General features: G+C 71.7%; 52 protein-coding genes (2 of these 52 cut by a window edge). 29 read left to right on the forward strand and 23 right to left on the reverse strand.

Translation table 11 applies throughout. From position 1 onward, the window contains the following. A protein-coding gene (locus tag ACIBO8_RS19375) for a calcium-binding protein (protein WP_396116621.1) crosses the window boundary here: on the forward strand, positions 1-243 show its 3' portion. The gene continues 1503 nt to the left of window position 1, outside the view; 243 of the gene's 1746 nt are visible here — the last part of the coding sequence; its start codon lies beyond the left edge, outside the window; it ends in the stop codon at positions 241-243. 9 nt (positions 244-252) lie between these two features. Here ACIBO8_RS19375 and ACIBO8_RS19380 read toward each other — a convergent pair whose 3' ends face one another. Together ACIBO8_RS19380 and ACIBO8_RS19385 are read right to left on the reverse strand one after the other, a co-directional pair. After that, entirely contained in the window at positions 253-780 is a 528-nt protein-coding gene (locus ACIBO8_RS19380) for an AAA family ATPase (protein ID WP_396116622.1), read from the reverse strand. Next, the gene (locus ACIBO8_RS19385) at positions 777-1496 is read right to left on the reverse strand and encodes a hypothetical protein (RefSeq protein WP_396116623.1); all 720 of its coding nucleotides are present in this window, start codon (positions 1494-1496) and stop codon (positions 777-779) included. Before ACIBO8_RS19385 ends, ACIBO8_RS19380 begins: the two co-directional genes overlap by 4 nt. A gap of 86 nt (positions 1497-1582) precedes the next feature. Here ACIBO8_RS19385 and ACIBO8_RS19390 point away from each other — a divergent pair, with 86 nt between their 5' ends. Then, positions 1583-2215 (forward strand): NADPH-dependent FMN reductase, encoded by a 633-nt coding sequence (locus ACIBO8_RS19390; protein ID WP_396116624.1) that lies wholly within the window; start codon positions 1583-1585, stop codon positions 2213-2215. On the opposite strand, the gene ACIBO8_RS19395 is transcribed toward ACIBO8_RS19390, so the two are convergent. Next, a complete protein-coding gene (locus ACIBO8_RS19395) occupies positions 2212-3771 on the reverse strand; it encodes a CocE/NonD family hydrolase (RefSeq protein WP_396116625.1) in 1560 nt (519 codons plus the stop codon). The genes ACIBO8_RS19390 and ACIBO8_RS19395 overlap by 4 nt on opposite strands. Positions 3772-3949: 178 nt before the next feature. Between ACIBO8_RS19395 and ACIBO8_RS19400 the strand changes: the two genes are divergently transcribed. Continuing rightward, positions 3950-4435 carry a hypothetical protein gene (locus tag ACIBO8_RS19400; RefSeq protein WP_396116626.1) on the forward strand — a complete coding sequence of 162 codons (486 nt, stop codon included), beginning with the start codon at positions 3950-3952 and terminating at the stop codon, positions 4433-4435. A gap of 147 nt (positions 4436-4582) precedes the next feature. Here the strand turns inward: ACIBO8_RS19400 and ACIBO8_RS19405 are convergent, their stop codons facing one another. Both ACIBO8_RS19405 and ACIBO8_RS19410 read right to left on the reverse strand, forming a co-directional pair. Further along, positions 4583-5770: a methyl-accepting chemotaxis protein gene (locus ACIBO8_RS19405; protein WP_396116627.1), complete on the reverse strand. Its 1188-nt coding sequence runs from the start codon at positions 5768-5770 to the stop codon at positions 4583-4585. Positions 5771-5851: 81 nt separating this feature from the next. Next, complete coding sequence (locus ACIBO8_RS19410) at positions 5852-6079, reverse strand: zinc-ribbon domain-containing protein (RefSeq protein WP_396116629.1); 228 nt, start codon at positions 6077-6079, stop codon at positions 5852-5854. Between the two features lie 222 nt (positions 6080-6301). Here ACIBO8_RS19410 and ACIBO8_RS19415 point away from each other — a divergent pair, with 222 nt between their 5' ends. Together ACIBO8_RS19415 and mgrA are read left to right on the forward strand one after the other, a co-directional pair. Continuing rightward, positions 6302-6727 (forward strand): phage holin family protein, encoded by a 426-nt coding sequence (locus ACIBO8_RS19415; protein ID WP_396116630.1) that lies wholly within the window; start codon positions 6302-6304, stop codon positions 6725-6727. Between the two features lie 35 nt (positions 6728-6762). Beyond that, positions 6763-7770, forward strand: coding sequence for an L-glyceraldehyde 3-phosphate reductase (gene mgrA / locus ACIBO8_RS19420; protein WP_396117100.1), 1008 nt, complete (start codon positions 6763-6765; stop codon positions 7768-7770). 12 nt (positions 7771-7782) lie between these two features. On the opposite strand, the gene ACIBO8_RS19425 is transcribed toward mgrA, so the two are convergent. From ACIBO8_RS19425 to ACIBO8_RS19435, 3 genes are all read right to left on the reverse strand, one after another. Next, positions 7783-8448 carry a DUF1080 domain-containing protein gene (locus ACIBO8_RS19425; RefSeq protein WP_396116631.1) on the reverse strand — a complete coding sequence of 222 codons (666 nt, stop codon included), beginning with the start codon at positions 8446-8448 and terminating at the stop codon, positions 7783-7785. Positions 8449-8890: 442 nt separating this feature from the next. Continuing rightward, positions 8891-9568, reverse strand: coding sequence for a PA14 domain-containing protein (locus ACIBO8_RS19430; RefSeq protein WP_396116632.1), 678 nt, complete (start codon positions 9566-9568; stop codon positions 8891-8893). A gap of 85 nt (positions 9569-9653) precedes the next feature. Next, positions 9654-11531 (reverse strand): Xaa-Pro dipeptidyl-peptidase, encoded by a 1878-nt coding sequence (locus ACIBO8_RS19435; protein ID WP_396116633.1) that lies wholly within the window; start codon positions 11529-11531, stop codon positions 9654-9656. A 408-nt stretch (positions 11532-11939) separates the two neighbouring features. Between ACIBO8_RS19435 and ACIBO8_RS19440 the strand changes: the two genes are divergently transcribed. Further along, positions 11940-12491: a hypothetical protein gene (locus ACIBO8_RS19440; RefSeq protein WP_396116634.1), complete on the forward strand. Its 552-nt coding sequence runs from the start codon at positions 11940-11942 to the stop codon at positions 12489-12491. Between the two features lie 129 nt (positions 12492-12620). Here the strand turns inward: ACIBO8_RS19440 and ACIBO8_RS19445 are convergent, their stop codons facing one another. Continuing rightward, positions 12621-14282 carry an APC family permease gene (locus ACIBO8_RS19445; protein ID WP_396116635.1) on the reverse strand — a complete coding sequence of 554 codons (1662 nt, stop codon included), beginning with the start codon at positions 14280-14282 and terminating at the stop codon, positions 12621-12623. A gap of 62 nt (positions 14283-14344) precedes the next feature. Then, positions 14345-14983 (reverse strand): GPP34 family phosphoprotein, encoded by a 639-nt coding sequence (locus ACIBO8_RS19450; protein ID WP_366156692.1) that lies wholly within the window; start codon positions 14981-14983, stop codon positions 14345-14347. Positions 14984-15210: 227 nt separating this feature from the next. On the opposite strand from ACIBO8_RS19450, the gene ACIBO8_RS19455 reads away from it, so the two are divergent. The 5 genes from ACIBO8_RS19455 to ACIBO8_RS19475 all read left to right on the forward strand — a co-directional run bounded on the left by ACIBO8_RS19455 (position 15211) and on the right by ACIBO8_RS19475 (position 19917). Beyond that, positions 15211-16059: a helix-turn-helix domain-containing protein gene (locus tag ACIBO8_RS19455; RefSeq protein ID WP_396116636.1), complete on the forward strand. Its 849-nt coding sequence runs from the start codon at positions 15211-15213 to the stop codon at positions 16057-16059. Between the two features lie 43 nt (positions 16060-16102). Continuing rightward, complete coding sequence (locus ACIBO8_RS19460) at positions 16103-16318, forward strand: DUF397 domain-containing protein (protein ID WP_396116637.1); 216 nt, start codon at positions 16103-16105, stop codon at positions 16316-16318. Positions 16319-16677: 359 nt separating this feature from the next. Then, complete coding sequence (locus ACIBO8_RS19465) at positions 16678-17730, forward strand: type III PLP-dependent enzyme (RefSeq protein WP_396116638.1); 1053 nt, start codon at positions 16678-16680, stop codon at positions 17728-17730. Positions 17731-17831: 101 nt separating this feature from the next. Beyond that, positions 17832-19337, forward strand: coding sequence for a S8 family serine peptidase (locus ACIBO8_RS19470; protein ID WP_396116639.1), 1506 nt, complete (start codon positions 17832-17834; stop codon positions 19335-19337). A 67-nt stretch (positions 19338-19404) separates the two neighbouring features. Beyond that, positions 19405-19917, forward strand: a complete 513-nt coding sequence (locus ACIBO8_RS19475) for a GNAT family N-acetyltransferase (RefSeq protein WP_396116640.1) — start codon at positions 19405-19407, stop codon at positions 19915-19917. 19 nt (positions 19918-19936) lie between these two features. Here ACIBO8_RS19475 and ACIBO8_RS19480 read toward each other — a convergent pair whose 3' ends face one another. Both ACIBO8_RS19480 and ACIBO8_RS19485 read right to left on the reverse strand, forming a co-directional pair. Continuing rightward, complete coding sequence (locus tag ACIBO8_RS19480) at positions 19937-20320, reverse strand: hypothetical protein (RefSeq protein ID WP_396116641.1); 384 nt, start codon at positions 20318-20320, stop codon at positions 19937-19939. A gap of 111 nt (positions 20321-20431) precedes the next feature. Then, positions 20432-22009, reverse strand: a complete 1578-nt coding sequence (locus ACIBO8_RS19485) for a diguanylate cyclase (RefSeq protein ID WP_396116642.1) — start codon at positions 22007-22009, stop codon at positions 20432-20434. Positions 22010-22271: 262 nt separating this feature from the next. Here ACIBO8_RS19485 and ACIBO8_RS19490 point away from each other — a divergent pair, with 262 nt between their 5' ends. From ACIBO8_RS19490 to ACIBO8_RS19515, 6 genes are read left to right on the forward strand one after another with little or no spacing between them, the layout of a single operon-like run. Further along, positions 22272-23708: an aminobutyraldehyde dehydrogenase gene (locus ACIBO8_RS19490; RefSeq protein ID WP_396116643.1), complete on the forward strand. Its 1437-nt coding sequence runs from the start codon at positions 22272-22274 to the stop codon at positions 23706-23708. A gap of 12 nt (positions 23709-23720) precedes the next feature. After that, positions 23721-24824: an ABC transporter ATP-binding protein gene (locus ACIBO8_RS19495; protein WP_396116645.1), complete on the forward strand. Its 1104-nt coding sequence runs from the start codon at positions 23721-23723 to the stop codon at positions 24822-24824. Next, positions 24821-26074 carry a spermidine/putrescine ABC transporter substrate-binding protein gene (locus ACIBO8_RS19500; protein ID WP_396116647.1) on the forward strand — a complete coding sequence of 418 codons (1254 nt, stop codon included), beginning with the start codon at positions 24821-24823 and terminating at the stop codon, positions 26072-26074. The genes ACIBO8_RS19495 and ACIBO8_RS19500 overlap by 4 nt, the downstream gene beginning before the upstream one ends. A gap of 3 nt (positions 26075-26077) precedes the next feature. Beyond that, a complete protein-coding gene (locus tag ACIBO8_RS19505) occupies positions 26078-26935 on the forward strand; it encodes an ABC transporter permease (RefSeq protein ID WP_396116648.1) in 858 nt (285 codons plus the stop codon). Continuing rightward, positions 26932-27711: an ABC transporter permease gene (locus tag ACIBO8_RS19510; protein ID WP_396116649.1), complete on the forward strand. Its 780-nt coding sequence runs from the start codon at positions 26932-26934 to the stop codon at positions 27709-27711. Before ACIBO8_RS19505 ends, ACIBO8_RS19510 begins: the two co-directional genes overlap by 4 nt. Before the next feature lie 2 nt (positions 27712-27713). Next, the gene (locus tag ACIBO8_RS19515) at positions 27714-29099 is read left to right on the forward strand and encodes an NAD(P)/FAD-dependent oxidoreductase (protein ID WP_396116650.1); all 1386 of its coding nucleotides are present in this window, start codon (positions 27714-27716) and stop codon (positions 29097-29099) included. Positions 29100-29170: 71 nt separating this feature from the next. Here ACIBO8_RS19515 and ACIBO8_RS19520 read toward each other — a convergent pair whose 3' ends face one another. The 7 genes from ACIBO8_RS19520 to ACIBO8_RS19550 form a co-directional block, all read right to left on the reverse strand. Continuing rightward, positions 29171-29563: a hypothetical protein gene (locus ACIBO8_RS19520; RefSeq protein ID WP_396116651.1), complete on the reverse strand. Its 393-nt coding sequence runs from the start codon at positions 29561-29563 to the stop codon at positions 29171-29173. A 554-nt stretch (positions 29564-30117) separates the two neighbouring features. Continuing rightward, positions 30118-31263, reverse strand: coding sequence for an RNA polymerase sigma factor (locus tag ACIBO8_RS19525; RefSeq protein ID WP_396117101.1), 1146 nt, complete (start codon positions 31261-31263; stop codon positions 30118-30120). Between the two features lie 7 nt (positions 31264-31270). After that, positions 31271-31678, reverse strand: coding sequence for a YciI family protein (locus ACIBO8_RS19530; RefSeq protein WP_396116652.1), 408 nt, complete (start codon positions 31676-31678; stop codon positions 31271-31273). A 215-nt stretch (positions 31679-31893) separates the two neighbouring features. After that, positions 31894-34251, reverse strand: coding sequence for a hypothetical protein (locus tag ACIBO8_RS19535; protein ID WP_396116653.1), 2358 nt, complete (start codon positions 34249-34251; stop codon positions 31894-31896). 144 nt (positions 34252-34395) lie between these two features. Continuing rightward, a complete protein-coding gene (locus tag ACIBO8_RS19540) occupies positions 34396-35667 on the reverse strand; it encodes an NAD(P)/FAD-dependent oxidoreductase (protein ID WP_396116654.1) in 1272 nt (423 codons plus the stop codon). Beyond that, positions 35652-37022: an aspartate aminotransferase family protein gene (locus ACIBO8_RS19545; RefSeq protein WP_396116655.1), complete on the reverse strand. Its 1371-nt coding sequence runs from the start codon at positions 37020-37022 to the stop codon at positions 35652-35654. The genes ACIBO8_RS19540 and ACIBO8_RS19545 overlap by 16 nt, the downstream gene beginning before the upstream one ends. Continuing rightward, positions 37019-37459, reverse strand: a complete 441-nt coding sequence (locus ACIBO8_RS19550) for an Lrp/AsnC family transcriptional regulator (protein WP_396117102.1) — start codon at positions 37457-37459, stop codon at positions 37019-37021. Before ACIBO8_RS19550 ends, ACIBO8_RS19545 begins: the two co-directional genes overlap by 4 nt. Positions 37460-37661: 202 nt before the next feature. Between ACIBO8_RS19550 and ACIBO8_RS19555 the strand changes: the two genes are divergently transcribed. Further along, positions 37662-38867, forward strand: coding sequence for a saccharopine dehydrogenase C-terminal domain-containing protein (locus ACIBO8_RS19555; RefSeq protein ID WP_396116656.1), 1206 nt, complete (start codon positions 37662-37664; stop codon positions 38865-38867). Here the strand turns inward: ACIBO8_RS19555 and gabT are convergent. The 3 genes from gabT to ACIBO8_RS19570 form a co-directional block, all read right to left on the reverse strand. Then, the gene (gene gabT, locus ACIBO8_RS19560; RefSeq protein ID WP_396116657.1) at positions 38853-40130 is read right to left on the reverse strand and encodes a 4-aminobutyrate--2-oxoglutarate transaminase; all 1278 of its coding nucleotides are present in this window, start codon (positions 40128-40130) and stop codon (positions 38853-38855) included. The genes ACIBO8_RS19555 and gabT overlap by 15 nt on opposite strands. 3 nt (positions 40131-40133) lie before the next feature. Next, positions 40134-41570, reverse strand: coding sequence for a gamma-aminobutyraldehyde dehydrogenase (locus ACIBO8_RS19565; protein ID WP_396116658.1), 1437 nt, complete (start codon positions 41568-41570; stop codon positions 40134-40136). A 92-nt stretch (positions 41571-41662) separates the two neighbouring features. After that, a complete protein-coding gene (locus ACIBO8_RS19570) occupies positions 41663-42709 on the reverse strand; it encodes a hypothetical protein (protein WP_396116659.1) in 1047 nt (348 codons plus the stop codon). Between the two features lie 187 nt (positions 42710-42896). Here ACIBO8_RS19570 and ACIBO8_RS19575 point away from each other — a divergent pair, with 187 nt between their 5' ends. From ACIBO8_RS19575 to ACIBO8_RS19595, 5 genes are read left to right on the forward strand one after another with little or no spacing between them, the layout of a single operon-like run. Then, complete coding sequence (locus tag ACIBO8_RS19575; RefSeq protein ID WP_396116660.1) at positions 42897-45275, forward strand: PEP/pyruvate-binding domain-containing protein; 2379 nt, start codon at positions 42897-42899, stop codon at positions 45273-45275. Positions 45276-45288: 13 nt separating this feature from the next. Further along, the gene (locus ACIBO8_RS19580; protein WP_396116661.1) at positions 45289-45885 is read left to right on the forward strand and encodes a TetR/AcrR family transcriptional regulator; all 597 of its coding nucleotides are present in this window, start codon (positions 45289-45291) and stop codon (positions 45883-45885) included. An 18-nt stretch (positions 45886-45903) separates the two neighbouring features. After that, on the forward strand, positions 45904-47877 hold the full coding sequence (locus tag ACIBO8_RS19585; RefSeq protein ID WP_396116662.1) for a putative bifunctional diguanylate cyclase/phosphodiesterase: 1974 nt from the start codon (positions 45904-45906) through the stop codon (positions 47875-47877). A gap of 16 nt (positions 47878-47893) precedes the next feature. After that, entirely contained in the window at positions 47894-48811 is a 918-nt protein-coding gene (locus ACIBO8_RS19590) for an ABC transporter substrate-binding protein (protein WP_396116663.1), read from the forward strand. 42 nt (positions 48812-48853) lie between these two features. Next, positions 48854-49885 (forward strand): 5'-3' exonuclease H3TH domain-containing protein, encoded by a 1032-nt coding sequence (locus tag ACIBO8_RS19595; protein ID WP_396116664.1) that lies wholly within the window; start codon positions 48854-48856, stop codon positions 49883-49885. On the opposite strand, the gene ACIBO8_RS19600 is transcribed toward ACIBO8_RS19595, so the two are convergent. Then, entirely contained in the window at positions 49882-50958 is a 1077-nt protein-coding gene (locus tag ACIBO8_RS19600) for a hypothetical protein (RefSeq protein ID WP_396116665.1), read from the reverse strand. The two genes, ACIBO8_RS19595 and ACIBO8_RS19600, sit on opposite strands and share 4 nt — an antisense overlap. Positions 50959-51067: 109 nt before the next feature. Here ACIBO8_RS19600 and ACIBO8_RS19605 point away from each other — a divergent pair, with 109 nt between their 5' ends. The 6 genes from ACIBO8_RS19605 to ACIBO8_RS19630 form a co-directional block, all read left to right on the forward strand. Continuing rightward, complete coding sequence (locus ACIBO8_RS19605) at positions 51068-51523, forward strand: hypothetical protein (protein ID WP_396116666.1); 456 nt, start codon at positions 51068-51070, stop codon at positions 51521-51523. 43 nt (positions 51524-51566) lie between these two features. Then, positions 51567-52592: an LLM class flavin-dependent oxidoreductase gene (locus ACIBO8_RS19610; RefSeq protein ID WP_396116667.1), complete on the forward strand. Its 1026-nt coding sequence runs from the start codon at positions 51567-51569 to the stop codon at positions 52590-52592. A gap of 70 nt (positions 52593-52662) precedes the next feature. Continuing rightward, positions 52663-54087 (forward strand): S41 family peptidase, encoded by a 1425-nt coding sequence (locus ACIBO8_RS19615; RefSeq protein ID WP_396116668.1) that lies wholly within the window; start codon positions 52663-52665, stop codon positions 54085-54087. Between the two features lie 109 nt (positions 54088-54196). Beyond that, positions 54197-54328: a hypothetical protein gene (locus ACIBO8_RS19620; RefSeq protein ID WP_396116669.1), complete on the forward strand. Its 132-nt coding sequence runs from the start codon at positions 54197-54199 to the stop codon at positions 54326-54328. A 38-nt stretch (positions 54329-54366) separates the two neighbouring features. Continuing rightward, positions 54367-55389, forward strand: coding sequence for an LLM class flavin-dependent oxidoreductase (locus ACIBO8_RS19625; RefSeq protein WP_396116670.1), 1023 nt, complete (start codon positions 54367-54369; stop codon positions 55387-55389). Between the two features lie 100 nt (positions 55390-55489). After that, positions 55490-56585: the 5' portion of an HD domain-containing phosphohydrolase gene (locus ACIBO8_RS19630; protein ID WP_396116671.1), read on the forward strand. Its footprint extends 83 nt past the window's final position; 1096 of the gene's 1179 nt are visible here — the first part of the coding sequence; it begins with the start codon at positions 55490-55492; the stop codon falls past the right edge of the window.

Here is a 56585-nt window from a genome sequence, read left to right on the forward strand (position 1 = left end):
GCCGAGAACCGCGGCGCCGTCTGGGTCACCACCCAGGACGGTCCCCTCATCGTCCTCGGCGACTCCCGCCTGATCTCCGGCACCCGCACCGACGGCGTCCTCGAATTCGTGGGCACCCTGCCCGCCTTCGCCCCCGCCGGCGACTGGTACGTCCGCGAGGTGCAGCTCGCCGACCGCGTCGGCCGCACCACCGACCTGCTGCTGCCCGACCTGCCGGGCTTCACCGTCAAGGACGGGGCCTGACACCCGCGGTCAGCCGAGCGTCCGCAACCACGCCTCCAGCTCGCGCGGCCGCCGGAACAGCAGCACCTGCGGCTCGCCCGGATCGGCGCGCCACCGGCGCATGCGGTCGCGCTTACGGGCGTACGAGCTGAAGTGCCACAGCACGATCGAGTCCTTCGACAGCGACACCCGCAGCGACTCGACGTTGCCGTTGCACACGCGGTCGCGGCGGATCAGGCGGACGAGCGTACGCCGTAGCAGCCGCCCCAGCGACAGCCAGCGCGGGAAGTCGAGGCCGACGACGAGCTCGGCACGGGCCAGCGGCACGTCCAGCCAGGCGCCGTACGCGTGGTCGAGGATCCACCGGTCCTGTGCGCAGATGGCCTCGATCCGGCGCCGCTGGACCTCCTGCGGCACCTGCACCCAGCCGGGTTCCCAGGTCAGGTCGTCCACGGAGTGCCACGGCAGGCCCAGCCGCTCGCCGAGCCGGCGGGCCAGGGTGGTCTTGCCGGAGCCCGTCACGCCGTACACCAGGATGCGGGCCGGATGGGTGCTCACCGGACGGCCCGGGCGACGGTCCGGCGAGCGTCCCGCCAGGCGATGAGGGCCGTGCGGAGCCGTGGCGAGGTGACCTGCTCGCCGCGGCGGCGGGCGTGCAGGTGGCCCATCAGCCAGGGCGGGGCGGCGGCGTGGTCGATGGCCTGGCTCTTGGTGAGCAGGTCACCGGTGGCCAGGGCGTACCGGCCGCGGGCCATCGAGGTGAGGCCGAGGTCGGCGAGCTCCGGGTCGAGGAACAGCCACGGCCGCCGGGCGGCCCAGGCCCAGTAGCCGGTCAGTTCGGCGCGGGCGGCCTGCCGGACGTCGTCACCGGTCATGGGCGGGAACAGCTGCTGCGGGGGCCGGCCCCGGACGGCGAAACCATGACGGACGAGCTCGGCCCGGCTGACGCCGGACAGGATGCGCTCCACCAGCTGCCCGTGGGTCCATGTCGGATGGGGCATCGCTCCATCGGTACGGGCGGAGGCGTCGACGTACACGCAGCCGAGCTTGAGGCCGGCGCCCGCGCCGTCGTCGAGCTCGCGGTGCAGCGCGGTGAGCGCCGCCCGCCGGTCCGGGCCGACCGGGCCGTCCACCAGCGCCACCAGGTCGAGGTCGCTCACCCGGGGCCGGTAGTCGCCGGTCGCCAGGGATCCCGCGACGAGCAGATCGGTGGCCCAGCCCAGCGCGGCCAGCCGGTCGCCGAGCTCGCGGACGGCGGCGGGCACGGTCGGCATGGCCGGAAGTCTAGGCCGGAAAAGGGCGCGCCGGGCGCCGCGTCGCGACCGTCCCCGAGGCGTCCGTACCCCTATCGTCATGCGTCATGACGCGCATCCTGCTGATCTCGGGCGACACCCGGGAGGGATCCCTGCACACCGCCGCGCTGCGCACCGCCGTCCGGTTCGCCCCGGCGGACATCGGCGTCCTCCGGTACGACGGCCTGCGGGACCTCCCGGCCTTCGTCCCCGGCGAGCCGGCCATGCCCGCCCCCGTGGCGCTGCTGCGTCATCGCGCCGGGGCCGCGGACGCCGTACTGATCAGCACCCCGGAGTACGCCGGCTCGCTGCCCGGCAGCCTGAAGAACCTCCTCGACTGGCTGGCCGAGGGCGGTGACCTGCGCGGCAAGCCGGCGGCCTGGCTCTCGGTCACCCCGCCCGCGCAGGACCAGGCCGCCCTCACCACGCTCGAGGCGGTCCTGGCCCACGCGGGCGCCCGGGTGCTGAAGCCGGCCTGCATCCGGATCCCGCTGGCGCCCCAGGCGGTCGACGAGCAGGGCATCGTCAACGACCCGCAGCTGCACACGGCCCTGCAGGACATGCTGCGTGCCCTCGCCCGGTCGCTGGCCGCACCGGAGCCCCGGCAGCCGCCGTCATGGCAGGTGCACTCGAGCCTCTACCCGGTCGTGCCGCGCCGGGAGTCGTCGCCCCGCTTCAGCCCGGGACGCCTGTACACCTAACGCAGGGGCAGATCCAGCCAGGACGGGCCGGCGAGCGTGAGCGCCGAGCCGCGGGCGTTGTTGTCGGAGTAGAGCGGATCCTTGGTGTCCACCACCAGGGCGATCCGGTGCCCCTTCGGCACGTCGTACGCCGTCATCGGCAACGAGAGATCCACCGGGAACGGCCGAGTGGCGCCGTGCCAGCTGGTCGGTGCATGGGTGATCAGCCGGCCGATGCCCAGCGAGTCGAGGTCGTAGAGGTACGCGATGACGGTGCCGTCCGGCCGGTCCGGGACGATGCCCAGGTGAACGCGCGCGATGCTGCGTACCGGTGCCGCACTCGCCTGCCGGTCGGACACCCACACGCCGGCGTGCCTGCGGTCCACGCTGGGCAGCCACACCGTCGGCGGGATCCCGGTCAGCTGCTCCAGGCCGTTGCTGACCAGGGCGATGCCGCCGTCGGCGGTGGTGTCGATGCCGGCTGTCAGCCGGTACGACCACTGCGAGCCGGTTCCCTCGCCCAGGCTCCCAGTCTTGTCCCATCCGCCGGGCTTGCCGAGCACCTCACGCTTCACCTGGCCCGCGACCGAGCCGGTGCCCGCGTACGACTCGACGTCGCCGGAACCGTGCGGGCGCAGCACCACCGGCGGTTCCCGGTCGATGCCGTTGTCCACGTCCCGCAGGTAGTGGTCCAGCCATCGGCGCAGGCTGACCCAGGCGTGGTTGGGCACGCCCAGCAGGCCGGAGAGCTCGACCGTGGCATGGTCGCCGGGTGCCAGCTCGAGCCGCCGGGGCGTGGTCAGATTGTCGTACAGGTCCACCATCTGGTTGACCGGGAAGATGCTGTCGCCGTAGGCGTGTTCGATCAGGACGGCCGGGTGGTTCGCGTTCAGCTCGTCCAGGCTGTAACGGACCGAGCGGCCCCGGGCCCACTGCTCCCGGTAGTCGTCGTTGCGGCCGGCCCAGTAGTCGTCGAGGATCTGGTTCATCTCGTCCGACGGGTGTCCCACGATCCGGGCCACGGACTGCAGGAAGAACGCCGCCTGCGGCCGGCGGGTCTCCTCACCGGACATGGACTCGGCCAGGTCGGCCCAGCCGCTCAGCGAGACGACCGCCCGCAGACGCGGGTCGTGGGCGGCGGCCAGCAGGCTGATCCCCCCGCCGTACGAGAGCCCGGCGATACCGATCCGCCCTGGGTCGACGTCGGTGTGCGCGATCAACCAGTCGACCGCCGTGGACGCATCCGCGATGTCCGGCGGCCCGGCGACCTCGATCTTGCCGCCGGAGAACCAGAATCCCCGTGCCGTGTACGAGAGGACGACGTACCCGCCCTCGGCGAGTTTCTGGGCCTGCGCCAGGTACTGGAAGTCGTTGAGTCCCCAGCTGGCCACGAAGACGATGCCGGGGTGGCGGCCGGGTGCCGTCGGAGCGATGACGTTGGACTTGAGCGTCACGCCGTCGGCGGCGGTGATGTCGTTCCAATGGAATCCGGTGGTGGAGGCCGCGGCCTCCGCGCGGGTGACGCCGGCGGTGAACGCCATGAGGAGCACGGCCATGGCGGTGACCATGCGTCGCATAGATACACCTCAATTCATAGGAGTTACCGCACGGTAACTTAGCCCGGCGATTCGGACAACCCCCGGCCCGGCGCGCACCACCAAGCCTTGTAAAACGTCGTTCGCCGGTTGTCCATCCGCGCCCGTCAGGCTTGAGCTACGGCACGCCACGGTCATCACGACGGGATGGAAACTCGCCATGACCTGCATCCGCAGGGTTCTCGCTGTCCTGTGCGCCGCGACGCTGCTGGGGCTCGGCGCCCCGGCCCACGCGTACGCCGCCACGCCACCGCTGCAAGACGTCGTCATCACCCACGCGGCGATCTCACCCACGGTCGCCGCACCCGGCACCACGGTGCACCTGTCCTGGTGCTTCGACACCGCGTACGCCGACCAGGTCCGGTCCATCGAGCTGTGGCTCGGCCACTCGACCGGCATGGGACACGCACCGAACCTGTATCTCCAGGCGCCGGTCGACCCGAAGGCCGACCGGCTCGACTTCATCGTCCCCTCGGTGTCACCGAGCGGGCCCGGCAACATCTGGTTCGTCGACCTGGTGTGGCGCGACGGCGCCACGCTCACCGAGCTGGCACTCGTACCGATCACGATCCGGCAGGGCCAGCCGGCCGGGGCGATCCAGGGAACGGCGTCCTCGTCCGCCGCGAGGGCGAGGCAACGGGCCTGATGGGCCGGCACCGGCCGGAACGTCGTGCGGGTCGAATCATCCGACCGTGGGGTGCCGCAGCGGGGCATGCCCGACCCGGGTGTGGAAAGCGACGACGAAATCCGGTACGGGCATGGCGTCACCCTGTGAGGGCCGCGCCGGGCCGCTTCAGTAGCGGAAGGAGGCCGCCAGGCGGGTCAGCTCCGTCGACATCTCCGCCAGCTCGGCCGCGGCCGCGCTGGTCTGCGCGGTGGCGTCGTTGGCCAGTTCGGCCGCGTCGCGCACGCTGGTCAGGGCGGATGCGATCTCGAGCGAGCTCTCGGACGCCGCGCCGGCGCCGACGGCCATGGTGTGGGTGACCGCGGTCTGCTCCTCGACCGCCGAGGCGATCGTGTGCTGGTACGAGCTGATCTCCTCGATGACACCGGCGATCCGGGCGACCGCCTCGACGGCGCGCTCGGTGTCGGTCTGGATCTCCTGGATCCGGTCGGTGATCTCGTCGGTGGCGGCCGCGGTGGCCGAGGCCAGTTCCTTGACCTCGTTCGCGACGATGGCGAAGCCGCGGCCGGACTCGCCCGCGCGGACGGCCTCGATGGTGGCGTTGAGGGCGAGCAGGTTGGTCTGCGACGCGATCGCCGTGATGCCCTTGACCACCTCGCCGATCCGCTGGCTGGACTGCCGCAGGCGGTCGACGTTGGCCTTGGCGTCCTCGGCGTTGGTCACCGCCCCGGCGGCCGCGACGGACACGGCCGACGTGTTGGTGCTGATCTCGCTGATCGCGCCCTGCATCTGCTCGGTGCTCGTGGCGATGCCGGCCAGGTCGTGCGTCGAGCGCTGCGCGGAGTCGTCCACGGTACGCAGCTGCTCGGCGGTCTCGTGCACCGAGGACGACATCGTGCTGCTCGTCGTCTCCAGCTCGTGCGCGGCGTGCGACAGCCGGTCGGCGGTCTCCCGCATGCCGCGCATGGCGGTGCCGACCTGGCTGGTCATGATGTTGAACGAGCTTGCCAGCAGCGCGAGCTCGTCCTTGCCCATGACCTCCATCCGCTGGGTCATGTCGCCCTTCGCGGCGGCCGTGGCCACCTTGGCGGCGTGCCGGAGGCCTTTGACCACGGTGAGCTGCACGGTGAGGCTGACGTACAGGGCGATCGGGAGGGCGATCGGTGGGGCCCACAGCGCGAAAGTGGCGAAGCTCGTCAGGGCCTCCCGGGTCGGCGATCCCGCCGGCAGCTGCGCGGCCGCGTCGAGGGCGACGCTGCGACCCCACACGGCGAGCGCGGCCGACATGCCGAGATACGTCAGCAGACCGATCGCGTTGCGAACTTTCGCCGGAATCCGGGCCACCAGCTGATCCATGCACACACCCCCGAGCTCAGCAGCCACGATCGGCAGCCCCCGGGCCCGCTTGAGACAACCTCGCGGGTCAGCCGTGCCGGCTCAGGCCGCGGCGGCCTCCCGGCGGCTGATCTCGCGGGAGCCCCCGCAGTGGGTGCAGGCGCGGATCCAGCGCGACCGCCGCACCGGGAACAGCGGGATGAAGAAGAGACTGAACTTCGTCGTCCGTTCGATCAGGGACTGCGCCGCCGTCACCCCGCAGAACTCGCAGGGCTGCACCGACGAGGGGTGGAAGCGGTCCTTGGTCCGGAGGCCGACGATGAAGAACACCCACCCACGATACGACCGGGCCGACCCGAGCCATGACGCCAGGTGGCTCGGGTCGGCGGGCGGCCCGCCGCGGCGGGCCGGGGCCGCGGGGCCGGCGCCCGATTCCGGCGCCGCGGCCCGGCTTGCGGCCGGTGGGTGGTGCGGCCGCAGGCATCGGCAGCCGATCGGGCGACTTGAGGAGTCCGTCCGCATATCCGGCCCGGCCCTGGGTAGATCAGCGGCATGACCGATACACGGATGCGGCTGGACGGGTCCGCCGAGGGGTCGACCGCGGACCTGGTCAGCCGGATGAGCGAGCAGGTCTCCACCCTCGTGCGCGAGGAGCTGGCGCTCGCGCGTACGGAGATGGTGGAGAAGGGCAAGCGGGCCGGGACTGGTGCCGGCATGCTCGGCGGCGCGGGGGTCCTCGCCCTGTACGGCGTCTCCACGCTCCTGCTGACCGTCGGCGCGCTGCTGGCGCTGGTCTGGCCGGCGTGGCTGGCCGCGCTCGTGGTGACGGTGGCCGTGCTCGCGGTGGCGGGTGTCGCCGCCCTCATGGGTAAGAAGCAGGTCGAGCAGGCGATCCCGCCGGCGCCCACCGCGGCGGTCGACAGCACCAAGCGGGACGTGAACACCGTGAAGGCAGCAGTACGGGAGGGCCGGAATTGACGTACGTCGCCGCGACGGACCGCTACAGCGGCGGGATGCAGTATCGCCGCACCGGGCGCTCGGGCCTCGACCTGCCCGTGCTGTCACTCGGCTTCTGGCACAACTTCGGCGACGACAAGCCGTTCGAGCAGCAGCGGGCCATCGCCTGCCGGGCTTTCGACCTCGGCGTGACGCACTTCGACCTGGCGAACAACTACGGGCCACCGTACGGAGCAGCCGAGATCAACTTCGGCCGGCTCGTCCGGGAGGACCTGCGGGCGTACCGGGACGAGATGGTGGTGTCGACCAAGGCCGGCTGGGACATGTGGCCCGGCCCGTACGGTCAGGGCGGCGGCGGGCGCAAGTACGTGCTCGCCAGCCTCGACCAGTCGCTGAGCCGGATGGGCCTCGACTACGTCGACATCTTCTACTCGCACCGCTACGACCCGACCACGCCGCTGGAGGAGACCGCCGCCGCGCTGGACGCCGCCGTGCGCGCGGGCAAGGCCCTTTACGTGGGCATCTCGTCGTACGACGCCGAGCACACCCGCACGATGGCGGGGCTGCTGCGCGATCTCGGTACGCCCCTGCTGATCCACCAGCCGTCGTACTCGATGCTGAACCGCTGGATCGAGACCGAGGGCCTGCTGGACGCCGCCGAGGAGGTCGGCGCCGGGGTCATCGGCTTCACCGCGCTGGCCCAGGGCCTGCTGACGGGCAAGTACCTGGGCGGCATCCCGGAGGGCTCGCGGGCCACCCAGGCCAAGTCGCTGGACCCGGAGTCGATCGACGAGGCCATGATCTCGCGGCTCAACGCCCTCAACGACGTCGCGCAGGGCCGGGGCCAGAGCCTCGCCCAGCTGGCCCTGGCCTGGGCGCTGCGGGATCCGCGGGTGACCTCGCTGGTGATCGGCGCTAGCAGCGTGCAGCAGCTGGAGCAGAACGTCGCCGCGCTGGACAACCTCGCCTTCTCCGCGGACGAGCTGGCCACGATCGACAAGATCCTGGAGGCCGGTACGGCGTCGGTGGACCTGTGGAAGGACGCCCGTCAGGGCACGCTCTGACGGGCTCCCCGCTCAGTTCTCCGGCTGGATCCAGATAGTGCGGTACTGGACCTTGTTCCCGTGGTCCTGCAGGCGGATCGACCCGGCGACCGGGCCCTCGGCGATGCTGCCGCCGGTCGGTCCGGTGATCTCGACGTCGTCGTGCACCTTGACGCCGTTCCACACCACCGTGATCCGGGCGTCGGCGGTCTTCGTCCCGGCGTCGTCGTAGCGGGCCGCCCGGAAGTCGATGTCGTAGGTCTGCCACGTCTCCGGAGCCGTCGCGGCGTTCACGTCCAGGGCCTTCTGCAGATAGATCGCACCGGCCTCGTTGGTGTCGAGCGTGCTGTCGCCGTACGAGTCGAGGATCTGAACCTCGTAGCGTTCCTGCTGGTAGACCCCGCTGTTGCCGCGGTTCTGGCCGGTCACGTCCGGTGGCAGCAGCGGCACCTTGAACTCGACGTGCAGGTGGTAGTCGCCGAACGCCTGGCGGGTGCGCAGGTCGCCGCAGCAGACCTCCATCGCGCCGCCGGGGACGCGGGGCCAGCTCGCCGTGCGGCCGTCGGTGTGCTGCCACTCGGTCAGGTTCGTGCCGTCGAAGAGGGTGATGCGCTCCCCCCGGCCGGCGCACTGTGACCAGGTCGAGGTTGGCGTGACCGGTGTCGCAGGCGTCCACCCTGTACTCGATCGTGTTGTCACCGCGCCGCAGGTCGAGCCGTTCCGTCTTGGTGGCCCAGCCGTCCCAGGTCACCGTCGTGGGCAGCGCCGTCTGGCGGATCTTGCGGTCGTTGACGTACACGCTGACGGTCTTGTCGCCCTGGAACGGGTCGGGGCCGTTCGAGTAGCGGAGGCCGGCCTCGTACTCCCCCGCGGGGCTGACGCGGACGTGCAGGGTGGTGGAGGCGTTCAGGGTTCAGCCCGGACCCGCCCTGGCGGCGGCCCTCCTCCGCCTCGTAGAAGACCTGGTCGGGCTGGGGGCCGGGGATGGCGTTCAGCGTGTACCACGCCTCCGTGCTCCACAGCTGCTCACCGTTCGCCGCGCTGAACGGACGCGGGGACCGCAGGTGCACGACCCGGTCCGGCAGGAGGCCGTCGATCGTCAAGGTGACCTTGCGGCGGTCGGCGGAGACCTTCGCGGCGGTCACGGTGAGCTTCTGCTCATCCACCTTGGGTCCCCCGTACGCCGGGCTGGGCGCGTACCGCCACTGCTCGACCTGGTACCCCGCGCCGAGATCGGCGATGGTCCCGGGCGACAGCGGCTTCGTGTACTCGACGACGGCACGACCGCGAAGTCCTCGGCGCCGGGCGGCCGCCAGGAGAGCGTCAGCCGCTGGCCGCCGCCGGCCTCGAAGTACTCGATGAACACGGAGTGGTGCCCGGCGGTCAGCGCGACGGTGCCGTCCGCGGACTCGACGCCGTGCAGCCCGTCGTTGTCGATCGCGGTGGTGCCGTCGATCGTCAGCCGGGAGCCGTCGTCGCTGGTGAGCCGGAACGTGTACGACCCGTCGGCGGGAACGGTGAGGTTGCCGAGCACGTGGGCGACGAAGTTGTCCTCGAACGCGAAGTCCTCGGCGGTCCGCAGGTCGACGGCGGGTACGAGCTTGCCGACGTTGGGTGTCTGGCCGGGCTTCAGCGTGCAGATCCGGGTGAGCGGCACGCGGGTGTCGTACGTGCGCAGCGTGACGCCGGGCTCCTTGCGGCGGCAGGTCGTCGGCGTGCGCGGCGGCCGGGTGGACAGCGACCGCCGCGCCGGCGGTGAGCAGGGCGAGGGCGAGCAATCGGACCATGCTGCTCCTTCGAGGGTGGACCAGCCATTCACGGATGTGAATGCCTTGGCCCACCGCCGACCGCCGCACCAGAACTTTGCTCGTCCAGTGTGGAACTTTCGTTCGCCAGAGGAAAGGTCAGTGAAGGGGCAGCAGGACCTTGGACACGCCCAGGCGGACGCCGACCTTGGTGCCGGCCGGGTAGCGCAGCGTGTGGTCGCGCTCGGTCGAGATCAGCACCAGCCCGATCCGGTGCCCGGCGGCGAACACGTGGTCCTCGGTCTGCAGGTTCCAATGGAACGTGTATGCCCGCCCGGCCTCGATCGGCGTGGTGCGCGACGGTGACATCCGGTTGCGGACATCGAGCCAGCCCCGGCTGACGATCTCCAGCGGCGTGGACTGCGTCGTGTACTCGCGCCGGCCGAAGCAGCCGGGATCCTCGGGGATGCCGGGGCCGATGCAGTCCTGACCCGGCACCGCGTGCGTCCCGGCGTAGCGGTCGGCGGTGCCGTAGTCGACGAGCAGCGCGGTCAGGTACGGCGACTTGCCGTCGAGGTCGGCCCGCACGGTGACCTCCGGCGTGCCGGACAGCCGGGTCTCCCTGCTCAGCGGTGCGGACAGGTAGGCCAGCCGGTTCGGGTCGGCACTCAGCTCGCCGGCGACCAGGTCCTCGGCCGTCCGCGACGGGTCGTCGACGAACGTCTGCCGCGCGCCCGGCCGGGCCGGCCAGGGCTTCAGGGTGCCCGGGCGGCCGTCGGCGGCGGGCCCGCCGAGAGCCAGGGTTGTGCGCCGCGCGCCGGGCACCGGCCAGGTCGCGGCGGTACGCCACTGGCCGGGCGCCACCTCCACGTCGGCCATCGGCTCCCGCATGATGCCCGTGTCGATGCGGTAGAGCCACTGGTCGAACCAGCGGTGCAGGGTGTCCAGCCAGACGTCGCGGCGGACGTTGAAGGGGTCGGTGTGCGCGCCCTGGTGCAGCCATATCTTGCGCGGCACCCCGTGGCGGGCCAGCGCGTCCCACCACTGCCCGGCCTGCTGGGTACGCACGTTGTCGTCGTGCAGCCCGTGAACCAGCAGCACGCTCGCCCGCACCTTGCCGGCGTCGCGCACATAGTCCCGCTCGGCCCAGTACGCGTTGTAATCGCCGGTCTGCCGGTCCTGATCGCGCTCGAGGCGGGCCATGACGTCCGCGCACACCTCCGGGTGCTGCCGCGTCAGCACCGCCTTGGCCAGGACGTCGGTGTCCTCGCCCTGGAAGCCGCCGGGCGCGACCACGCCGCCGTTGGCGCGGTAGTAGTCGTACCAGCTGGAGATGCCCGCGATCGGCACGATGGTCTCGAGGCCCCGCACGCCGGTGGCGGCCACCGCGTTGGGCAGGGTGCCGTTGTAGGAGACGCCGATCATGCCGGTGCGGCCGGTGGACCAGGACGCCCGGACCGGAGCGCCGGCCGCGTCGACGGCCCGCGCCCGGCCGTTGAGCCAGTCGACGACGGCCTTCATCCCGAGCGTCTCGTTGCGGCCGCCCGAGGTGGGACAGCCGGTCGAGCCGCCGGAGCCGAGGCTGTCGGCGAAGACCACCGCGTACCCGCGCGGCACGAAGTAGTTGTCGAGGTAGCCGGAGAAGACGATCGTCTCCGCGGCCCGGCCGGTGGCGGGAGACGCGCTGCGCCGGGCGGCGGCACCGTCGCGGTCGATGTCGTCATGATTCGGTACGTCATTGAGGCCCGCGTAGTAGGGGCTGGGCTGGAAGATCACGGGCACCTTGCGGCCGTCCGGGGTCCGGGGCCGGATGATGCGTACGGCCACCCGGTCGGGCCGGCCGTCGGCGTCGCTGTCGACCGGCGCCTGCACCCAGACCTGTTCCCGGACGGCCTGGGTGTAGTCGTACACGGGCTCGGTGCCGTGGGCGCCCAAAGCCGGGGCGGCGGGGGCGGCGGTCGCGGCCGCCGGAGTGAGAAGGGTGAGGGCGGCACAGGCGGCGGCCAGCAGCCGCACCCCGCCCCGGGACGTTGGCATCGTCGACAGACCTCCGGCGCTCGGATCTCGGGCCACACCTTATCGCCTGTCGTCGATGCCCGAGGCCCCGATCTCCGCCGGAGGTCCCCCGAACGAGATCGACAGGGCTGATCAGAATCAGACACGAGTCCTGAACTCGGTGTCGTGAACGACTTTCCGCCCGGCGGCATCCCGGCGACGGCGCAGCGGGCACTCGATCGCTTGCCGGGCCCTTACCTGCGGGAAATGGGCCTCCCGCACCGGATCCAGCAGGGAAAATTGTCATTTCAGGACACGTTGACCTTGGCATAAATCACGCCTTGTAATCTGCCAAACACGCTCCGTACGCTGTGGTCAGAAAGCCCATCGATCGGCTTGAGTGCCAGAACATCGGGTGGCCTCGACCATCAGCACATCGGGGAGCATCGCATGGTCATCAAGGTTGTCGAGCAGATCAACGACGACGAGCTCATCGAAACCGCGTGGAAGATGTACGAGGAGTCGTTCCGCGACCTGAACGCGCTCGCGGTGCAGCGCCATCTGATGTTCCGCCACGAGTTCGAAGACGTGATGCGCGACGGCAGGGTGCAGAAGTACCTGAGCCTCGACGACACGGGCATGTTGTGCGGGCTGTCCACGTACACCAATGATCTGGACGCCATGCCGCTGATCTCGCCGCAGTACTTCGAGCGGCGCTGGCCGGAGCTCTACGCCCAGCGCAAGATCTGGTATTGCGGGTTCGTCGCCGTGCTGCCGTCGGGCCGCGCGATCTCGTCGTTCTCCGACCTGGTCGAGGCCATGTACCTGTTCGCGGCCGCGCAGAACGGCATCATCGGGCTGGACTTCTGCCAGCACAACGACGAGCGGCGCAAGATGGGCCGGGTCATCAGGCTGATGCTCCAGCGCTTCTCCGGCAACTGCGAGGCCGAGATGATGGACGCCCAGCAGTTCTGGATCTACCAGTTCCCGCAGGCCGCCTGAACACGCCGCCACCGCCCGCCGCTCCGGCTGCGATCCGCGCTCTTGGGGGGCTGACGGATCGGGCCGGCACCAGAACCTCCTTCCTTTCGCCCGGCGGGCGGTTTCGGCGCGTTACCCGGTGTGGCTGTGTCAGGGCCATCGGGTCGGTTCGGGCGGGGCCTCCCAGGACGGCGGCCCGGGCGGCGGTTGTTCCCGCAGGTCTCGCAGGGTCGGCGGTTCGGCCGTGGGCGGTGGCATGTCGGTGCCGGCCGGCGTCTCGCGCGCGGCCGCCAGGATCGCGCGGGCGCTGATCGGCTCGGTGTGGGAACCCTTGAGCCGCGGGGCGTCCGCGATGAAGCCCCCGTCCGCGCCGCGGCCGATCGCCGCGTACACCTCGGGCCGGGCCGCGCGCATGACGACCGCCCAGATGAAGCCGAGAACGGCGAAGACCGCGTACCCGGTCGGGAAGAGCCAGTGGAACATGGAGCCGGGAGCGACCTGCAGCAGGTCCCCGAGGCCGTAGATCGTCGCCGCGAGGATGATGCTGAGCAGCACGAAGGCGGTGATCGGCGCGACCTTCGCCCGCCAGACGTTCTCCTGGTGCGGATGGCGGATGAAGAAGGCGATGACGGCCGCGGAGCAGCTCCACATGAGGATGAGCACGCCGAGGCCGCCGACGACGGTCAGCCAGGCGAACAGGTAGACCAGCGGGTCGGCACCGGTGATCCGGTAGGCGACCAGCACGCCGATCGCGAGCAGGCTCTGGGTCAGCGAGCCGACCATCGGCGCGCCCGTCCGGGGATGGGTGTAACCCCAGGCCCGCGGGAGCACCCCCTCGCGCCCCAGGGCGAACTGGTAACGCGCCACCGCGGCGTGGAAGGCCAGCAGCGCGGCGAAGATGCTGGTCATGAAGAGCACGTAGCCGATGTTGACCAGCGCTTCCGGCACGTGCGGGCCGACCAGCGTGAAGACCAGGTCGGTCTGCTCCCTCTTCGCCGCCGCCACGATGTTGCCGGGACCCGCGCCGACCGACATCGCCCACGCCGACAGTCCGCAGAGCAGGCCGGCGAGGATGACGGCCAGGTGGGTGGCCCGCGCGATCGTCTTCTTCGGGTCCTTCGCCTCCTCGGAGAGCACCACGGTCGCCTCGAAGCCGACGAAGCCGGCGATCGCGAGCACCATCATGGCGGCGACCTCGGGCGTGAAGACCAGGGCCGGCGACAGCGTGGCGAAGGAGACCGAGCCGTCCGCCGGGTTGGCCACCATCACGAGGTCGTAGAGCAGCACGATGACGATCTCGGCGACCAGCAGCACGGCGAGCACCTTGCCGCTGAGGTCGACCCAGAGCATGCCGAGCAGCGCGACGAACGCCCAGGCCGTCAGGGCGCACTCGAACCAGCCGACCTGGAACCCGAGCCCGTCCAGCACGCCCGACGCGACCACGCCGAAGAGGCCGAACAAACCGATCTGCATCATCGCGTACGCGGGCAGCGCGACGAACGCCGCGCCGACGCCGGGGATCCGCCCCAGCCCGTGACTGATGTACGAGTAGAACGCCCCGCTGTTGACGATGTGCCGGCTCATGGCGACGAAGCCGACCGTGAAGATGGACAGGATGCCCGCCACGACCAGGTAGACGACGGGCACCGCGGTGTTGCCGACGACCGCGTAGATCGTCGTGATGGCACCGATGACGACGGTGAGCGGGGCCGCCCCGGCGACGCCGAAGAAGACCACCGACGGGACGCCGAGCCGATTGCGTGCCAGTGCGGTGGACACGATATCGGGTTCGGACACGTCCTTGCTCGCCATCAAGAGCCTCCCAGCCCATTGATCGATGTTGTCCCGCCGGCGGTGGTGACGGCCGACGGTGCTCACCGCCGGCCGACGGCGAGCACCGAGCCGACGGACGCCTCGGTGTGCTCGATCAATTGCCGGAAGTCCTCGGGCAGCGTCCCGATGGCGGTGGGAAGCTGCGTCAGGGCGTGGCGGTGCACCTCGAAGTCCCAGAGCACGTGCCGGGTCAGGCCGGTGGCCACGACCAGCCCCGCGAGCAGCCGGTCGCTGGTGGACATCTCGAGGCCGCGGACCATGATGTTCGCCAGCCGCATCGGTGCCCAGGCGGCCGCGTTGCGCTGGGCCTCGTTGTTCGGCATGTAGAAGGTCTGGGTGCTCAGCATCCGGCGGCGCGTCACGGACTCCACGGCGCCCAGGCGCAGCAGCCGTTCCCCCACCCGGTCGGCGGCGTCCTGCGACAGATACGCGAGCCAGGTGCGTACCTCGCGATGCTGCGGCTGGGCGATGAGCAATTCCAGCACGGAATGCGAGAGCGAGTCCCGCGGCGGCTGACGGCTCTCGATGTAGAGATCACCGTCGAATATGCGGAGCCGCCCCTCGAGCATCAGCTCGCCCAGGAGAGCGGCGGCGAGTCCCAGGCCGGTGGCCCGGGGGTGCAGACGCGACCGCCCCGTCCGGTCCTCGTGCGCGATCAGGAAGAACTGGTCAGCCAGCACGACGCGACTCCTTAGACATCGACCAGAAAAGCCCACGGGCACTACCCGTATACAAGGCAATAACTCGCTGTCCGTCGCATCATGTACCTCGCTCCGAGGTCAATGCAAGAAGTACTAGACTCGCGCATCAAGTCGTCCTGTCTACGATGGATGACAACCGATGCGCACCACGTCGAACACGCCACATCGAGCACCGGTACCGGCATCGCAAGATCGAGGGAGTCAGGGTGTCCACAGACGAAGGTCCCACGCTGCGCCGCCGCCGTCTGGGCACCGAACTCAAGCGGTGCCGGGAGCGCGCCGGATTGACCCAGGAGAATGTGTCCCGGCACTTCGAATGGCATGCCGCGAAGGTCACCCGGATCGAGACCGCCCGGGTGGCGGTCACGCCGCGCGACGTCCGGGACCTGCTGAGCCTCTACGGTGTGGAGGACGAGCAGTACCGCGAGGCCCTCATGGAGCTGGCCCGCTCGTCACGCCAGAAGACCTGGTGGACGGATTACCGGGACATCATGCGACCCGGCAATTTCGTGGGCCTGGAGGCGGAGGCGGCGTCCCTGCGCGCGTGGGAACCCATCATCGTGCCCGGACTGCTGCAGACCGAGGCCTACATCCGCGCCCTCATGCGCACCGGCCGGGCCACCGACTCGCCGCAGCACATCGACCGGCGGGTGGCTCTGCGGCTCAAGCGGCAGGACCGCCTCACCGGCACCAACCCGCTGCAGCTCCTCGCGATCATCGACGAGTCCGTCGTGCGACGCTCCGTGGGCGGCCCCGACGTGATGGACGAACAACTTCGTCATCTCATCGACATCGCTAAATTACCGAACGTGACGTTGCAGATCTTGCCGTTCGACGCCGGCGAACATCCCTTCCTCGGGGGTTCAGCAGCGCTTTTGGAGTTCCGCGAGACCACTCATTTGGATGTAGTTTACCTGGAGGGTCTTGCGGGCGACCTCTACGAAGAGCAACATTCAGAGGTCGCTCGCTACCGTGCGGAGTTCGAGCGGCTGAGCACCAGGGCATTGGACCCCCGCCTGAGCCTTAAGATGATCGAAAGTCTCCTGCGCGCGTAGGGGACGCGCACGCACAATCGCATATCGAAGGGGGGTGCATGGCATGCCAGCGCACCATCTCAACGCTGCCGTTTGGAAAAAGAGCAGTCGCAGCAACGGAAACGGCGGCAACAACTGTGTCGAGGTCGCAGTCCTCGACACAGTCGTTGCCGTACGCGACAGCAAGAACCCTTCCGGCCCCGCTCTCGTCTTCGACCCGGCGCACTGGACCGAGTTCGTGAACTCGGTGCAGGACGGCGAGTTCGATATCAACCGCTGAGAGAGCCTACCGATCTGTACTCACAGATGGGAAGTGGATACTCAAAGTCAACTTCCCGAAGGTGCATGATCTAATTCAAGATGGTGAAAGGGCGCACGTCAGCGGCCCTGTATGCGTATTCGGGGCGTCCCGCGGGGCGCCCCGAATTGCATCACCGCAGGTCATCCGGCCTTTGTGGATAGCTGATCTCCAGTGCCGCCGCTCATCGACCTTTCCGCGGCGCCGGTGCATACTGAGTACCACACTCTCCGTATTGAAGAGACTACTAAGCGTAAAGGGGTCTCCCGTTGCGCCAGTCATCGCCTTCTCTCGTCACGGTCCCGCCGATCACCGGCAGCCGTCCGGGGCCGGTGCTCGAGATGCGGGCGGATCGCATCCTCGCCGCCCTCACCGCGTTCCGCGCCGCGTTCCCGGGCGTACGGCCGTTCTACGCCACCAAGTGCAACACCCACCCCGGCGTCCTGCGCACGCTGCACGAGGCGGGCTGCGACTTCGAGATCGCCTCGGTCCAGGAGATGCAGACCCTGGCCGGCACGGGCGTACGGGCGGGCGACCTGATCTTCAGCAATCCGGTCCGGGCGCGGGAGCAGACCGCGCGGGCCGCGGCCGCCGGCGTCGACCGGTTCAGCATCGACTCCGCCGAGGAGCTGCACCGGGTCGCGCAGGAGGCCCCGGGCAGCCGGGTGTACGCGCGACTCCTCACGTACGGCGAGGACAGCGTCGTACCGAGCGAGGGCAAGTTCGGCGTGGACGTCACCGGGGCCGTACGGCTGCTGCTGGAGGCGCGTGAGCTCGGGCTGGTGCCGTACGGGATCACCTTTCACATGGGGTCGCAGTCCTTGCGGCCCGCCGCGCTGCGGCGACCGCTGCACGACGTGGCCGAGGCGATGGACCGGCTGGCGCGCGCGGGGGTCCGACTCGAGATGGTGGACATCGGCGGCGGCTTCCCCGCCCCTTACGACGAGCCCGTGCCCGCGCTGGCCGAGTTCGGACGGGTGGCCGCCGCGGGGATCGCGGAGCTGCCGTACCCGGTGGAGGTTTTCGCCGAACCCGGCCGGTGCCTGGTCGCGGAGGCCGGGACGTTCCGCTGCCGGGTGATCGGCGTCGCCGAGCGCCCCTCCGGCTGGTGGGCGCACACCGACCTCGGGGTCTTCCACGGGCTGATGGAGGTGCTCGAGTCCGGCGGCCAGCTGCACTACCCCGTGCACGACACCCGGGGCACCCGCCTGCGCCGCTGCTACCACCTGACCGGGCCGACCTGCGACAGCCAGGACACCTTCGCCCGCGACGTCCTGCTCTCGGCGGACCTGCGCGAGGGCGACGAGCTGCTGATCGGCTCGGCGGGCGCGTACACCAGCGTCTACGCGTCTCGGTTCAACGGCTTCGCCCCGCCCCGCGTGGTGATGGTCTGACCCGGTCGGCCCCGCGATCGCCCCGCGAAAGCAACGAGGAAAATCCTCAAGTCCAGGTAAAGATTCTCAAGTCCTCTCGCGCCACGTCGATCCCCACCGGCATGACAGGCAGACGAGCACGGATGCGGCAGTACGCGGTAGCGGTCATGGCGACCGCCACGGCGACGGTGGCGACGGCGCTGACCGGGGTGACGCCCGCGCGGGCCGCCTCGGTGGCCGACTACAGCTTCAACGACGCGGGGGCGACCCTGACCGACGTCCGCCGCATCACCCGGGACGACGTGGCCGCCCAGCGCGGCTACACCGGCAAGGGCATCGGCATCGCCCTCATCGACACCGGCGTGGCGCCCGTGGAGGGCCTCACCTCCGGCAACGTGGCGAACGGGCCGGACCTGTCGTTCGAGAGCCAGGTGGCGAACCTGCGGTGGCGCGACACGTACGGCCACGGCACCCACATGGCGGGCATCATCGCCGGCCGCGACACCGGCGCCTCCGGCTTCAAGGGCATGGCGCCCGACGCCAAGCTGCTGTCGATCAAGGTCGGCGCGGCCAACGGCGCGGTCGACGTGACGCAGGTGATGGCCGCCGTCGACTGGGTGGTCGAGCACCGCGACGACGACCCCCGCAACCCGATCCGGGTGCTGAACCTGTCGTACGGCACCGACGGCGTGTCCAGCTGGACCAAGAACCCGCTGTCGCACGCGGTGCAGAACGCGTACCGGGCCGGGATCGCGGTCGTGGTGTCGTCCGGCAACACCGGCGGCGCCATCACCAACCCGGCCTTCGACCCGTACGTGATCACGGTCGGCGCCACCGACATGCGCGGGACCACCGCCTACACCGACGACCAGATCGCGTCGTTCACCAGCGTGGGCGCGGCGCCGCGGGTGCCGGACCTGTACACGCCGGGCCGCTCGATCGTGTCGCTGCGGGTGCCGGGCTCGATGGCCGACGCCGGCTACCCGTCCGCCCGGGTCGGTGACCGCTACTTCGTCGGCAGCGGCACCTCGCAGGCCACCGCGGTGGCGACGGGCGCGGCCGCCGTGCTGTTGCAGCGGTACCCGTGGCTGACGCCGGACTCACTGAAGTGCACGCTGCGCGAGTCGGGCCCGTACGTCGGCGCCGCGACCTCGGGCGGCCGGATGATCGACCTCGACCGCGCCACGGCCAAGCTGCCGACCCTGTGCAAGCTGGTCGGCCCGCAGTCGACCGGTACGGGCAGCATCCAGGAGGCGCGCGGGACCTCGATCGTCTCGCTGGACGGCGTACCGCTGGTCGGCGAGCGGGACATCTTCGGCCCGCTGCGGTCCGCCACGTGGGCGGCGGCGAGCACGGCGCACCGCTCCTGGCAGGGCGGCGAGTGGATGGGCCGGCCGATGACGGGCACCGGCTGGGCGGGCACCCAGTACGGTCAGGCGAACTGGGCCGCGCGGCAGTGGTCCGGGACCAACTGGGCGGCCCGGGCCTGGTCCGACATCGACTGGGACGACGCCACCTGGACCAACCGGGGATGGTCGAACACGCTGGTGAACGGCGTTCCGTGGGGCGCGCGCACCTGGTCCGGCGTGTCCTGGCAGCACGCCTCCGGCGGCGCCTGGATGAAGTGAACCACCCGTACGACCGGCGAAGGCCGCGCCCGATGGCGCGGCCTTCGCTCGTCGGTACGGTGGTGGCGTGCCCCGACTGATCGCGCCCACGGTCCGCCTGCACGACGCCTGGCTCGAGGCCCACGCGGAGTGGGGACGCGGCCCGCACGAGGACGGCTTCGGCTTGACCGGCGCTGACGAGGTGGCCTCGCGGGCCGGCTTCGCGGCCTGGGTGGCTCGGCTGGCCGGGCAGCCGGATCCGGCGCCCACCGGCCGGCACCGCTGCACGTACCGGTGGATCGTCGAGGACGACCGGGTGCTCGGCGGCATCGCGCTGCGCGACGGCGACGACGACTACGTGCGGTGGGCGGGGCACATCGGCTACGGCATCCGGCCGTCCGCGCGCGGACGCGGGCTCGGTGCCTGGGCGCTGGGCAGCATCCTTGACGAGGCGCGAGCGCAGGGCCGGACGCGGCTGCTGGCCGTCTGCGCGCCCGGCAACGCCGCCTCCGAGCGGACGATCGAGCGGTGCGGCGGCGTCTTCGAGGGCGTCGGCGAAACCGAATTCGGCCCGCTGCGGCGCTACTGGTTCGAGCTGTAGTGAGTGGGACCGCGACGAGCTACCACACGGGTCGGACTGCGGGAGGCGGTCCGCCGACCTGCTGCTCGAAGCCGGCCCGCACCGCTGCAGAAATCCGGCGAAGGAGCGCTGCGGACTCCCGTCCGGTGTCCTCGCCGAGGTCGTCGTCGACGCCGGCCCACCGTTCCAGAGCAGTCACCACCAGCCCCCATTGCCTGGTACGCAGACGCATCTCCTGCGTCTGGCCGGGGGCAGGCCAGGAGCGGAACCCCGCCGAGGTCTTGGGCCAGCCCCGCAGTTGATCCCAGCCCGCTTGCCGGATGGACTCAGCGAGCTCGGTCAGCTCAACCCAGAACGGGTTCGCCTGATCGGGCCCCCCGCTCTCCCAGCACTTGTCGCGCAGGTCCTGGATCTCGTTGTCCATGACCGCGTCGATGCGCAGCCAGTGCGCAACCTCGACAACGACCGGAACCTCATCGCCCCCAGGGCGGAGACAACCGCGCATCCGCAATCCCGTTACCGCTGCTCGAGCCCCTCAGCGAACGACGCGGTCGCGGCCGGTGCGCTTGGCCGAGTAGAGGTGGCGGTCGGCCTCGGCGAGCAGCGCGGCCTGGTCCTGGCCGGGGGCCGGGACGCCGGCCACCGCGCCGATGCTGACCGTCACCGGGAGGTCGCCCGTGACCGGCGACCAGGGGTGCTCGCGGATGGTGAGCCGCAAGCCGTCGAGCCAGGCGTCGGCGGCGGCGTCGGCGAGGCCGGGCAGCACCACGACGAACTCCTCGCCACCCATGCGGGCGGTGAAGCTCTCGGTGTCGCGGCCGTCGAGCGCGCCGGCGAGCAGGTCGGCCACGGCGACCAGGACCCGGTCACCGACGTCGTGCGAGAGGGTGTCGTTGATGCGCTTGAAGTGGTCGAGGTCGACGAGGGCGACGGTGAGCGGCGTGCCGGCCGTGGCGGCGGTCGCGATGAGCTGGGGCAGCCGCTCGTCGATGAAGCGCCGGTTGTACAGGCCGGTGAGGGCGTCGCGGCGCGCCTGCTCGCGGTAGCGTTCCGCCTCACGCCGGGCCTCGGCGGTCTCGAACATCGCCTGCCGGGTGCGCGCCCGAGCCTCCTGCTGCTGGGAGCGCAGCTCTTCGGCGGCCGCGTGGAAGCGCTTGTACTCCTCGAACGCGGCGGCGTACTTGCCGGCCGCCGCGTACAGCTCGGCCTGCTCGGCCATCGCCCGGACCCGTACCGTTCCCAGGCTGACGCCCCGGCAGGACGCCCGGCAGCGATCGAGCGTGCTCTGAGCGCGCTCCAGCGCGCCGAGCATGCGCTGCGCGGTGGCGAGCGTCAGCCGCGCCTCGGCCACGTCGTGGGCCTCGAACCAGCGCGAGGTGTCGTGCACACCGACCAGGATCTGCTCGGCACCGGCGTAGTCGCCCGCGATGATCCGGACGTTGGCGATGGTGTCGCACTCGCCGACGCGGAAGTCGCGACCGAGGGCGAGCACCGTGTCCGCCATGCGCTCGGTGATGTCCTGGGCGACGCTCGTCCGTCCGGCCTCCATCTCGGTGTAGGCGAGGTTGTTGAGCACCAGCATCCGCCGGTCGAGGTCGCCGCACGCGATCGCGAGCTGCTCCGCCTGGTCGTACCGTTCCCGCGCGGGGCCGATCGACCCGCCCTCGGCGAGGGAGTTCGCCAGCCGGATGAGATAGAGGACGCGCAGCCCGGCGGGGGCCGTCTCCTCGAGCAGCTCGACCGCGGAGAGCGCGTGCTCGAGGCTCGCGGCGTGATCGCCCAGGTAGTGGTAGGTGAGGGTGAGGTGGTAGTGGCTGCGGGCGAGCAGCGGTGCGCAATCGTGCTGCTGTGCCCAGGACTGGATCGTCAGGAAGATCCGGGCGGCCTCCCCCACGGTGCCGCTGCGCTGCCGCATGTCGGCCTGCACGAGCTGGGCACGGCGCAGCAGCAGGGCGTCGCCGAGAGCCTCCGCCGTCCACGCGACCTCGGCCGCGCGCACCAGGATGGAGTCCACGTCGCGGCCCTGGTGGTTCTCGAGATCATCGAGCTCGGACGCCAGCCGCGCGGCGACGCCCGAGGGCTCCGCGACGGCTTCCGGCGACCTGATGCTCACGACTCTCACGATCGGCCGACGGAGCCGAAATCGGAGCGTTAGTGACATCGCACGCCGCGGTCTTTCGGCACCGGGACGGCCGGCCCGGGCGGCGGTCCGGCGATTCCCTCTCCGGAGCCCGGCCGGACATCGGATTGCGTCGCTGGAGGGCCTCAGAGCATCTGAATCCGTTTCGTGCTCGAAAAATACTTCGGATTCCCTTGTCCTGGCGGTCTCGCATGTGTCAAGGTCTCGCCACGTCGACCTGGGGAGGTCCGGATACGTGAGTGCCGCGCTGCCCGTCCTGCGGAACTTCGTCGGCGGGTCGTACGCCGACCCGGCCGACGGGCGGACGTCACCCGTCGTCGACCCGTGCACCGGCGAAGCGTACGCGTCCGCCCCCGTCTCCTCCGCGGCGGACGTGGCGGACGCCATGGCGGCGGCGCAGGCGGGCTTCGAGACCTGGCGGGACACCACCCCGGCCGAGCGGCAACGGGCGCTGCTGCGGATCGCCGGCGCCGTGGCGGCCCGCGCCGACGAGATCATCGCCGCCGAGTGCCGGAACACCGGCAAGCCGGTCGCGCCCACCCGGGACGAGGAGATGGCTCCCCTCCTCGACGAGCTGCGCTTCTTCGCCGGTGCGGCGCGCCTTCTCGAGGGCCGCTCCGCGGGTGAGTACCTGCGCGGACACACGTCCTACGTACGCCGTGAGCCGGTCGGCGTCTGCGCCCAGGTGACGCCCTGGAACTACCCGATGGTCATGGCGGTGTGGAAGTTCGCGCCCGCCATCGCCGCCGGTAACTCTGTGGTGCTCAAGCCGTCCGAGACAACCCCGGTCACCACGCTGCTGCTCGCCGAGATCGCCGCGGAGTTCCTGCCGCCCGGGGTGCTCAACGTCGTCTGCGGCGACCGGGAGACCGGCCGCGCCCTGGTGACCCACCCGGCGCCACGGCTCGTGTCGATCACCGGCTCCACCCGCGCCGGCAGGGAGGTCGCCGCCGCCGCGGCCACCGACCTCAAGAGGGTGCATCTGGAGCTCGGCGGCAAGGCGCCGGTCGTGGTCTTCGACGACGTCGACGTCGCGGCGGTGGCCGAGGCGGTCGCCGGCGCCGGGTACTTCAACGCGGGGCAGGACTGCACCGCCGCGGCCCGGGTCCTGGTGCACGCGCGCATCGCCGACGACTTCACGGCCGCGCTGGCCGCCGCCGCGAGGAAGACGGTCGTCGGCGGGCCGGACAACCCTGACGCGTACTACGGGCCGCTCAACAACGCCGACCAACTCGGCCGGGTCAGCGGCTTCCTCGACCGGGCGCCCGCGCACGCCGAGATCGTCACCGGCGGCCGGCGCATCGGCGACCGCGGCTACTTCGTCGAGCCCACCGTCGTCGCCGGCCTGCGCCAGCGCGACGAGATGATCCAGGACGAGATCTTCGGACCGGTCATCACCGTGCAGCCCTTCGACGACGAGGACGCGGCCGTACGGGCGGCCAACGACTCCCGTTTCGGGCTGAGCGCCAGCGTCTGGACCCGCGACCACGGGCGCGCGATGCGGGTGTCGCGCCGGCTCGACGCCGGCGCCGTCTGGATCAACACGCACCTGCCGTTCGTGTCCGAGATGCCGCACGGCGGCTTCGGCCACTCCGGGTACGGCAAGGACCTGTCCGGCTACGGGCTGGAGGAATACACCCGGATCAAGCACGTGATGAGTCGGCTCGGCTGAAGAGGTACGCAGATGATCGACGCCGCAATCGAGCTCGTCGGCGTGTACAAGGACTTCCTGTCGCACGGCGAGACCGTTCGGGCCGTCCGCCCGCTGGACCTGGCCGTCGCGCCGGGCGAGTTCTTCTCCCTGCTGGGCCCGTCCGGCTGCGGGAAGACCACGACCATGCGGATGATCGCCGGGTTCGAGGAGCCCACCGGCGGCACGGTCTGCCTCGACGGCCGGGACGTCACCAAGGTCGCGCCGCACAAGCGGGACGTCAACATGGTGTTCCAGTCGTACGCGCTGTTCCCGCACCTGACGACGTACCAGAACGTGGCCTTCGGGTTGGAGCGCAAGAAGGTCGCCAAGGACGAGATCCGCCGCCGGGTCGGCGAGATCCTGGAGATCGTCTCGCTGACCGGCATGGAGAAGCGCTCCCCGCGCGAGATGTCCGGCGGCCAGCAGCAGCGCGTCGCGCTCGCCCGGGCGCTGGTGAACGGGCCGCGGGCGCTGCTGCTGGACGAGCCGCTCGGCGCACTCGACCTCAAGCTGCGCCAGCAGATGCAGATCGAGCTCAAGCGCATCCAGCGCGAGGTCGGCATCACCTTCGTCTACGTCACCCACGACCAGGGCGAGGCGCTCACCATGTCCGACCGCATCGCGGTGATGCAGGCCGGGACCATCGAGCAGCTGGGCTCGCCGCGGGAGATCTACGAGCGGCCGGCGACCCGCTTCGTCGCCGGTTTCATCGGTACGTCCAACCTCCTCGACGGGCCCGCCGAGAGCGTCGAGGGCGGGATCGCCGTGCTGGCGTACGGGCCCGACGAGCGGGTGCTCGTGCCGGTGCCGGCGAGCGTGCGCGCCGGCGACGCCCTCGAGGTCTCCGTACGCCCGGAGAAGATCGACCTGAGCCGCGACGCGCCCGTCGGCGACGGAGGCAGCGTCCTGACCGGCGTCGTGACCGACGTGGTCTACCACGGCACCTCCACGAACTACACGGTGAAGACGGCGGCGGGCGCCGACCTCGTGGTGTTCGACCAGAACGCGTACTCGGCCGAGGACCTGGCGGCACCCGGCGATCGCGTCTTCCTGACCTGGAGTCCGCAGCACTCGTACCCGATCGGAGTCCGATGAGCCAGCCCCCCACCCCCCATCCGGCCGTCCTCCGCGGCCTGACCCAGCGGCGCTTCGACCGCCGCGACGCCCTCAAGCTGTCCGGCCTGGCAGCGCTCGGCACGGCCCTGGCCGCGTGCGGCGTCAAGGGCCAGGGCTCGCCCGGCGCGAGCGCGCCCGCCCCGGACGCCGTGGCCAAGTACTGGTCCGGGAAGACGAGCAACGGCAAGGTGAACTTCGCCAACTGGCCCCTGTACATGGACCCCAAGCACCCGGAGCTGAAGAAGTTCACCGCGGCGACCGGCGTGCAGGTCGGCTACCAGGAGGTCATCCAGGAGATGGGCCCCTGGTTCGCCAAGGTGCAGCCGCAGCTCAAGGCCGGGCAGGACATCGGCTTCGACCTCATGGTCATCACCAACGGCATCCAGTTCAAGCAGTTCGTCGACGCCGGCTTCCTCGCCCCGCTCGACCACACCAAGCTGCCGAACTACGCCGCCAACGCCGATCCGGCCTACCGGAACGAGGCGTTCGACCGGGGCAACGTCTACACCGTCCCGTGGACCTCCGGCATGACCGGCATCGCGTACGACCCCAAGAAGATCACCCGTCCGATCACCAAGCTGGCCGACCTGTGGGACCCGGCGTTCAAGGGCAAGGTCGGGATGTTCTCCGACACCCAGGAGCTGGGCAACTTCGGCATGCTGGCGCTCGGCATCGACCCGGCGAAGTCCACCCCGGAGGACTGGAAGAAGGCGGCCGGCAAGCTCAAGGAGCAGAAGAGCGCCGGCGTCATCCGCAACTACTACGACCAGAGCTACGTCGACGCGCTCGGCAAGGGCGAGGTCTGGATCACCCAGGCCTGGTCCGGCGACATCTTCCAGAAGAACGTCTCCGACGGCACGGACCTCAAGTTCGTGATCCCCGAGGAGGGCGGCAACATCTGGACCGACAACTTCGCCATCCCGGTCACCGCCAAGAACCCGCTCGACGCGATCAAGCTGATCGACTTCTTCTACCAGGTCGACATCGCCGCCTCGCTGGCCGAGTACATCAACTATGTGTGCCCCGTGCCGGCGGCCAAGGAGCAGATCAAGAAGGACGCGGCCGCCAAGTCCGGCGACGACAGGGCGACCCTGGAGGCGGTCGCCGACAGCCCGCTGGTGTTCCCCGCCGCCGGCGACTACGCCAAGCTGCACTACTTCCGCGACTTCGCCACCCCGGCCGAACAGCAGGAATACCAGAGCATCTTCGAACCCATCGTGCTGGGCTGAGCCGTGCTGCGCCGCAGGCTCGCCCCGTACCTGCTCGTCCTGCCCGGCGGGCTCTGGCTGCTGCTGTTCTTCGTCGTGCCGATGGTGACCATGCTGTCGCTGTCGCTGCAGGAGGGCGACGTCGTCAACGGCTACGTTCTCACCGGGCACTGGCAGACGTACGTGGACGCCGTCGTCAACTACCAGGGGCAGCTCGTCCGGTCGCTGATCTACGGGGCGATCACCACGATCATCCTGGTCGTGCTGGCGTTCCCGGTCGCGTACTGGATCGCCTTCCACGGCGGGCGGCGCAAACCGACGTACCTGTTCCTGCTGCTGTTGCCGTTCTTCGTGTCGTTCGTGCTGCGCACGATCTCGTGGCGGCTCATCCTCACCGACGAGGGCATGCTGCTGGGGCCGCTCAAGGAGGCCGGGGTGCTGCCGGCGCAGTTCCACATCCTCGGTACCCCGGTCGCCGTGATCGGCGGGCTGGTCTACAACTTCCTGCCGTTCATGGTCCTGCCGGTCTACGTGGCCCTGGAACGCATCGACCCGCGGGTGGTCGAGGCGGCCCGCGACCTGTACGCCGACCCGGCCACCGCCTTCCGCAAGGTCATCTTCCCGCTGGCGCTGCCCGGCGTCTTCGCGGGCGTGCTGATGACGTTCGTACCGGCCAGCTCGGACTACGTGAACTCGGCGGTGCTGGGCAGCTCGTCCACCACGATGATCGGCCAGGTCATCCAGGCCCAGTACCTGACCAGCTCCAACTACCCGACCGCCTCGGCGCTGTCGTTCACGCTGATGGCGGTGCTGCTCATCGGGGTCTTCGCGTACGCGCGAGCGCTGGGCACCGAGGACGTGATGAAGGTGGCGGCGCGATGACCGGCCGGCGGGTGCTGTACGCGTACACCTGGCTCGTGATCGCCTGGCTCACGCTGCCGGTGCTCATCATGATCCTCTTCGGCTTCAACGACACCCCGGGCCGCTACAACCAGACCTGGGACGGCTTCACGGTCAAGTGGTACGGCCGCATCTTCGAGCTGGACGAACTCACCCGCGCCCTGGTCACCTCCCTGGTGGTGGCGATCGTGACGATGCTCGTCGCCGGCGCGCTCGGCACGGGCGTCGGCTACGCGCTGGGCCGCTTCCGCTTCCGCGGCTCGGGCACCGTCAACCTCGTCATGTTCGCCGCCATCTCCTCCCCCGAGCTCGTCATGGGCGCCTCGCTGCTCACCCTCTTCGTGTCGCTCGGCATCGGTCCGGGCGTCGTGACGATCACCATCGCGCACGTCATGTTCTGCATCTCGTTCGTCGCCGTCGTGGTGCGCGCCCGGGTCCTCACCCTGGACCGCTCGCTCGAGGAGGCGGCCGCCGACCTGGGCGCCACCCCCTGGACGACGTTCTGGCGGGTCACCTTCCCGATCATCCTGCCGGCGGTCATGTCGGGCATGATGCTGGCCTTCGCCCTGAGCATCGACGACTTCGTGGTCACCAACTTCACCGCGGGCACCGCCACCACGTTCCCGCTGTGGATCTGGGGCTCCACCCGCGTCGGCCTGCCGCCGCAGGTCAACGTCATGGGCACGCTGATCTTCATGGTCGGGGTGCTGATCGCGGTGATCACCAGCGTCCGCTCCCGGCCGCACCGGCGCGGCTGATCGTGCACACCCTCGCCGACGCCGCCCCGGAGCCGTACTGGCTGCGGCAGCCCGGCGCGCCCCCGGCCGCCGATCCCCTGGCCGCGGCCGAGACCGCCGACCTCGCCGTCATCGGCGCCGGCTACAGCGGACTGTGGACCGCCCTGCTGGCGAAGGAACGCGACCCGGGCCGGGACGTGGTCGTCGTCGAGGCCGGCACCGCCGGGTGGGCCGCATCCGGGCGCAACGGCGGCTTCTGCGCCGCCAGCCTCACCCACGGCTTCGACAACGGGCTCAGCCGGTTCCCCGGTGAGATGGACACCCTGGAACGGCTCGGCCGGCGAAACCTCGCCGAGATCGAGGAAACGGTACGGCGGCACGACATCGACTGCGACTTCGCGCGTACGGGCGAACTCCACGTCGCCACCGCACCCTGGCAGCTGCGCGAGCTCGGCTCCTTCCACTCCGCGGCCGCCCAGCGGGGCCTCGACGTGCGGCTGCTCGACCGCGACGCCGTACGGGCGGAGGTGGACTCCCCCACGTACCTGGGCGGGGTCTGGGACCGCGACGGCTGCGCCATGGTCGACCCGGCCCGCCTGGTCTGGGGTCTGCGCCGCGCCTGCCTCGACCTCGGCGTCCGCCTCTACGAGAACACCCGGGTCGACCGCATCGAGACCACCCGGGCCGGCCTGCGGCTGCAGACCCTGCGCGGCCGCGTCGACGCCCGCCACGTCGCCCTGGCCACGGGCGCACACGGCAGCCTCCTGCGCCGGCTACGCCACTACGTGATCCCGGTCTACGACTACGCCCTCATGACGGAGCCGCTCACCGACGACCAGCTGACCACCATCGGCTGGCGCCACCGCCAGGGCATCGGCGACTCCGGCAACCAGTTCCACTACTACCGGCTCACCGCCGACAACCGCATCCTGTGGGGCGGCTACGACGCCGTCTACTACCGCGGCGGCCGCATCACGACCGATCACGACCAGCGCGAGGAGACGTTCCGCGTGCTGGCCCGCCACTTCGCCGACACGTTCCCGCACCTGGGGGGCGTGCGCTTCACCCACAAATGGGGCGGGGTCATCGACGCGTGCAGCCGGTTCAGCGGATTCTTCGGTACGGGCTACAGCGGGCGGCTCGCGTACGCGGCGGGGTACACGGGTCTGGGAGTGGGCGCGACCCGCTTCGGTGCGAACGTGATGCTCGACCTGCTGGACGGGCGGCCTACGGAGCTGACGTCGCTGAAGCTGGTCCGCACGAAGCCGGTGCCGTTCCCGCCGGAGCCGCTGCGCACCGGGGTGATCCAGCTGACCCGCTGGTCCATCGCCCAGGCCGACCGCCACGACGGCCGACGCAACCTGTGGCTGCGGACCTTGGACCGGGTCGGCCTCGGCTTCGACTCCTGACACCGGTCCCTCCGTGCCCGCGTTGCTCCAACGCCACGCCCGTCGGCTCGAGGGCGGTCGCCGTCGCCCGGCTACCCCTTGGCCTCCGGATGGCGCTCGTCGATGTACCTCTTGGGATAGGGGACGAGCGAGTCCTTGCCGCTCTTGATCGCTTCGAAGTCCTCCACCACCTGCCGCAGGGCGGTGTCCTCGGCGACGTTCGCAGAACTCCAGACCTGAGCATCCATCAACCGGCCCTTGATGGTGCCGTACTGCGTGGCCAGTTGCCTGGCCTTGCCGGCCGCCTCGGCGTAGTTCTTGACTCTCGGGAGAATTGCAGCCGCGGCGGACGCAAAAGCCGCCACGGAGGCCAGTAGCTTCGCCCACCACGAATTGGAGCCGGTCAGAACGCCCCAGATGGTGAGGCTCGTGACGGTGCTGAGAAATGCGGCGGCGATGGCGTATCCGTCGGCACGACGCTGCATGTCATTTGCATATCTGGGCAAGCGAATCGCCCAATATTTCGCGCTGTCGAGGCATTCGTCGATCCGATTCCTGCTGATCGGCGCCGCGGTGACCGTCAGCCGGGCCGGACGAGGGGGTGGCGATGCTGGTGGAGGGGTGTCTCTCGCGGGGTCCGGCGACGGCGGGACCGGCGCTCGTCCGTCCGGGACCGACGACGTCGGTAACGGCGAGGGCGGCAGCGTGGACGTTCCACTCAAGAGGGTCGACGGCGCTTCCCGGAGGTCCCCGAGGAGCTCCTGCACATCGTCGACCATACGGGCTCCTCGTGACGGAGGGGCCGGCGTTTCCGTCGTCGGGATCGGCGGCAACGCAGGGGCGGATTTTCCTCCTCGCAGCAGCGATGCGGGAGGCGTTTCTTCCGTTGTTTGAGTGCCCTTGGTCATCTCGGCTCCCTTCGCTAGACAATCGCATGCTGCCCGCAGCGATCAGCAATGCTCCATCCAGGGGGAGTGGACAAACGTACTGTAGCCACCGGATTGGGGCCGGATAGGGGTTTCTGTCTACTTGGCCGGGCTCAGGACCGCAGGTGGGCGTTGAGGCGGGCGGCCTGGCGGGTCAGATGGTCGCGTTCGGCGAGGTTGGTGGCCTTCCGGGCGGCTTCGGCGTACAGGTGGGCCGCCGTCGCCGGGTCGCCGTCGCGTTCGTGGAGGTAGGCCGCCACCGCGGTGTGGCGGGGCAGGGTGTCGTCGAGGGCGGCCAGGGCGGCCAGGCCGGCGCGGGGTCCGTCGGCCTCGCCCACGGCCACCGCCCGGTTGAGGCGGACGACCGGGCTGCCGGTCAGGCGGATGAGCTCGTCGTACCACTCGACGATCTGGACCCAGTCGGTCTCGCCGGCGGTGGGTGCGTCCGCGTGCAGCGCCGCGATCGCGGCCTGGGCCTGGAACTCGCCGAGGCGGTCGCGGGCCAGGGCGGCCTGGAGGATCTCGACGCCTTCGGCGATCGATGCCGTGTCCCAGCGGGTGCGGTCCTGCTCGGCGAGCGGCACCAGGCTGCCGTCGGCTGCGGTGCGGGTGGCGCGCCGGGCGTGGTGCAGCAGCATGAGGGCGAGCAGGCCCGCCACCTCGGGGTGGTCGATGGCGGCCGCGAGCCGGCGGGTGAGGCGGATGGCCTCGGCGGCGAGGTCGACGTCGCCGGAGTAACCCTCGTTGAAGACCAGGTAGAGGACGCGCAGGACGGTGGCGACGTCGCCGGGCTGGTCGAACCGTACGCCGGCGACGGTGCGCTTGGCCCGGCTGATGCGCTGGGCCATGGTCGCCTCGGGCACCAGGTAGGCCTCCGCGATCTGGCGGGTGGTGAGGCCGCCGACGGCGCGCAGGGTGAGCGCCACCGCGGACGACGGGGTCAGCGACGGGTGGGCGCACAGGAAGTAGAGCTGCAGCGTGTCGTCCACGGCGGGGGCCGGTCCGGGGGCCGGCTCCTCCTCGGCGAGGTCCTCACGCCGGCGGCGGGCGGCGTCCGCCCGGGTCGCGTCGAGGAACCGGCGCCAGGCCACGGCGATCAGCCAGCCCTTCGGGTCCCGTGGCGGGTCGGCCGGCCAGGTGCGGACCGCCTCCACCAGAGCGTCCTGCACGGCGTCCTCGGCCGCCGCGAAGTCGGCTCCGCGGCGGACGAGGATGCCGAGCACGCCCGGCGTGAGGCTCCGGAGGAGGACCTCGTCGATCAAGGGGTCACTCCGTGATGGTGGGCGGGGCGGTCAGGAAGGGGCGCAGCTCGAGCCACTCGTGGATCGGCTTGCCGCCGGCGCCGGGTGCGGCCGACAGCTCCCCGGCCAGCTCGACGGCGCGCTCGTAGCTGTCGACGTCGATCACCATCCAGCCGGCGATGAGGTCCTTGGTCTCGGCGAACGGGCCGTCCGTGACCGGCGGGCGGCCCTCGCCGTCGTACCGGACCCAGGTGCCCTCGGGGGCGACCGCCTGGCCGTCGACGAACTCACCGGTCGACTCGAGCCGGGCCGCGAAGTCGTGCATGTACTTCATGTGCGCCGAGATCTCCTCCGGCGTCCACTGGTCCATGCACACGTCGTTCACCGGAGCCGGGGCGCCACGGTAGTGCTTCAGCAACAGGTACTTGGCCATGGTGGTTCTCCTCGGTGCTGCGCGACCCCTGTGGTCACGTCTGCTGCGAGGACGGAGCCGGCCGCGGCTTCTCGACATCGCCCGACGAATTTTTTCCGCCGATGTGGCCGAGGTCAAAGCCCGTCGGGCGTCCTAGGAGGCTGGGTTACTGCCCGAGCGCACAAGGGACGGGCCCGGCTTCCGCGAGGGAAGCCGGGCCCGGGAGATGCGATGCGTCAGGAGACGACGCGGGCGACCGGGGAGTTGTCGCCGGTCTCGGCGCGGTACGCGACCACGTCGTAGCGGCCCGCCGTGCCGGCCGGGTCGGCCCACTGCTCGGTCACCGAACCGGTCACCAGGCCCATGCGGTCGATGAGGTGGCTCTCACCGACGGCGGCACCCTCGACCATCAGGAACGGCTGGACGGTGACCGCACCGGCCGGCGCAGCGGCCGAGTAGGAGCTGGTCAGCCAGCCGGTGGTCGAGTCCACGGTGGCCGAGTTGCCGCTGCCGAGCCGGGTGACCTTGCCGGCGGCGTCGGTGTACGCCAGGCCGGCCCGGACGCGGCGCGCGGTGGTGCCCGCCTGGAAGGAGGCGACCGCCGTGTAGGTGGTGCCCGCGGTGACCGGAACCTTGCGGCCGTACGTGCTGATCTGGCCGGCCGCCGTGGCCGTGATCTGCAGCGAGGCGCTGCCGAGCGCGCCGGCGGTGGCGGATCGCGTCACCGTCGTGCCCGAGGTGGTGGTCCAGCCGGCCGTGCCCGCCGCGGCGTTCTCCATGCTCGACTCGTCGGCGGTGAGCAGGTTGCCGGGGATCTCCGAGCTGCCCACGGGCAGGTCGGCGAGGAGGGCGCCGTCGCGGTAGACGCGGTAACCGGCGATCGGGTTGGTCGTGGCGTACGACTCGCTCCAGGTCAGACCCGACGCGGTGGCCTTGACGCCGGCCGGGGCCTCCGGGGCCAGCATGCCGTAGCGCACCGGCGACGCGACGATGCCCGTCGTGGTGTTGGTCTCGCCGTTCGGGCCGGTGAGCACCGTGCCGGTCGCGGCGAACGGGGCCTTGCGGGCGCCGACCGACACGCCGTACCAGGTGGTGGGGGTGGACTGGTCGTCGACGATCTCGTTTCCGTAGATCATGTCGCCGGTGCCGGCGGAGACGCCGATGCCCGAGGTCTCGAAGTAGCCGACGCCGGTGTTGTAGGTGAGCGAGCCGGCGAAGCCGGAGTCGACGACCCGGTTGCCCACGACGGTGTCCGGGCTGCCCTTCACCGCGGCGTTGCCGTAGATCAGGATGCCGCTCTCCCGCGAACGCTCGATGACGTTGTCACGGACGACGTTGTTGCCGCCGAGGCGCACGTAGTGGTCGACCGAGTCGGCGGCGCTCTGCAGCATCTGGTCGTCGGCCGTGCCGCCGGTGTTGTCGCTGTCGAGGTAGTCCTCGTAGCCGATGGCCACGCCGGCCGTCGCCGAGTCCATGATGTGGTTGTTCGCCACCAGGATGTTGCTCGGCTGGTTGACGTCCTTGTTCGGGAAGACGTGCGAGTAGCGCGCGTTGGACTGCAGCACGATGTGCGAGCCCTCCAGCACGTTGCCGGTCACCGTGCCGCCCATGACGCCCTCGAAGTAGAGGTTGCCGTACTCGGTGACCTTGCGCGCCGCCGCGACGGTGCGGTTGGTGTGCACGATGTTGTTGCGCACCGTCGTGTTGAGCGCGTTGGTGAAGTCGAAGAAGTTGCCGCGCCCCGTGACGTCGTACTGGTTGTCCTCGATGACGGTGCCGTCGTTGAGGCCGCCGCCGCCGATGTTGTCCTCGCCGTCGGACTCGGCGCCGCCCCAGTTGTCGAAGCGGTTGTCGACGATGCGGGCGTCCTTGGTGCCGGAGACCCACATCTTGAAGTACTCGAAGTTGGTGAAGCGGACCTGGCGGACCGTCCAGCGGTCGCCGACCTTGATGCCGCCGCCGGTGTTGCCGGTGGCGCCGGTCGGGGCGAGGAAGTCGCAGGGGTCACCCGGACGGCCCGGCAGGGCGGACGGCGTGGGGGCGCCGGCGCCGGTGCGGCAGTTGCCGTTGACCGTCAGGTCGGAGACCAGGTTCGTGCTGCCGTCCTGCTTGGTGTCGCTGGGCAGCACCAGGAAGCTGTAGCTGAAGTTCTTCCAGTTGACCGTCGGGTCCATCAGCAGCGTGGTGGCCGCGATGCCGGCGCCGCGCAGGTTGACGTTCGGGGGCAGCTTCAGGCCCTTGGTGAGCCGGTACGTGCCGCTGCGCAGCAGGACCGTGGCCGTGACGGCCGGGGTGGCAACGCTTCCGTCGGCGGCCATGACGGCGGGAACGGTCCGCGACGCCGCGGTCGTGATGGCCGCGTTGATCACCGCGTAGTCGTCCAGCGTGCCGCCGCGCGGCGCCGCGACGACGATGCAGGTGGGGTCCGTGCACTCGGCCGCGGTCAGCGGCGCCGGGCTCACGGTGGACGCCAGCGCGTACGCGGGCGCGGCGGCCTCGTCGGCCTGAGCCGGGCCGGCCACGCTGATGAGCGCGGCGGGCACGGTGAGAGCGATCGCTGCCGCGGTACGGCGGGCGGTCGACTTGGAACGCATCGGTGCTCCGGGGGGATCGGGGACGGGGTGCGAATCGGGTGCAACCGTACGATCCCGGTGCGGCCGGAGTCCTCGACCGAAGGGTGGAGGGCAGTCTGTCCGATCAGCGCTCTACGCGGGGAAACGTGAGCTTTGTGAGATGAATCATCGCCGTTCCCAGGCGTCGCGCAGCGCCGTGGCACGCAGCGCCGCGTTGATCCCCAGCCAGCGCAGCGGCTCGGGTTCCCAGCGGCGCGAGCGGTGGCCCACCCACGGCAGCGTCGTGCGTTCGGTGAGGTCGCCCAGGATCAGATCGGCGAGCGTACGCCCGGCGAGATGGGCCGCCGCCACGCCGTCGCCGACGTAGCCCCCACCCCAGGCGATGCCCTCGTGCACGCCCACCGAGGGCATCCAGTCACGCGGGACGCCGAGCGGGCCACCCCATCGCGCGGCGATCGGCGGGTCGATGCCGAACATCTCCGCGAGCGTGGCCCGCAAGGCCTCGAACACCGCCGGCACCCGGTCGTACGCGGGCCGTACCCGGGAACCGAAGTGGTACGGCGCGCCCCGCCCCCCGAAGGCGAGGCGGTCGTCGGCGGTGCGCTGGCCGTACACGATCAGGCGCCGTTCGTCGCTGAACGTCTCGCGCCGCGCCAGGCCGATCCGCTCCCAGGTCGCGGGGTCGAGCGGCGCCGTCGCGATCATCAGCGAGTAGACCGGCGCGAGGTCCCGGCGGTGCCCGGGCAGTTGGGGGGTGTAGCCCTCGAGCGCCCGCACGATCATGGGCGCGCGCACCGTGCCGCGATCGGTCTCCACCGCACCGCGCCGCAGCCGGATCACCCGGGTGTCCTCGTGCACCGTGACCCCGCGCCGCTCGACGGCCTCGGCGAGCCCGCGGACCAGCCGCGCCGGGTGCAGGGCCGCGCAGTCCGGGCTGTACGTGCCCCCGAGCACGCCCGTGGCTCCGCAGATCTTGGCGGCGGTGTCCGCGTCGACGAAGTCCGGGGACGCCTCGGCACGGCGCAATTGGGCGCGGGAGCGGGCCAGCGTCACCGTCCCGCCCTTGGCGTAGTGGCAGTCGATGCCCTCCGCCTCCGCCACCCGGCCGACCTCGTCGACGGTGTCCGCGAGGTGGCGGTAGAGCGCCTCGGCCGGGCCCGCGCCGTAGCGGCGGGCGAGCCGGGTCGAGCTGACGGGGAAGAGGCCGGAGCACCAGCCGCCGTTGCGCCCGGAGGCGCCGAATCCGCAGTGTTCGGCCTCCAGCACGACGATGCGCAGGTGCGGCGCGGCGACGGCGAGGTAGTACGCGGTCCACAGCCCGGTGTAGCCCCCACCGGCGACCGCCACGTCGGCGGTGGTGTCGCCGGGCAGCGGCGGACGCCGGGTGAGGGGGCCGAGCGAGTCGAGCCAGAAGGAGGGGCTCAGAGCCGGGTCCATGCCTCGCTCAGCACCGTCCGCAGGATCTGCTCCATCTCGGCGAAGTGCGACTCCTCGCAGATCAGCGGCGGCGCGAGCTGCACCACCGGGTCGCCGCGGTCGTCGGCGCGGCAGTAGAGCCCGGCGTCGAACAGCGCCTGGGAGAGGAACCCGCGCAGCAGCCGGTCGGACTCGTCGTCGTCGAAGGTGGCCTTGGTCGCCTTGTCCTTCACCAGCTCGATGCCGAAGAAGTAGCCGTCGCCGCGGACGTCGCCCACGATCGGCAGGTCGGTCAGCCGCTCCAGGTACGAGCGGAAGAGCCCGGTCTGCGCGCGCACGTGGCCGTTGAGGTCCTCGCGCTCGAAGATGTCCAGGTTGGTCAGGGCCACCGCGGCGGCGACGGGGTGACCGCCGAAGGTGATGCCGTGGGCGAACGACGCGCTGCCGGTCAGGAACGGCTCGACCAGCCGCTCCGAGGCGATCATCGCGCCCTGCGGGACGTAGCCGGAGGTGAGCCCCTTGGCGCAGGTGATGATGTCCGGGGTGTAGCCGTACCGCTGGGAGCCGAAGTACTCCCCCAGCCGGCCGAACGCGCAGATCACCTCGTCGGAGACGAGCAGCACGTCGTAGCGGTCGCAGATCTCGCGGACCCGCTGGAAGTAGCCGGGCGGCGGCGGGAAGCAGCCGCCGGCGTTCTGCACCGGTTCCAGGTAGACGCAGGCGACCGTGTCGGGCCCCTCGAACTCGATGGCCTCGGCGATCCGGTCGGCCGCCCAGATCCCGAACTGCTCCTCGCTCATGGTCTCGTCCGGGCGCCGGTAGTAGTTGGTGTTCGGCACCCGGATCGTGCTCGGCACCAGCGGCTCGTACTGCTGCTTGAGCAGGGGCAGGCCGGTGATCGACAGGGCGCCCATGGTGGTGCCGTGGTAGGCGACGTTGCGGGAGATCGCCTTGGTCTTCATCGGCTTGCCGGTCAGCTTGAAGTAGTTGCGGGCCAGCTTCCAGGCGCTCTCCACGGCCTCCGAGCCGCCGGTGGTGAAGAAGACCCGGTTCAGGTCGCCGGGGGCCAGCGCGGCCAGGCGTTCGGCGAGCTCGACCGCGGCGGGGTGGGCGTAGGACCAGACCGGGAAGTAGGCCAGCTCGGCGGCCTGCTTGGCGGCGGCCTCGGCGAGCTCGGTCCGGCCGTGCCCGGCCTGGACCACGAAGAGGCCGGAGAGTCCGTCCAGGTAGCGCTTGCCGTGCTGGTCATAGATGTACGGACCGGAGCCGCGCACGATGACGGGCACCTCGCCGCCGTCCCCACCGGTGTAGGCCGAGAGCCGGGTGAAGTGCATCCAGAGGTGGTCACGGGCAGCGGCTGACAGGTCCTGGCTCATCTCGTTCCCCACGCGTAGGTCTGTTTCGCGAGCTTCAGATACATGAAGGTCTCCGTCGCGGAGACGCCCTCGATCGCCCGGATCCTGTCGTTGAGCAGCTCCAGCAGGTGCTCGTCGTCGGTGCAGACCAGCTCGACGAGCATGTCGTAGCCGCCGGCGCAGATCACCACGTAGTCGACCTCCGGGATGGCGGCGATCTCGTCGGCGACGCGGCGCATGTCCCCGAGCACCTTGACCCCGACCATGGCCTGGCGGGCGAACCCCAGCGTGAGCGGGTCGGTGACGGCGACTATCTGCATGAGACCGTGATCGAGGAGGCGTTGCACGCGTTGGCGCACGGCGGCCTCCGAGAGTCCGATGGTCTTGGCGAGCGTGGCGTACGACATCCGTCCGTCGCGCTGCAGGTGCTCGATGATCTGCTTGTTGATGCTGTCCAGAGCCTGGTCCGTCACGCCGCGATTGTTCCCCGGCGCCCCGGCTTCGGCAATGGAATCGGTGGTTCTCTTCCGTGTACTCGAAGGAATCCGTGGCGGGATTTCATGTACATACGTTTATCGCAGCTCTCGGCGGTCTTGACAAGTGTTTCCGTGGCCACAACGCTCTGCGGACAAGGTTTCAGTTGGCGAAAGGCGCCCCATCATGCGCATCCTTCTCGTCGGAGCCGGCGGCGTGGGCACGGCGGCCACCGGCATCGCCGCCCGGCGTGACTTCTATGACCGATTTGTCGTGGCCGATTACGACCTCGCGCGTGCCGAGCGGGCCGTGGCGTCCCTTCCGGACGACCGCTTCACCGCCGCCCGCGTGGACGCCTCGTCCGCCGACGCCGTGGCGGCGCTGTGCCGCGAGCACGGCATCACGCACGTCCTGAACGCGGTCGACCCGCGGTTCGTCATGCCGGTCTTCGAGGGCGCGCTCGCGGCCGGCGCCGACTACCTCGACATGGCCATGTCCCTGTCGCGGCCCCATCCGGAGCAGCCGTTCGAGCGGACCGGCGTGAAGCTCGGCGACGAGCAGTTCGCCGCCGCCGGGCGATGGCAGGACGCGGGGCGGCTCGCCCTGGTCGGGATGGGCGTCGAGCCGGGGCTTTCGGATGTCTTCGCCCGGTACGCCGCCGATCATCTCTTCTCGCGCATCGACGAGATCGGCGTACGCGACGGCGGCAACCTCGTGGTCGACGGTTACGAGTTCGCACCGTCGTTCTCGGTGTGGACGACGATCGAGGAGTGCCTCAACCCGCCGGTCGTCTACGAGCGGGGCCGCGGCTGGTTCACCACCGAGCCGCTGTCCGAGCCGGAGACCTTCGACTTCCCCGGCGGGATCGGGCCGGTCGAGTGCGTCCACGTCGAGCACGAGGAGGTGCTGCTCATCCCCCGCTGGGTCGACGCCGGCCGGGTCACCTTCAAGTACGGGCTGGGCAAGGAGTTCATCGACGTGCTCAAGACCCTGCACAAGCTCGGCCTCGACCGGACCCATCCGGTGCGGGTAGGCGGCGTCTCCGTCTCCCCTCGGGACGTGGTGGCGGCCGTCCTGCCCGACCCCTCCACGCTGGGCGAGCGGATGACCGGTGCCACGTGCGCGGGCACCCTGGTGACCGGGCTCGACAAGCAGGGCCTGCCGAGCAGCGTGTACCTCTACCACGTCGTCGACAACCAGTGGTCGATGCGCGAGTACGGCTCGCAGGCCGTGGTCTGGCAGACCGCCGTCAACCCGGTGGTCGCGCTGGAGTTGCTGGCCGCGGGGACGTGGTCGGGCGCCGGCGTCCTCGGCCCGGAGGCCTTCGACGCCGTGCCCTTCCTGGACCTGCTCACCGCCTACGGTTCGCCCTGGGCGCTACGCACCCAGTAGGGCCGCCCGCAGGATCCCCAGGCCGCGGTCCACCTCCCGCTCGCCGATCACCAGCGGCGGGAGGAGACGCAGGACGTTCCCGTACGTCCCGCAGGTGAGCACCAGCAGCCCGGCGTCGTGGCAGGCCTTGGCGACGGTCGCCGTACGGGCCGCGTCGGGCTCCACACCCCCGGGCTTGACCAGTTCGACGGCCAGCATCGCGCCGCGTCCCCGGGCCTCGCCGACGCCGGGGTCCCGGTCCGCCAGCTCGCGCAGCACCGGCAGCATCCGCGCCTCGATCGCGCGCGCGGCGGCGGCCAGGTCCAGCTCGTGCATCGTGTCGATGGCGGCCAGGGCGGCGGCGCAGGCGACGGGGTTGCCGCCGTAGGTGCCGCCGAGCCCGCCCGCGTGCACGGCGTCCATCAGCTCGGCGCGGCCCACCACGCCGGCGATCGGCAGACCGCCGCCCATGCCCTTCGCCGTGGTCACCAGGTCGGGTTCGACGCCCTCGTGCTCGCTGGCGAACCAGGCGCCCGTACGGCAGAAGCCGGTCTGGATCTCGTCGGCGACGAACACCGCGCCGGCGCCCCTGGCCCAGGCGGCGATCGCGGGCAGGAAGCCGGGCGCCGGGACGACGAAACCGCCCTCGCCCTGGATCGGCTCGATGACCACCGCGGCGACGTTGGCGCCGCCCACCTGCTTCTCGACGACGTCGAGGGCGCGGATGGCGGCGTCCGGCCCGGACAGGCCGCCGTCCCGCAGCGGATAGGACATCGGGACCCGGTAGACCTCCGGCGCGAACGGCCCGAACCGGTGCTTGTACGGCATCACCTTCGCGGTCAGCGCCATCGTGAGGTTCGTCCGGCCGTGGTACGCGTGGTCGAAGACGACGACGGCCGGGCGTCCGGTGGCGTGCCGGGCGATCTTCACCGCGTTCTCGACCGCCTCGGCGCCGGAGTTGAACAGCGCCGCCCGCTTGCCGAACTCCCCCGGCGTCAGCGAGATCAGCCGCTCGCAGACCGCCACGTACGACTCGTACGGCGCGACCATGAAACAGGTGTGGGTAAAGCGCTCGACCTGCTCGCGGACGGCCGCCACCACCGCCGGTGCGCTGTTGCCCACGTTGGTGACCGCGATGCCGGAGGCGAAGTCGATCCACTCCCGGCCGTCGACGTCACGCAGCGTGCCGCCGCTCGCGCGCTCCACGTAGGACGAGATGACGGAGCCGACGCCCCGCGCCACGGCGGCCGAGCGGCGTTTGTGCAGGTCCTCGGACGACGGCACGGCTCACTCCCCCGTGTAGTGCATGACGTGCTTGATGCGGGTGTAGTCCTCCAGGCCGTACACGGAGAGGTCCTTGCCGTGACCGGAGTGCTTGAACCCGCCGTGCGGCATCTCCGCGACCAGCGGGATGTGGCAGTTGACCCAGACGCAGCCGAAGTCGAGCCTGCGGGTCATCCGCATGGCGCGGCCGTGGTCCCTGGTCCAGACGGAGGAGGCCAGGCCGTACTCGACACCGTTGGCCCAGCCGACCGCCTCGTCCTCGTCGGTGAAGCGCTGGACGGTGATGACCGGGCCGAACACCTCGTCCTGAATGATCTCGTCGGTCTGGCGCAGGCCGGAGACCACGGTCGGCGTGTAGAAGTAGCCGCGTTCCCCCTGCCGGGCGCCGCCGGCCTCGACCGTCGCGTGGTCCGGCAGCCGGTCGAGGAAGCCGCTGACCCGCTCGAGCTGGCGGGCGTTGTTCAGCGGGCCGTAGAGCACGTCCGCGTCGTCCGGGGCACCGGTGCGCGTGCCGCGGGCCTGCTCCGCCAGTGCGGCGACGAAGTCGCTGTAGACGCCCGGCGCCGCGAGCACCCGCGTGGCGGCGGTGCAGTCCTGTCCCGCGTTGAAGTAACCGGCCTCGGCGATCGCCGCGGAGGCCGCCGCGATGTCCGCGTCGTCGAACACCACGACCGGCGCCTTGCCGCCGAGCTCCAGGTGCGTGCGCTTGAGGTCGGCCGCGGCCGACCCGGCGACCTCCATGCCGGCACGGACGGACCCGGTGATCGAGACCATCTGCGGTACGGGGTGGCCCACGAGCTCGCGCCCGGTGTCCCGGTCGCCGGTGACGACGTTCAGCACGCCGGGCGGCAGGAACTCGGCGGCGATCTCGGCCAGCATGACCGTGGTGACCGGGGTCGTGTCGGAGGGCTTGAGCACCACGGTGTTCCCCGCGGCCAGCGCCGGGGCGATCTTCCAGACCGCCATCATCAGCGGGTAGTTCCACGGGGTGACCTGGGCACAGACGCCGACCGGCTCGCGCCGCACGTAGCTCTCGTAACCGGCCATGTACTGCCCGGCCGAGCGGCCCTCGAGCAGGCGCGCGGCGCCGGCGAAGAACCGGATCTGGTCGACCGCGGGCGGCAGCTCCTCACTCGCGGTGAGGCCGAGCGGCTTGCCGGTGTTGCGCGACTCGGCGGCGACGAGCTCGTCGGCGCGGGACTCCACGGCGTCGGCGAACTTCAGCAAGGCCAGCTGCCGCTCGGCCGGCGTGGTGTCGCGCCAGCCCTCGAACGCGGCGGCGGCGGCCCGTACGGCCCGGTCGACGTCCTCCTTGCCGGAAACGGGGGCGCTGGCGAACACGTCGCCGGTGGCCGGGTCGACGAGGTCGGCGTACCGGCCGTCGGCGGGTGCGGCCGGGGCGCCGGCGATGAAGTTGTGCAGGACGGTCTTGGTGGTCATCCGGCCTCCAGCAGTGCGGTATCAGGACTCGCAGCCCCATCCTTCCACCGAATCCGCAGCTGACAAGCCCCCAGAACCGTTCGTTCCGTCGGTCAGCCGGGCAGGATCGCGCCGTGCAGGCGCGGGAATCCGAGCGCGCGGACGTCGGGCCGCAACAGGTTCTCGATGGACACCACGATGACCGCGCCCGCGCTGGGTTCGTAGAAGGATGCGCCGGCACCGTCCCGGCCCAGCAGCAGCACGTAGTGGCGCGGGATCAGATCCCCGATCAGCACCGGTACGGGGTAACCCTGCGCGGCCGCCGCCAGCGCCCGGCGCAGCACCGCCGCGGCGAGCATCGGGACGAACGGCGGGACGGGCACCCACCGGTACCGCGCACCGAGGCCGGCGGGATCGCGGCTGAGCAGGCCGCTGACTCCCCACGGCGGGGTGCCGAGCGACTGGCGCCAGAGGGTGTCCGTCTCGTCGTGCACCCGCTGCTGCTCGCTCTCCAGCCGGTCGGCGAAACGCTCGTCGCTCTCCTCGGGCGAGTTCGGCCGGCCCCCGGTCGTCAGCCGCCAGGCGTAGAGCGGATCCACCACGGCCCGAGCGGCGACGATGGCCGCGGAGCCGCACGTCGTGCCGTCGAATTGGCGCATCCGGGTGCTCAGGAACCGCACCGGGCCGGGGTCGGCTGGATTCAGCGGCGCCAGCCGGCCGGCCAGCCATGCGGGGTCGTGCCCGGCGATGACGGCGTCCCAGGCGACCAGCTCGGCGACCGAGTGGCCGGCGGCGAACGCCTGCGCCAGATAGCCCTGCACCGCGGGCGCGGCTTCGGCGAGCGTGCGGTCCAGCCGGGCCGCCTCGGCGGCGGGCAGCAGCCGGCGGAGCACGACGGCCCGCGCGAGCTGCGCCGGGTCGAGCGAGCCCGGCCGGCGGGCGATGACACCCAGCGGACCCGCGGTGTGCGCCGCCGCCGTCAGGTCCGTCGCCGAGGGCAAGGGAGCCGGCGCGGGCGGTGGGCCCGCGGTGAAGGGCGCCGCGGCGCCGCTCAGGGCGGTGGCCAGGAAGAGGAGAAGCGTGGCGCTGTGCCGATGAGCCGCGGCCGCGGTGCGGGCGGCGACCTTCCGGCGGAGACGGGTCTGGTCGAGGACTCGCATCGGCTCCTCCGCGAAGTGAGGAGGGGCGGCGGATCCGCGCTGAGCGCCGAAAGGTGACGTAAGTCTACCGCCGCGAGCATTCAAGCGGAACGGCGCTTTTATGCCGAATCGTTATGGCGTTGCGGATGCATTGCCATCGCCGTACCGTGCTATGCAATGCACTTGTATTGTGAACGGAGGCCCGAAGATGCTCGTGGTGGCATTGTCCGGGGCGGTCGCCGGCATGACGGAGCTGATCGGCGGGAAGGCGGCCGGGCTCGCCGAGCTGATCCGGCGGGGCGAGCGGGTGCCGGCCGGCTTCTGCGTCACGACCGAGGCACACCGGTCCGGGATCGTGCCCGGGACCGAGATCGCCGAGGCCTACGCGCGGCTGGGCGGCGGAGCGGTGGCCGTCCGCTCGAGCGCCACCGCGGAGGACCTGCCCGACGCCAGCTTCGCCGGGCAGTACGACACCTTCCTCGGCGTCGAGGGGATCGACGAGCTGCTCGCGGCCGTCGCGAAGTGCTGGGACTCGCTGCACGGCGCCCGCGCCGTCGCCTACCGGGAGGCGCACGACATCGGCCACGCCGGCGTACGCATGAGCGTCATCGTGCAGCGCATGGTCGAACCGGAGCTGGCCGGCGTGCTCTTCACCGCCAACGTGGCCACCGGCTGCCGCACCGAGATGCTGGTGAACGAGGTGGCGGGGCTCGGCACCGCCGTGGCCGACGGGTCGGGCGAAGCGAACCACTACGTGCTCGGCGAGTCCACTCCCCCGCACCTCGCCGACCTACGCGCAGCGGGTGAGCGGCTGCAGGACCACCTCGGCTGCCCGCAGGACGTGGAGTGGGCGATCGACCGGGACGGGACGCTGTGGCTGCTGCAGTCGCGCCCGATCACCACCCTGTTCCCTCTCCCGCCCCCGACCGGCAAGCCGCTGCCACGGGTGTACGTCGAGTTCGGCAACGTGCAGGGCATGCTGCAGCCGGTGACCCCGATGGGCATGGCCACCCTGCGGACCCAGATCGCGGCGATGCTGGCGGCGGTGGGCGTACGGGCGGAGATCGTCGACATCGGCGGGCGGCTGTACGGCGACCTGACCGACCTCGCGCGCAGCCGTACCGCCCGTAAGCGGCTCGTCAAGCTGCTGGCGGTCGACTTCGGTCCGCGCGCACAGGCGGCGATGGAGCACGTGCTCGCCGACCCTCGCTTCGCCCCCGTCCCCGGTGCGGGCGGGGCGGCGAACCCGGCGGCGCTCGGCACCGCCGTCCGGGCCGTCTCGGGAATCCTTCGGGCGCTGGCGCGTCCGGGGGCGGCGCGGGTGCGGCTGTCGCGGGCCGTCGACCGGGTGCGCGACGTCTCTGCCCTACCCGAAGGGCCGCAGTCCGCCGCGGACCGGCTGCGATACGTCGAGGCGCCGGATCCGGGGGCCGGCCCGGACGACATCCTCTGGCCCATCGTGGCCGGCATGCTCGCCGCCACGCTGCCGGCGCGCCTGCTGCAGGGCATCGCCACGCCGGCCGAGATCCAGACCGTGCTGGGCGGCATGCCGCACAACGTCACCATCGAGATGGACCTGGCGCTGTGGCACCTCGCCGAGCGCACCGGCGAGCACCGTGAGCTGCTGCTCGGCACCCCGCCCGAGGAGCTGGCCGCCCGCTACCGGAACGGCACACTGCCCGAGCTGGGCCTGGAGACATTCCTCGACGCGTACGGCCACCGCGGCGCCGCGGAGGTCGACCTCGGCGTGCCCCGCTGGGCGGAGAATCCTGCGCCGGTGTTCGCGACCATCGCCAACTACCTGCGGGTCACCGACCCCGAGCAGGCGCCCGACCGGCGGTTCGCCGCCGCGGCCGCGACCGCCGAGGCGACGCTGCGGGAGATCGCCCGGCGCGCCCGCCGCCGGCCGGTGCGCGGCCGCCTCGCCGTCCTCCTGCTGCGCCGGGCCCGCGCGCTGGCCGGCCTGCGCGAGGCGGGCAAGTTCGCGGGCCTCTACCGGCTCCGGGCGATGCGGCAGCAGCTGCTGCTCATCGGCGCCGACCTGACGGCGGCGGGCCGGCTCGGACGGCCCGACGACATCATGTTTCTCACCCTGGACGAGGTCCGGGCCGCCGTGCACGACGCGAGCGACCCGCAACCGGCCGTGGCCGCGCGCAAAGCCGTGCACCGCCGGGAGATGCGCCGCCGGGCCGTACCGGTGGTCCTGCTGTCCGACGGTACGGACGTGGAGACCGTGCTGCCCGCCGCCCCGGCGGCCGAGGGGGTACTGATCGGCGTGGGAGCGGCCCCCGGGCGGATCAGCGGGGCCGCACGCGTCGTCACCGATCCGGCCACCGCCCGGGTGGAACCCGGGGAGATCCTGGTCGTCGCCACCACCGACCCGGGGTGGACGCCCCTGTTCCTCACCGCCGGCGCGCTCGTCACCGAGACCGGGGCCGTCATGGCCCACGGCCCCACCGTGGCCCGCGAGTACGGCATCCCGGCCGTCATCAGCGTCCCCGGCGCCACCCGGAAGATCTCCACCGGGCAGCTCGTCACGGTGGACGGCGCGGCCGGAACCGTCACCCTCGGGCCGCCCGTCCTGTGAAACGATCGCGGCCATGCCGAAGAAGGTGGACCCCCTCGAGCGGCGCACCCGGATCGCCGACGCGCTGATGCGGGTCGCCGCGGATCAGGGGCTGGAGGCGGTGAGCCTGCGGCACGTCGCCGCCGCGGCCGGCGTCTCGGCCGGGATGGTGCAGCACTACTTCCGCACCAAGGACGAGATGATGGCGTTCGCCCTCGGCGTCGTCCGGGACCGCGCCCAGGCCCGGGTGTCGGCGGCGGTCGCCCGGCTCGGCGACGCCCCGCCGCCGCGGCTGCTGCTGCGCACGATCATCACCGCCGTCCTGCCGCTGGACGACGAGAGCATCGCCGACGGGCGGGTGGCGCTGGCGTTCCTGGCGTACACGGCCGTGCGGCCCGCGGCCGCGTCGCCGCTGCGGGAAGACACGGCGCAGATGACCGCCTTCTTCGCCGGTCTGCTGCCCGGGCCGGGCGCCGCGGAGGCGGCCGCGGGCCTGCTGGCGATGATGGAGGGGCTGGGCGTCTACCTGCTCGGCGGGCACTACGACCCCCAGCGGGCCCTGGCCGCGCTGGACGCCCACCTCGGCCTGCTGTTCGCCGGTTCGCCCGGTATTCCTTCATCGGAGCGCTGATCCGCCGATCAGGGCAGCGTGCGGCTGCGGAGGAAAGCGGGGGCGAGGGCCGGGTCACGGCTCTTCGTGGCGTACGCGGCCGCCAGCCTCGTGCCCGTCGCCGTGCTCGGCGCCGTGCTGCTCAACGGCTACCGCGCCGACGCCGCCCGGCAGGGCGAGGAACAGGGGCGTGCGCAGGCCAGGGTCATCGAGGAGATGGCCGTCGCGCCCGCGCTGGAGGACGCCGACCTCACCGCCGGGCTCACCGCGGCGCAGCGCGACCGGCTCCAGGCCGCCACCGACTTCGCGATCTTCCACGGCTCGGTCGTGCGGATGCGGCTGCGCAACTTCAGCGGCCGGGTCGTCTTCTCGGACGACGGCTCCACCGTCGGCGGCATCCCGGTGTCCGACCCGGCCTTCAAGACCGCCGCGGTGGGCCGTACCGACGTGGCGGTGGTGGCCGACCCGGAGCGGACCACCGGCGAGGTCATCCGGGTGCTGCAGCCGGTGGTCGCCAGCGCGTCCGGGCGGGCCATCGGGGTGCTGGAGCTCTACCTGCCGTACGAGAGCATCGCCGCGCGCCTGGAGCAGCAGATGCGGGTCACGTACTGGCGGCTCGCCGCCGGCCTCGTCGGCCTCTACCTGGTCCTCGCCCTCATCTCCTGGTCCACCACCCGCTCCCTGCGCCGCTACGCCGCCCGTCAGGAGCACGAGGCCCTGCACGACGGGCTCACCGGCCTGCCCAACCGGGCCGGGTTCCACCAGCGGGCCAAGGCGGCCCTGGAGGCGGCGCCGCGCCGCGGCGCCGTGGTGCTCGTCGACCTCAACCACTTCAAAGAGGTCAACGACACCCTCGGCCACCACGCCGGCGACGAGCTGCTCAAGGTGGTCGCCGAGCGGCTCGTGGCGGCGCTGCGCCCGGAGGACACCGTCACCCGGCTCGGCGGCGACGAGTTCGGTGTCATCCTGCCCGGCGCCGGCCCGGACGAGGCGCTGGCGCTGCTCACGGCGGCCCGCGACCGGCTCACCGCGGAGATCGTGCTCGACGGCATCCCGCTGACCATCGAGGCGAGCTTCGGCGTCGCCCTCTACCCGGAGCACGGCGCCGGCGTGGAGGAGCTGCTGAAGTCCGCCGACGCGGCCATGTACCAGGGCAAACGCGGCACCGCCGGCATCGTGCTCTACGCCGGCGGCGGCGTCGCGCACGCCACCCAGTGGCTCGTGGTGCAGGCCGAGCTGCGGCACGCGCTCGAACGCGACGAGCTGGTGCTGCACTACCAGCCCAAGATCCGCCTCTCCGACGGCCAGATCTGCGGCGCGGAGGCCCTGGTCCGCTGGCAGCACCCGATGCGCGGACTGCTGTCACCCGCCGACTTCCTGCCGGCCGCCGAGCAGTCCGGCCTCATCGAGCCGCTGACCGCCTGGGTGCTGCGCCGCGCCCTGGCGGACCAGCGGGACTGGACGGCCGCCGGACGGTCCTGGCCGGTCTCGGTCAACGTCTCGGCGCGCAACCTGGACGCGCCCGGCTTCGCGGGTTTCGTCGGCGGGCTGCTCGCCGAGTCCGGTACCCCGGCGGACCGGCTCATGATCGAGGTCACCGAGACGGCGCTGGCCGGCGACACCGCCACCGCCACCCGTACGGTCGTCGATCTGGTCGGCCTCGGCGTCGGCGTGGCCGTCGACGACTTCGGCGTGGGCTACACCTCGCTGTCGCAGCTGCGCAACATCCCGGTCTCGGAGATCAAGGTCGACCAGCTCTTCGTGAACGGAGTCGGCCGCAACCCGCAGAGCGAGGCGATCGTGCGCTCCGTCGTCGAGCTGGCGCACGGACTCGGCTGCTGGGTCACCGCCGAGGGCGTCGAGAGCCACGAGGCCCGGCGCTGGCTCGAGGAGGCCGGTTGCGACGCCGTACAGGGCCTGCTGCTGGCACCACCGCTGACCTGGAACGAGTTGATCGAGACCACCACCGGCGACCACGCCCGGCGGGACGTACCCGCCGGCGCCGGCTCCTGACGGAAGGCCTTGGACGATGAAGACCCTGACGAGGACCGCCCTCGCGGCGACCGGTGTCCTGCTCGCACTGACCGCCGCCGGATGCGGCGGCAACGGCAAGGACGCCGGGAGCGCCACCGGTTCCCGCGACGTGCAGATGGATCAGGCGCTGCACGACAAGCTGCCCCAGGGGATCCGGGACAAGGGCGTGATCAGGCTCGCGACCGACCCGAGCTACGCGCCGATGGAGTCGTACGGCACGGACGGGCGCAGCATCGTCGGCTTCGAGCCGGACCTGGCCGCCGCCCTCGGCGCGGTCCTCGGCGTCCGCGTCGAGATGATCGCCGCCGACTTCGGCAGCTCGCTCGACGAGGCGAACAAGGGCACGTACGACGGCGTGCTCTCGTCGATGACCGACACCGCCGAGCGGGAGGCGAAGGCGGACTTCCTCAACTACTTCTCCGCCGGGACGTCGATCGTCGTGCAGCGGGGCAACCCGAGGGGCGTCAGCGACCTCAAGGACCTCTGCGGGCAGATCGTCGCCGTCGAGAGGAGCACGGTCCAGGAGGACCTGCTCGAACGCTCGCAACGGGGCTGCGGCACGCACAAGATCAAGGTCGGCACCTTCAAGACGAACGCCGACGCCCTGCTGCAGCTGCGTACGGGCCGGGCCGTGGCCGTCCTCAACGACTACCCCCCGGCGGCGCACCTCACCACCGACCAGCGCACCCGCGCGTACTACCAGCTCGCCTCCACCGTCCAGTACGAGCCGGGCCTCTACGGGCTCGCGGTGCCGAAGCACAGCACCGCGCTGCGCGACAGCCTGCGGGACGCGCTGGACCTGCTGATCCGCTCCGGCTCGTACGAAGAGCTGCTGAACCGCTGGGGGCTGGGCGCCGGGGCCTTGAGCGCGTCCTCGATCAACGCGGCCGGCGGGAACTCCACGACGGACTGACGCGGTGCGGACGGGGCCGGCGGGCATGCCTACACTCGGCGGGTGTCGCCCCCGGCCCCGCTGCTGCTCGTCCTCGACGGGAACAGCCTGCTGCACCGTGCGTACCACGCCGGTGCCGGCGACGGGTGGCTCGACGCCGACGGCCGGCCGATCTGGGCGCTGCGGGGACTCGTCGGGTTCATCGCGCGGGCGGCGGCGTACCTGCGGCCCGACGCGCTGATCGTCGGCTTCGACTGCCCCGACGACTCCGCGCGCCGGACCGACTACCCCGGGTACAAGGCACACCGGCCCGAGAAGCCCGCCGACCTCACCGAGCAGATCGCCGGGGCCCCGCCGCTGCTGACCGAGGCCGGCGTGTGCATCGTGTGCCCGCCCGCGTACGAGGCCGACGACGTGCTGGCCAGCGGGGCGGCGCACGCCCGGCGCCACGGCTGGCGCTCGGTGCTGATGACCAGCGACCGGGACGCGTTCGCCCTCATCGACGACACCACCTCGGTGCTGCGCGTGCGCAACGGCGGGTTCGACGAGGCGGTCCTCGTCGACGCCGCCGGGCTGCCCGAGCTGTGCGGTGTGGAGCCCTGGCAGTACAGGGACTTCGCCGCCCTGCGCGGCGACCCGTCCGACAACCTGCCGGGCGTACGCGGCTTCGGGTCCGCCACCGCCGCCAAGCTGCTCGCGGCGTTCGGCTCGGTCGACGGGGCGTGGGCGGCGCTCGACACCGGCGCGGCGCACCTGGTCCGCGAGGTCGTCGGGGACAAGGCCGCCGAGCAGCTCGCGGCGCCCGGGGCCCGCGAGGTGGTCGACCGCAACCGCCGGCTGATGCGGATGCGCAGCGACCTGGACCTGCCCGACCTCGACAGCACCCGGCTGCCGATCGGCCTGGCCGGCTTCCGGCGGGCGCTGCGGGCCCGCGGCATCAACCTCGGGCCGTCGCTGTGGGCGCTCACCGGCGGCGTACCGCCCCAGCGCGAACCCCGCGACGAGGATCCCATCCCGGAGCTGCGGCCGTGGGTGATCCGCCGCGGCATGAGCGGGCGCCGCGATCCCACGCCCGGCCAGCTCTCGCTCTTCTAAGGCACCGTGCGCAGGTCCAGGGAGTGCCGGACGAAGGATTCCTGGTTTCCGGTGGTCCACCAGAGAACCCCGTTACGGTACGTGACGTTGCCGGCGTCCGGGCTGATCTCCACCGTGCGCCGGGTGGCCGTCTCGTGGACGAGCAGCTGCGCACTGCCGGTCAGCTCCGCGTTCCGGCCGATCCGTACGAACACCTCGAAGCGGCCGAGCGGCACGACGTCGACGATCTCGGTGGCCGCCGTGCCGCCGGCGATCTCGTGCCGCTCGCCGCCGTCCGGGCGCATCAGCTCGATCCGGCTGTAGCCGTCGTCGTCCAGCGAGACGATCCGGCACCACGCCTCGCTGCAGTCGGTGTCACCCTTGCGCGGGCGGGCGATCGCGACGTCCCGGCCGGTCGCTAGGTTGTGCAGGGTCCGCGCTCCGCGGGTGTCGGCCACCCCGTCGACCATCCACGGCCAGCTCAGCAGGCGCCAGATGCCGGGCACCGCGCGTACGTCGACCGGCCCGCCGCCGAGGGCGACCGACCGCACCTCAGTGGCCCCCGCCGGGCCGGAGGCGACCCAGTGCAACCGGCCGTCGGCCACCACCAGGTCATGGTCCGAGCGGTAGAAGCGGGCCTGGCCGGTGTCGGCGGTCACCCGGTGCGCCGGACCGCCCTTGGCGAGACCGGCGGCCCACAGCTGCAGGCCGGTGTCGCTGCGCTCGAACCAGAACAGCTGGTCGCCGGCGACGGTGAGGGTCTGGAACGACGGGTTCCGCGCCGACGGAAGGGCCCGCAGCTGCCGCACCGAGCCGTCCCCGGCGCGCACCACCAGCCGCAGCGACTTGCCGTCCCGGCTGGGTGCGGTGCCGGCCGACGTACGCGCGTCGGCGAAGACCCCCGGCTCGTACGCGGTGCCGTCCGGCAGGTCCGCCGGCAGGGTCGCCTTCTGCGCGGCCGGCCAGGCGAGGGCGGCGGGCGCGGGACCGGCCGGCCGGCCGACGGCGGCCGGCGGGAGTGCCAGCAGCAGGCCGCCCGCGGCCAGCGCGGCGACGAGCCCCACGCCCGGCCGGATGCGGCGGTCTCGCAACACGGTCGTACCTCCAGGCGGGCGCGGGTCCGACGATGGTACCTGCGGCGACACGGAGTCACCGCGCGCAGCGATGTGGTGACCGGGACCCGCCCTTCGGTACTGTGAATCGGTGGGCGGCATGGATGCGCCGGGCGTGATGAATCCACCCGTGATGAATCACCACGTGGTGGACACGAGCAGGAAGACCGACAAGGCGGCGGAATTGGACGAGCGGGAGCGCCGGCTCAGCGAGCGCGAGCGCGCCGCCGACCTGCGTGACGAGCGCGCCGACGCCCGCGAGCGCCGGGCGGACCGCCGCGAGCTCGAGGCCGACGCCCGGGAGGCCGCCGCCGACGAGCGGGAACGCCGGCTCGACGAGGAGGCCGAGCACCGGCCGGACCCCATCGAGCGCTTCCGCGGTGCGGTCGCCCGTACCTCTGCCAAGACGGAACGCAGCAACGAGTTCCTGCTGCGTTCCCGGGAGGCCGTCCAGCGCGGCGTCGACCGCATCGAGCGGCTCCGCCGCGAGAGCAGCGGCCCGGCCCACCGGGGCGAACCCGGCCAGGACGGCCACCCGGGCGAATGACCCGCGCGGGAATCCGGCGGGGGCCGGCCTCGTTGGGCCGGGCGTGAAGAAGACGATCGGGTTCCTGTCGTTCGGGCACTGGCGCAACGTCGCCGGGTCACAGACGCGGACCGCGGCCGACGCGCTGCTGCAGACCGTCGAGCTGGCCCAGGCGGCCGAGGACCTCGGCGTCGACGGCGCGTTCGTCCGGGTGCACCATTTCGAGCGCCAGCTGGCGTCGCCGTTCCCGCTGCTCGCCGCGATCGCCGCCCGGACGTCCCGGATCGAGATCGGCACCGGCGTGATCGACATGCGCTACGAGAACCCGCTCTACATGGCGGAGGAGGCGGCAGCCACCGACCTCATCAGCGGCGGGCGCCTGCAGCTCGGGGTCAGCCGCGGATCGCCCGAGACGGTCCTGCGCGGCGCCGAGGCGTTCGGTTACGTGCCGGCCGAGGGCGAGACCGCGGCGGACGCCGCCCGGCGCAAGACGGAGGTGTTCCTCGCCGCCGTGTCGGGTACGGCGGTCGCGCGTACCGACCCTGAACGCACCGGCATCAGCGGCGGGCTGGCGATCCAGCCGCAGTCGCCGGGCCTGCGGGACCGGATCTGGTGGGGTGCGGGCACCCGCGCGACCGCGCAGTGGGCGGCCGGCATCGGGGTGAACCTGCAGAGCTCCACGCTGCTGTCCGAGGACACCGGCGTACCGTTCGACCGGCTGCAGGCCGAGCAGATCGAGCTGTTCCGCCAGGCCTGGAAGGAGCACGGGCACGGGCGGGAGCCGCGGGTCTCGGTGTCCCGCAGCGTGCTGCCGATCACCGAGGACGTCGACCGGCTGTACTTCGGTGACCAGGCCCAGGAGGACCAGGTCGGGCTGCTGGAGGGGGTCCGGTCGCGGTTCGGGCGCACGTACGCCGGCGAGCCGGACCGCATCGCCGCCGAGCTGGCCGCCGACGAGGCCGTACGGGCCGCCGACACGGTGCTGTTCACGGTGCCGAACCAGCTCGGTGTGGCGTACAACGCCCGCATCCTGCAGACGATCGCCGAGCACGTCGCGCCGGCGATCGGGTGGACCCGGGCGCAGGGGTAGGGCTGGCTCTACCCCTGAGCGGGTGCTGGCCTGACTGACATCGATCCCGGCCGTCGCCAGACTCGGGTCCATGACGGATTTCCGGTGGAAGAGCTGTGCGGTGATGGCCGCCGCGCTTCTGACATGGCCGGCCGCTTCGCCGGCGCTCGCCGCGGGCAGGCTGGACGGACTGTGGCAGATGGACGGTTATGGCGTGGCGGTAGCGGTGCACGACGGGCGGCTGCGGACGTACGAGACGACGAGGATCAGTTGCCGGCCGTGGTTCACCGCGACGCGGGCGGGTGGTGGCGCCCACGGTGGCGTGCGGTTCACCGGCGACGGGATCCCGGAGCTCACGGTGCGGCCGGCCGCGGCGGGGCGGGCCCGCCTGACCGTGGCGGGTTCCACCGGTTCCCGGGGGCTCCTGCCGATCGCGCGGCTCCCCGAGGCGTGCGGCAGGACGACTCCGGCCGACCCCCTCAGCACCTTCGACGTGTTCTGGCAGACCTTCGCCGAGAACTACCCGTTCTTCCGGCAGCACGGTGTCGACTGGGACGCCGTCCGCGAGTCCCACCGCCGCCTGGTGCGCCCCGACTCGAGCGACGACGAGCTCTTCGGGGTGCTGCGGTCGATGATCGAGCCCCTGCAGGACGCGCACACCGCGGTGGTGGCCGACGACACCCACCGCTACTTCGGCAAGCGCGCCGGGACGCCCGACCGGGCAGCCGTCGAGGAGCGGGCGCTGGAGGTCACCGACGCCCAGCTTCCGGACACCCTGCGCACGTGGGCGCGGGGCGCGATCGCCTACGCCGACCTGCCCGACCGCGTCGGCTACCTGCGAATCAGCCGCTTCGCCGGGTACACCGACGATGACGACTACGCGCAGGACGCGGCGGCGCTGGACGAAGCCCTCGACGAGATCCTGACGCCCGCCCGCACCACCGGTGCGAAAGCACTGCGGGGACTCATCCTCGACCTGCGCCTGAACCGCGGTGGCTCCGACGCGCTGGGGCTGCGGATCGCGGCGCGACTCACCGACCGGGCGTATCTCGCGTACCGCAAGCGGGCCCGCAACGACCCGGACGACCCGAGCGGCCGCACGCGGCCGGTGCCCGTTCCCGTGCGGCCCGGGCCGGGGCCCCGCTTCACCGGTCCGATCGCGGTGCTGACCGGCAACCTGACCGTCAGCGCCGGCGAGACGTTCACCCAGGCACTGCTCGCAAGACGGCCGGCGCCCGTGCGCATCGGGCAGGCCACCCAGGGCGTGTTCTCCGACATCATGCCGCGGACGCTGCCGAACGGCTGGGAGTTCGCGCTGCCCAACGAGGAGTTCAGCACCGCGGGCGGGCGGACGTTCGACGTCACCGGCATACCGCCGACGATCGCGTGCCCGGTCTTCACCCCGGCCGAGCTCGACGCCGGCGCCGACACCGCGCTGCGGATCGCCCGCGACCTGCTGACCGGCGGCACCAGCGGACCGCACGGGCACTCCCCCGGCACCACCTTGCGGCGGTAGCGTCGCGCCATGTCTGGCATTGATCGCGCCGGCTGCGGGCGCTGACGGGACGCGAGCGCGAGTCGTTCGGGTGCGCGCCGGCAAACCCCGCTCGAGAGCCCGTACGGTAGTGACCCGCCTGATCGGTCACCCCGCCCTGCACACCCCTGCGCCGTTCGACTTCTGGCTCTTCCGCGAGACCCCGGACCTCGCCGCGCGGCAGCAGATCGGGGATGCCGGCCTGCTCCAGCTCGGTGATTGATCGCGCCGCAGGGCGGGCCGGGGGGCAGAATCGGAGCCGTGCCGATACCTTCCCGCCCGTTGCGGAAGCTGGGCTTCCTCACCATCGGACTGTTCGACCGCGCCGACCCTCGGGCCGGCCACGAGTCCACGCTGGAGATCATCCGGCTCGGTGAGGACCTAGGGTTCGACAGCGCCTGGGTCCGCCACCGCCACCTGCAGTACGGCATCTCGTCGCCGGTCGCCGTGCTCGCCGCCGCGTCGCAGCGGACCAGCCGGATCGAGCTGGGCACCGCGGTCATCCCGCTGGGCTGGGAGAATCCGTTGCGCCTCGCGGAGGATCTGGCGACGGTGGACGTCCTCAGCGGCGGGCGACTCAATCCGGGCGTGAGCGTCGGGCCGCCGATGCACTACGACACCGTCAGGGATGCGCTGTACCCGGACACCGGCGACGCCGAGGACTTCAGCTACCGGCGGGTCGAGCGGCTGCTCGACCTCGTCGCCGGGAAGCCCGCCAGCGACTTCCGCGGCATCGAGGGCTTCGAGGAGTTCTCGGAGCGGGTCGAGCCGCACGCCACCGGGTTGCGGGACCGGATGTGGTACGGCGGGGCCACCCTGCGGTCGGCACAGTGGGCCGGCGAGCACGGTATGAACCTGCTCACCAGCAGCGTCGTCAAGGCCGAGGAGGACGAGGACTTCGCCGCCGTCCAGGTGTCGCACGTCCGTGCTTTCCGGGCCCGCCACCCGCAGGGCGAGCAGGCGCGGGTCTCGCAGGGCCTGGTCGTCATCCCCACCGACGGTGCCTCGCGCGACCAGCGGGCCCGCTACGCGGCGTACGCGGAGAAGCGCACCCCCCGCACCCGCGGTCCGCAGGGCCCGGCGCGGCTGATGTTCGCCCCGGATCTGGTCGGCACCGCGGAACAGATCGCCGAGCAGCTGTACGTACACGCCGCGTTCCGCGAGGTCGACGAGGTGGCGTTCGCGCTGCCGTTCAGCTTCGAGCACGACGACTACGTCCAGATCCTCACCGACATGGCCACGCGGCTGGGGCCGGCGCTCGGCTGGCGTCCCCGGGCGGCCTGACGGACACCGCCGGACTCCCGTACCGACCGGCGTGGGTCATGACGGCGTTTTCCGCCACTTCGGGCGATGAGTACGGATAGCGTGGGTCTGCTGGCTGGTGATGGGGGCGACGATGACGGGCTCGGGCAAACGTCCGCGGATCCTGCTCGTGGACGACGAGGCGAACCTCCTCGACGGGCTGCGGCGTCACCTGCGCCGGGAGTTCGACGTCGAGACCGCCGTCGGCGCGGCGAAGGGCCTCTTCGCCCTGCGCCAGACGGAGCCGTTCGAGGTGATCGTCTCCGACTTCCTGATGCCGGGCATCAACGGGGCGGAGTTCCTCAAGGCCGCTCGCAAGGCGGCGCCCGAAAGCACCCGCATGCTGCTCACCGGGCACACCGACCTCGAGGACGCCGCGAAGACGGTCAACGAGGGCCAGGTCTTCCGCATGCTGCTCAAGCCGGTCGATCCCGAGACGATGAGCGCCGCGCTCCGCGACTGCGTGGCACAGCACCGGCTGGTGGTGGCGGAGCGGGAGCTGCTGGAGCGGACCCTCAACGGCAGCGTCATGGCCCTCAACGACGTGCTCTCGCTGTCGAACCCGGACGCGTTCGGCAAGGCCAACCGGTTGTCGCGGCGCGCCGCCCAGATCCTCGAGGCCTTCCCCGACCAGGTCGAGGACCGGTGGGCCGCCGAGCTCGCGGTCATGCTGTCCCAGATCGGGATCGTCTCCCTGCCGCCGGAAGTGGCGGAGAAGCTGGCTCTGGGCACCGAGCTGACCACGGCGGAACAGGCCATGGCCGACGACCTCCCGGAGGTGGCGGTCCACATCATCTCCCCGATCCCCCGCCTGGAGAAGGTCGCGGAGGCCATCCGCTACTCGCGGAAGAACTTCGACGGTTCGGGACCGCCCCTCGACGACGTGGCGGGCGAGCAGATCCCGTTCGGCGGGCGGCTGATCCACATCGTCGAGGACTACGACGAGCTGATCTCGCACGGGACGAGCCCGGCCGTCGCCGCGGCGACCCTCGGCTCGCGGGCCGGCCACTACGACCCGGTCCTGCTCGAGGCGCTGGACGCGGCCACGGCCATCTCCGGCGGCGAGACGGTGCGTTCCGTGATGCTCGGCGAGCTCCGGTCCGGGATGGTGCTCGCGGCCCCGGTGACCAGCAAGAGCAACGTCCGGCTGGTGAGCGCGGGTCAGGAGGTCTCGGTCA

This window comes from Actinoplanes sp. NPDC049681 (assembly GCF_044465265.1).
Lineage (GTDB): Bacteria > Actinomycetota > Actinomycetes > Mycobacteriales > Micromonosporaceae > Actinoplanes.

Coding starts and splice junctions, on each gene's coding strand:
- mgrA (WP_396117100.1), top strand. CDS start 6,763: ATGCAGTATCGCCGCACCGGGCGCTCGGGCCTCGACCTGCCCGTGCTG.
- ACIBO8_RS19590 (WP_396116663.1), top strand. CDS start 47,894: ATGAAGACCCTGACGAGGACCGCCCTCGCGGCGACCGGTGTCCTGCTC.
- ACIBO8_RS19435 (WP_396116633.1), bottom strand. CDS start 11,531: ATGCCAACGTCCCGGGGCGGGGTGCGGCTGCTGGCCGCCGCCTGTGCC.
- ACIBO8_RS19545 (WP_396116655.1), bottom strand. CDS start 37,022: ATGAGCCAGGACCTGTCAGCCGCTGCCCGTGACCACCTCTGGATGCAC.
- ACIBO8_RS19540 (WP_396116654.1), bottom strand. CDS start 35,667: ATGGACCCGGCTCTGAGCCCCTCCTTCTGGCTCGACTCGCTCGGCCCC.
- ACIBO8_RS19385 (WP_396116623.1), bottom strand. CDS start 1,496: ATGCCGACCGTGCCCGCCGCCGTCCGCGAGCTCGGCGACCGGCTGGCC.
- ACIBO8_RS19465 (WP_396116638.1), top strand. CDS start 16,678: ATGCGGGCGGATCGCATCCTCGCCGCCCTCACCGCGTTCCGCGCCGCG.
- ACIBO8_RS19510 (WP_396116649.1), top strand. CDS start 26,932: ATGACCGGCCGGCGGGTGCTGTACGCGTACACCTGGCTCGTGATCGCC.
- ACIBO8_RS19520 (WP_396116651.1), bottom strand. CDS start 29,563: ATGCAGCGTCGTGCCGACGGATACGCCATCGCCGCCGCATTTCTCAGC.
- ACIBO8_RS19470 (WP_396116639.1), top strand. CDS start 17,832: ATGACAGGCAGACGAGCACGGATGCGGCAGTACGCGGTAGCGGTCATG.
- ACIBO8_RS19460 (WP_396116637.1), top strand. CDS start 16,103: ATGCCAGCGCACCATCTCAACGCTGCCGTTTGGAAAAAGAGCAGTCGC.
- ACIBO8_RS19390 (WP_396116624.1), top strand. CDS start 1,583: ATGACGCGCATCCTGCTGATCTCGGGCGACACCCGGGAGGGATCCCTG.
- ACIBO8_RS19615 (WP_396116668.1), top strand. CDS start 52,663: ATGACGGATTTCCGGTGGAAGAGCTGTGCGGTGATGGCCGCCGCGCTT.
- ACIBO8_RS19530 (WP_396116652.1), bottom strand. CDS start 31,678: ATGGCCAAGTACCTGTTGCTGAAGCACTACCGTGGCGCCCCGGCTCCG.
- ACIBO8_RS19395 (WP_396116625.1), bottom strand. CDS start 3,771: ATGCGACGCATGGTCACCGCCATGGCCGTGCTCCTCATGGCGTTCACC.
- ACIBO8_RS19580 (WP_396116661.1), top strand. CDS start 45,289: ATGCCGAAGAAGGTGGACCCCCTCGAGCGGCGCACCCGGATCGCCGAC.
- ACIBO8_RS19565 (WP_396116658.1), bottom strand. CDS start 41,570: ATGACCACCAAGACCGTCCTGCACAACTTCATCGCCGGCGCCCCGGCC.
- ACIBO8_RS19405 (WP_396116627.1), bottom strand. CDS start 5,770: ATGGATCAGCTGGTGGCCCGGATTCCGGCGAAAGTTCGCAACGCGATC.
- ACIBO8_RS19555 (WP_396116656.1), top strand. CDS start 37,662: ATGCGCATCCTTCTCGTCGGAGCCGGCGGCGTGGGCACGGCGGCCACC.
- ACIBO8_RS19570 (WP_396116659.1), bottom strand. CDS start 42,709: ATGCGAGTCCTCGACCAGACCCGTCTCCGCCGGAAGGTCGCCGCCCGC.
- ACIBO8_RS19445 (WP_396116635.1), bottom strand. CDS start 14,282: ATGGCGAGCAAGGACGTGTCCGAACCCGATATCGTGTCCACCGCACTG.
- ACIBO8_RS19575 (WP_396116660.1), top strand. CDS start 42,897: ATGCTCGTGGTGGCATTGTCCGGGGCGGTCGCCGGCATGACGGAGCTG.
- ACIBO8_RS19495 (WP_396116645.1), top strand. CDS start 23,721: ATGATCGACGCCGCAATCGAGCTCGTCGGCGTGTACAAGGACTTCCTG.
- ACIBO8_RS19400 (WP_396116626.1), top strand. CDS start 3,950: ATGACCTGCATCCGCAGGGTTCTCGCTGTCCTGTGCGCCGCGACGCTG.
- ACIBO8_RS19415 (WP_396116630.1), top strand. CDS start 6,302: ATGACCGATACACGGATGCGGCTGGACGGGTCCGCCGAGGGGTCGACC.
- ACIBO8_RS19440 (WP_396116634.1), top strand. CDS start 11,940: ATGGTCATCAAGGTTGTCGAGCAGATCAACGACGACGAGCTCATCGAA.
- ACIBO8_RS19500 (WP_396116647.1), top strand. CDS start 24,821: ATGAGCCAGCCCCCCACCCCCCATCCGGCCGTCCTCCGCGGCCTGACC.
- ACIBO8_RS19480 (WP_396116641.1), bottom strand. CDS start 20,320: ATGGACAACGAGATCCAGGACCTGCGCGACAAGTGCTGGGAGAGCGGG.
- ACIBO8_RS19535 (WP_396116653.1), bottom strand. CDS start 34,251: ATGCGTTCCAAGTCGACCGCCCGCCGTACCGCGGCAGCGATCGCTCTC.